This window comes from Algoriphagus halophilus (assembly GCF_900129785.1).
Taxonomy (GTDB): domain Bacteria; phylum Bacteroidota; class Bacteroidia; order Cytophagales; family Cyclobacteriaceae; genus Algoriphagus; species Algoriphagus halophilus.
The window spans coordinates 2768233-2825903 of the sequence record NZ_FSRC01000001.1; the positions used below are offsets into that span (position 1 = coordinate 2768233).

The window sequence follows — 57671 nt, forward strand, 5'->3', positions numbered from 1 at the left end:
AAAGGGAAGCACCACCATCTATGATTATCAGAAAAAAAAATGGTTGAGTAGTGATATCGAAGACAGCCAAGTACAGACACTTCCTGCCTCTACATTCAAACTTGTCAATACACTGATCGCATTAGATACCAAGGCAGTAGAGAATGAAGATGAGATCATTCCTTGGATCGATGATTATGATACCGTGAAATATGGTCACCGCCCCAATATATACCATAGCATGAGCATGAAAGAGGCTTTTAGACTCTCTGCAGGCTGGGCTTATATTGAATTGGCCAAAAAAATTGGGAAGTCCAAGTACAGGGAATACCTGACCGCAATTGATTATGGCAATGTGGATTTATCCATTGAAGAAGATGATTTTTGGAATTTTGGGGATTTTGGGATTTCTCCAGCCAACCAAATCAAAGTACTCCTCGGTATTTATGAAGAGACGCTCCCCTTTTCTGGGCAGTCATTTCAAACGCTGAAAGAAATGATGATTGAAGAAAGAACTGACGAATATATCATTCGAGCTAAAACTGGGTGGACACGTGATGGGGGTAAAGACACCGGTTGGTGGGTAGGGTACCTCGAGACCTCTGACGATGTCTACTTTTTTGCTACTCGGCTAATCAAAGACCGATCAGAAAACAACCCAAACTTTGGTGCTTGCCGGAAAAGCATTACCAAAGAAATTTTCAAGCAATTTGGTGTTCTTTAATTACTGGAATTTACCCAAATGCCAACTTAAACCAGCTTATGGGAAGAAGGATCTTCAGGATTTAAAGTATTTACTCCTTTTTAAATCAAAACAGGATTGCCTTCCAATTTTTTTTCTAAATTTTTAGGATTCAACCTGTTAACAATGACGCTTCGAAAGTTAATCGCTAATATTCATCTTTATATAGGGCTGCTGACCGGATTATTGTTTTTTATCATTGCGCTATCTGGCGCCATCTATACTTGGCAACCTGAGTTCAGTCGAATAGCTTTTCACCAAACAGTCATTCAAGAAAATAAGCCTTTTATTTCCATTACGGATATAAAAAACACCTTGGAACGGAATTTTCCAGAAGGAGATTTCCGCACCGCACTTTACAGGGATCCCGAAAGTGCTATCGAGGTATTAATCTATGTGCCGGGCACTTATTTTCATGCCTATATCAACCCCTATTCAGGAGAATTGATCCACTTACAGGATATGAACAAAGGATGGATCAGTAAACTAAAAAACCTACATAGAAATTTGTTGTTAGGACCTCCCGGGCGGGAAATTGTTCACTGGGTGACCTTATTGGCAATGGGCATGCTGATAACAGGAATGGTGATTTGGTGGCCAGTTCAAGGAAAACCCGGGAAAGACAAATTCAACATCAAATGGTCGGCTTCTCCCAAAAAACTGAATTACGACCTGCATAACATCCTCGGATTCTATGCTACCTGGATCCTTATTTTCACCATTGGAACCGGGATTTTCTGGGGTTTTGCTGTAGTTAGAGAAAGCCTAAAAGAATTCAGTGGAGAGAACACCTTGAACTGGGAATCCCCACAATCCCTCGTTCCACCGGCAAGTCAAGTTAACTCCAAGGATGAAGTTTTAAACAGGTTGATCCTAGAATATCATACGGGCTATCCAGACTCGGAAGTTCGAATCAACATTCCTCATAAAGAGGAGGAAGCGGTTCAGTTATCCGTCATCCAGCCAACAGCAGGAATCAATGCAGTAGATTTTTATTACCATGACCAATATACCGGAGAACTAATTCGCGGAAACTTTCAAAATGGGCTTGCGGAAAATCGAAGCACCTTTGGCAAAATCAATGGATTGGTCTACGACATCCATTTTGGAAGTGTTTGGGGTCTTCCAGGGAGAATCCTGGCATGTTTCGCCTCCTTGATCGGGGCATCCTTGCCCATTACAGGCTTTTTGGTTTGGTGGAATAAGAGGAAATTGAAGAATAAAAAATCAATAAATTCCATCTAAAAACCCTTTCAAAAGTAGAATTTTGAAATAGTATTATTTCAAGCTTTTTAGTAATTTAGAAAGAATCATTTTTCTAACAAGATGGAAAAGCATCCCTATTTTTTTAGTATTTTTCTTCTTTTGGGCTGGTGTTTTGGCTGTAGTGATGCAGCCAATCAGGTGGACTATCATCCCATGACGGTGGAACTGATCAGCTTAATGAAGACGGAACCTGAGGTACAGAAGCTTTTGGAGCAGTCCATTGAACGAGCAAAAATTGCCAATCCTGATCCAAAGACGAATCCTATCCAATCTTTAGAACAATACCTGAAATTTGTTTCCAACACAGAAAAAGGAATGCCCTGGAGTCTGTATGAGCAAAAAGACAGTATTGAAGTCTATTCTGATATCAGCAAGAGTCTCCGATACTTTTACTTTCTGATCAACCAACCTCTTCCCGAACTGGAAGGCAAAGGGCTTTATAACAATACCATCCAGTTTTCAGAACCTTTTGTGTCTTGGCTGACAAAATTCAACAAGGAATGGGGGAGCTACCTTTCGTCAGAGGAATCCTGGAACGACTCCTATTACCAACTTGCCAAAAGGGATAGCCTCTTTGGGCTAAACTCTTCCTGGTATGAATCCCCATCCAATTGGCACTCTTTTAATGAGTTCTTTGCAAGAAAACTGCGATCTCCGGAAGAGCGCCCCATTACTTCTCCGGAAGACAATCAGATTGTTACCTCCTTTGCAGATTCCAGACCTATTGGAGTTTGGGAAATAGATAGTAATTCTGTGCTTGTTGCTAAAGAGGGTGTTCCTGTCAAATCCGCTACTTTTCGTTCTGTTTCCAAACTTGTCGGAGAAGAAAGCGAATATGCAGATGTATTCAAAAATGGTACTTTTTTACATTCCTTTTTGGCAATCAATGATTACCATCGCTATCATTTCCCTTTAAGTGGAGTAATCAAAGAAGTAAAACTGATTCCCGGCTTAGGGGTGGCAGGTGGTCTTTTGGAATGGGATCCAGCAAACCAGCGCTATGCTTACGATCCTACAGGCATAGATTGGCAAATTCTGGAAACCCGAGGACTAGTCATTCTGGATACAGAAAATTATGGTTTGGTGGCATTGATCCCTGTGGGTATGGCTACCATCGGTTCGGTTAATTTTGAAGATGCCGTAAAAGAAGGAGCCCGAGTCCAAAAAGGAGATCCCTTGGGATATTTCCAATTTGGGGGGTCGGATTTTGTGATGCTATTTCAGGAGTCCGTACAATTCACTTTAGATGCCCCCAAAATGGAGAATGGAGCTGGCTACAAACATCTCCTGATGGGCGAGCGATTGGGTTCCCTCACCTTGAAAGATTAATCTATATTTTTACTAAACCAGAGAGGAGGGGCTTTCTCCATATTATCTCCTCAAATATCTCCATATTTAATTCAAGGCATTTACTTTCTACAACATCACCAGTAAGTGGTAAATCAAATTTTTTGAAAAAATATCCAATGGGGTGTAATAAATTATGATTTGTGCCACTAACTAAGAAAAAGCCTGTGAGCAGCGATTTTTATTCAGCATCAATTTTACCCTATGCCCCAATTATCATCAAGATCTGCAGGGCATATACGGATACGCAGGAAGATTTCGAAGATTACTATCAGGAAGTGTGTTTACAAATCTGGAAAAGCAGACACAATTTTCAAGGGCAATCGGAATGGTCTACTTGGGTGTATCGATTGTCGCTGAATGTGTGTATGACTTTGCTCAAGAAAAAAAAGAATACCCCTCAGCAAACCGGTTCAGAATTTATTCCTGAGGAGCTAACAGAAGATTCGAAGGCATTTTCAGACGAGTCATTGGAACAACTATTCCAAGCCATCAGGAAATTATCCGAAGTCGACAGAGGAATAATTTTACTGTATCTGGAAGAAAAAACCTATCAGGAAATCGCTGACATCATGGGTACCAACCCCAATCATATCGGGGTGAAAATCAACCGTATTAAAGAACGCTTAAAAAAATTATTAGATGGAAAAATCAATTGAAACTACCTGGAAACAAGGATTTCTAAAAAACGATGCGCTGATAGCTCCTAAGGTCAATAAAATTTACAATAGGAAGTCCATACACCTGATTGAGAAATTTGAAAAAATGTTCAAAATCAATATTTGGGGAATTATCATTGGTTCCTCCCTCTTGTTTATCGGGGCAGTATTGGCAGGTGCACTATTGGCTGGTAGCCTTATGCTGATTATGATGCTCTATGTAGCCTATACAGCTTACCAAGAATTAAAATCCTTAGAGAAGCTAGATAAGGGACAAAGCAGTTATGTTTTTTTAAAATCCTTTAAAGAATGGATTGATCGCTCTACCGAGCGCTATGGCAACATGTATCGATTCGTATATCCAGCGTTAATCTTGCTCTTTTATTTTGGGATTTGGTACTCCGACATCTTTTCGCCCATGCGTGAAAAAGTAGCTGAAAGTACCTCTGATTTGATTTTCGGTCTTCATACCTATACCACTTTGGTCATCCTTATTGGAGCGGGTGTCATGAGCGCATTTAGTAAAGTGATCCATCAAGAAGATGTGAAAGCCATCTATGGCAAAATCTTGGATAAGCTCGATCATGCACTTGCCGAAATGGAAGAACTGCAGCGCTGATCTCTTGATTGCAAGATGACTAATGAGGTAAAGTGGAACATATAATTCCACTTTACCGCTATTTATACCTAAAATTCACAATTCTTCATTGGATTATTTTTTCTTTACTTCCCTATCAACTCTCCACCATTCCTCAAAAATTAGATGGCAGACTCCCCACATCTGATTAAATTCAAGTTGATAAAGAAAACCACCCTTATGAAAACCAAATCCCTTTTGCTCTTGCTCTGCTTGAGCCTTTCATTTTCTGTCTTTAGCCAGCAGTTGACTAGTCAGCTATTGGATGGACTGCCCTTAAGAAATATTGGTCCTGCCACCATGAGTGGAAGAATTGTGGACTTGGCAGTTCTGGAATCAGATCCTTACACGTTTTATGCGGCCACTGCTACCGGTGGAATCTGGAAAACCAGCGACAATGGAATCTCATTCGAACCGGTATTTGAAAATGAAAACACCCATTCCATAGGTGCAATTGCTTTGAACCAAGCACATCCCAATATCCTTTGGGTAGGAACTGGGGAAAGAGCCAATAGACAAAGTAATTCCTGGGGAGATGGGGTTTACCTATCTCATGATGGAGGAAAAACCTGGAAAAATGTGGGGTTGAAAGATTCTCACCATATCGGAAGAATCGTTCTCCATCCTACTGACACTGCTGTGGCTTACGTGGCTGCCATGGGTCATTTGTGGGGCCCCAATGAAGAAAGAGGACTTTACAAAACCAGTGACAGTGGAAAAACCTGGGAACGATTGATTTATGTGGATGAGGAAACAGGCGTAGTCGATGTGGCTATGGATCCTTCAGATCCTTCTATTCTTTATGCGGCTACTTACCAGAGAATGAGAAAGCCTTATGGTTTTCATGGAGGAGGATCTGGAAGTGGAATTCATAAATCCATCGATGGAGGTAAAACCTGGAAAGAACTAAGCAATGGTCTTCCAGAGGGAGATTATGGAAGAATTGGGATTTCGATTTATCGCAAAAATCCAGAGGTGGTATTTATATCATTGGAACAAGGTTTTCAATACAATGCCTCCACAGCATACAATGAACGGAGAGCAGGAATCTACCGAAGCAAGGACAAAGGAGAAAGTTGGGAGTTGATGAGCGACTGGAACCCTAGACCCATGTATGCTTCCCAGCCTTTGGTGGACCCAAGTGATGAATCACGCATCTATATGATGAACCAATACAGCTATTCCAGCGATAGCGGAAGAACCTTTACCGCACCACGTCAATCCCTACACGGGGATGATCGGATTTTGTGGGTGAATCCCAAGGATTCTAGACATGTCATCAAAGGAGATGACGGAGGTATAGGAATTTCGTACGATCGCGGTCTCAAATGGCTTTTTATCAACAATCTACCTGTCAGCCAATACTATAGAATCTCTGTGGATAATGCGGTTCCATACAATGTTTATGGTGGATTGCAAGACAATGGAAGCTGGGTAGGACCAAGTGAAACCTACCGCAGAGATGGAATACTCAATGAGGATTGGAAGAGATTAGGTGGAGGCGATGGCTTCCTTAACTTGGTAGATCAAAACGATCCGGATGTAGTGTACACCGAGTCTCAATACTTGGGTCTTTCCCGACTCAATATGAAAAATGGACAACGTCAAGACATTCGCCCCGGTGATCCAAAAGGTAGAATTGGTGCCAGAAGAAACTGGGATGCTTGGGGTCCTGGACTTCCCGAACCAGAATTAGGAAATGCCATGGCTCCCGGCAATTGGGATGGACCTTTCTTTCTATCAAACCATGACCCCAACACCATTTATGCAGGTACCAATGTATTATGGAAAAGCACGGACAATGGAGCAAGTTGGGTTCCTTTAGGTGATTTAACGACCAAGGTGAATCGTCGTGAGCTTTTGATCATGGGACAACGACCAGATGAGCACACCGCTTCTTTGGATGATGGAATTCCTTACTACCCTACCCTTACCGCCGTTGCGGAAGACCTTCATACTCCTGGAATGCTTTATGCCGGTACTGATGATGGTTTATTACAAGTGTCTTGGGATGGTGGAAAAACCTGGAATGATGTAAGTAGCACCTTGGAAGGTTTACCAAAGGAAACCTGGATCAATACATTTGAACCTTCGGCACATCAAGCGGGAAGGGCTTATGTAGCGATCAATAATTATAGAAATGATGATTATAGCAATTACATCTACCGCACGGAAGATTATGGGAAAACATGGGAATCTGTAGCAGGTGATTTACCAGCCAATCGCGTGGCGAGAACCTTAAGAGAGGACCCTAAGAATCCAGATTTATTGTACTTAGGAACAGAATTCGGATTGTTTATCAGCATTGATGCTGGAAAACACTGGGTGGAATTGAAAAGCAATATGCCTACACTTCCTTTCAATGATTTGGTCATTCACCCTAGAGACAATGACTTGGTACTGGGATCCCATGGACGTGGGGTCTGGATTTTGGACCAGGTGAATGCCTTACAGGAATTGACTCCAGAAGTACTTGAGCAATCTGCCGAATTATTCTCGATCGGAGACGCAGCAATGATCAATTATACCAATGACGGGGCTCATACCGGTGATATGTATTACCGTGGCGAAAACCCAGCCTTCGGTGCTGCCATGGATTATTACCTCCAGGATTCTGTAGGAAAAGACGCCATCAGCTTGAAGATTTATGATAGCAATGGTGAGTATGTAAGTGAAGTAAAAGCCAAGAATAAATCTGGTCTTCACCGCATTATGTGGGATTTGAGGTACGAATATGATGCTCCTGGATCTGGTAGGTTTAGAATGAATGGTCCTTTTGTACTTCCCGGATTGTACACTGCCAAGCTAGAAGTGAATGGAGAAGTCTTTGAAGAGAATTTCAGGGTGAACGATGACCCAAGGCTTGATATTCCACTTGGAGTAAGAAAAGAATGGACTGCCTCTCTTAAAGAAATCCTTGCATTGAGTTCGGAAGTAGCGGAAGACAGAGCACCGGTTCAAAAACTAGAGGAACAATTAGAAAAACTGGAGGAAGAAAACATTTCATACGATCAGGATGATGCAGCTCCTTTGAAAGAAATAATCAGAAAATATGGAGAATTAAACAGCCGCATCAGAACGCTTTATTCTCAGATTGATAATTATATTGGTCCATGGACTTCGGATCAAAAAGCACAATTCGAGTATTACAGCTCCATGAAACCAAAATTGAAAGAAGAACGGGATCAAGTCATTAAAACTACTGTTCCTAAAATCAATAAAGGTCTTAAAAAAGAGCATCAATTAAGCGTAGATAAATAAGTCTAAAGGGATCATTCAAGATGATGTGCTTTGAATGATCCTTGTCTCATTTTCACAATAAACCCCAATCTCAACATGCGAATATTCTTTACAGGAGGTTCAGGTAAAGCTGGCAAACATGTCATCCCTTACTTATTGGATCAGGGACATCAGGTCATGAATGTAGACCTGAAACCTTTGGATCACCCTAAAGTGGATAATTTGATCGCCGATATCACCGATTCGGGCCAAATGTTCAATGCCATGTCCTCCTATTCCAATCTGGGTGAATTGGAAATAGGTAATGGTACCCCCAAGTTTGACGCAGTGGTTCACTTTGCTGCTGTCCCAAGAATTTTGATCAATCCTGATAATGAAACTTTCCGAGTAAATACCATTGGTACCTACAATGTGATTGAGTCGGCAGTAAAGTTGGGAATAAAAAAAATCATCATCGCTTCTTCGGAAACCACCTACGGGATTTGTTTTTCTGATGGAAAAACTGACCCCATGTCTCTGCCTTTAGAAGAAGACTATGATGTGGATCCCATGGATAGTTATGGCCTATCCAAAGTAGTCAATGAAAAAACGGCCCGAACCTTCCAGCGTAGATCAGGCTATGACATATATGCCCTTCGTATCGGAAATGTAATCGAGCCTCATGAATATGCCGAATTATTCCCTCACTATTTGGAACATCCTGAGGTAAGAAGAAGGAATGCCTTTTGCTATATCGATGCCAGGGATTTAGGGCAAATTGTGGACTTATGCCTGAAGAAAGACGGGTTAGGATACCAAGTCTTTAATGCAGGAAATGACCACAACGGAGCGGTGATTCCAAGTAAAGAACTGGCTGAACAATTCTTTCCAGGAGTACCCATCACCCGTGAATTGGAAGAGCATGAAGCCTTATTCTCCAATCGAAAAATCAAAGAAGTACTGGGCTTCAAAGAGCAGCATCATTGGAGAAATTATTTGAACTGGGAATAGCCTAATCATTTTGGAGCCAATCCTGTGCTTACCCATTCGACCTAAACCTTTCACTTATTTTCTAGCCCATACCCTAATTCAAATGAGAGCCAGCATTCTTTTATTCCTTCTCGTATTTTCCTCCTATTTCATAGCTTCCGCTCAGACTACCTGTATGACAGAAGAAAACATCAAACTTCTTGATGCAAAATGGGAGGAGGCAAATTTGCACCCAGACCCTGATTTTTTTGAATCCACGTTGGGAGAGGAGTTTGTCTGGGTACATAATCATGTTTCCATGGTGGATTCTAAAGGAACAGTAGTTGAAGGGGCCAAAAAAAAGAAAGCAGCAGGAACTTCAAATACCCGATCAAGGGTCCAACGAGATGTGAAAGTGGCCATTACTGGCAATACTGCAGTAGTCACGGGAATTACTGTGGTAGATCGAGGACCTGAACCCACTACCTATCATTTTATGAGAACTTATGTGGAAATAGGTGGCAAATGCTTGTTGATAGGAAACCACACCATGGCCATTCCAAAGGAGGAACTGTAAATTCGCCTAAACCCAGCTAACTCATGAACTCTCTGATCAAAGCCATTACGATTTTAGGTTTGAGCTTTTGGTTTTCCCAAAGCTTTGCCCAAGAGTCTGCTTTTTCAGAATATGAAGTAAAGGAGTTTGTATTTCAAGGCCATGAAGCAAAGATCGTAATCCCCAAAAAGGCAAATGAAGCTAAAAACTGGATTTGGAGAGCTCGATTCTGGGGGCATGAGCCTCAATTGGACCAAGCCTTATTAGAAAAAGGATTTCATGTAGTTTATGTAGATGTAGCCGGCTTATTCGGTAATCCAGAAGCCGTGCAACGATGGAATGAGTTTTATGAATTCTGTAGAAAAGAATACAAGCTAAATCCGAAGGTGGTTTTGGAAGGCATGAGCCGTGGTGGTCTGATCATTTATAATTGGGCCGCAGAAAATACCGAAAAGGTGTATTCTATCTATGCAGATGCTCCGGTCTGCGACATCAAAAGTTGGCCGGGAGGATTATTCGCTGGTCAGGGTAGCGCCAGTGATTGGGTGAAATGTTTGGAAGTCTATGGATTGGATTCTGCTTCGGTTCGTGATTTTAAAGGAATTCCCATCTACAAGAGTGTGGCAATTGCCAAAGCAAAGATTCCTGTCATCCATGTTTATGGGGAATCAGACAAAGTGGTACCCTTTATGGAAAACACCTATTTACTAGCAGAAGAATTTCGGAAAGCTGGTGGAGAAATCACCTTGATCCCAAAACCTGGGGTTGGCCATCACCCCCATAGCTTAAAAGATCCCAGTCCTTTAGTGGACTTTATACTTAAAAGCATTGAAAAGTAAATTCAATCCATTTTTTTTGAAGCTTCGAAAAGATTTTAACCCAATATGTCCTTTAAAAAATCCCTGTTAAGCTTTTGCTTGGTTATCCTAGGTTTGACCTTTTCCCAAGCCCAAGATGTAGTCCCTATTCCAACCCAGGCCCAGCTAAACTGGCAAAATGCAGAGATGGTAGCCGTCTTTCACTATGATCTCCATGTGTTTGATGGGAAAGTTTACAACCAGGCGTATAACCGAATTACTCCAATTCCAGATTACAACATTTTCAATCCTGAAAAACTGGATACAGACCAGTGGGTAAAAGCGGCAAAAGAAGCAGGAGTAAAAATTGCTATTTTGACTGCTACCCATGAAACTGGCTTTGCTTTATTTCAAAGTGATTACAACCCATATAGCATGAAGGCTTTGAAATGGCAGGATGGCAAGGGCGATCTACTCCGGGATTTTAAAGCTTCTTGTGAAAAGTATGGGCTCCAAGCTGGAGTTTATATTGGAATCAGATGGAATTCCTTCTATGGAATCCACGATTTTAGGATCGAAGGGGCTAGTGAATTTGCTAAAAATCGCCAGCAGCATTATAACAGCATGGTCCAAGGTATGGTCAAAGAGATTTTTACCAATTATGGAGACTGGGCCATGGTTTGGTTTGATGGAGGTGCACATGGACCTGAACAAGGAGGCCCAGATGTTTTATCCCTATTCGAAAAATACCAACCTAATGGGTTGTTTTACCATAACCTACAGCGGGCAGATATGCGTTGGGGAGGCAGTGAATCCGGAACTGTTCCTTATCCGAGTTGGGGAACCTTTGCTTACCCGGCAATAGGATCGGGAGAAAGTGCACGGGAAGAAATCAGTAGAAACAATTTTGAATTACTGAAAACCGGAGACCCCAACGGAACTTATTACATGCCCGCCATGAGCGATGCCCCCTTGAGGGGACATGGAGGACATGATTGGTTTTGGGAACCTGGAAGAGAGCATTTGGTATATCCCTTGGAGGAACTTGTCAATATGTATTATAATTCGGTAGGTCATAACACCAGTCTGATTTTAGGGTTGACTCCCAATGCAGAAGGCCTAATTCCCGACACTGATGCCAAACGATTAAAGGAATTCGGAGATGAAATCAAGAGAAGGTTTAGCAATAAAATTGGGTCTACTTCAGGTTCTGGGAATAAACTTAGCATCAAACTACCAAAACGAACTGCACTCAATCAATTGGTCTTAATGGAGGAAATCTCCAAAGGAGAACGTATTCGAAAATTTATAGTGGAAGGCAAAACCAATAGGGGTTGGCAAACCATTTTTGAAGGTTCAGTCATAGGTCATAAGTTCATCCATCAATTTGATGAAATGGAGGTATCGGAGGTACGCTTGAAAATTTTGGAATCAAAGGGGGAAGTCCAAATCAATGACTTTAGTGTATATTTATTGGATTAGGCTTTGATAATATATACCTCCGAAAAGAATTCATGCTAGGCTATTGTAGGATAAAAAGCGGTAACTAGCTCAAGGGATGCCCAATAAATTGCGCATAGTCAACCTGTCCATGCCTCAAAAAAACTGATGATGAAAAACCGAATTGTCTTATCCGTACTTATGCTCATGTTTTCCTTTGCGCTTCATGCTCAAGTAAAAACTGCAATCATATGTGGCAAACTTATTACCGCTGAAGATGAAGCTGTCCTCACCAATACAGTAATCCTAATTGAGGAGGATAGAATTGTAGAAATCGGAAATAGAGGTATTATAAAGCCTGATTATGAAGTGATAGATCTTTCCGCATATACTGTGCTGCCAGGATTGATAGACGCACATGTGCATCCCTTAATTTATGGAGACGATTACCAAGTAAATCACTTAAAAGGATCCTCTGCTTTCAATGCACTCAGAGGATTAAAAGCAGTCCAAAATTGGCTGAATGAGGGTTGGACTACTTTAAGAATAGCTGGTGATGCGGATACACAATACGCCCATTTTGAAATCAGAGATGCAATAAACAATGGTTTATTTGATGGCCCAAGAATCTACGGAGCAGGACATTACTTATCAGTTACAGGAGGTGGAGGTGATATTAATTTTTTCTCCCCGGATCAATCGATTATTGCTGATGGTTTGGTGGTAGATGGTAAAGAGGAAATTCAAAAGGCTATTCGGGAGGAAATAAAATATGGAAGTGACTGGATTAAAATTTTGGTTACCGGGGCTTTTATGTCCGAAGGAGACAACCCACAAAATGTCCAGTTTAGTGATGAGGAAATAGTTGCAGCGATGGAAGAAGCCAAAAGAAGAGGTGTTCCGGTGATGGCTCATGCGCATGCTACAGAGGGCATCAATAAAGCGATCCAATTTGGGGCAAGATCCATAGAACATGGCACCTTTTTGAATGATGAAAGCATTGATCTGTTTTTGGAGTATGATGCATTTTTGATTCCTACTGTCAGTGTGGGAGAGTATGGATTGGAGACATGGAAGGAAAGTGAGGCCCAAGCCAAAATGTATGAATTAACCTTGAAGCATAGAGAGGAGTCATGGAAGATGTATTCAAAAGCAATTGAACGAGGGGTAAAAGTGGGAATTGGTTCAGACAATGTTGGCTTCCCTCCCTATTTTGCTGCCAAGGAATTCGAGTTGCTGGTGAAATTGGGAATGTCTCCTTTGCAGGCAATACTCGCAGGAACTAAAGTAAATGCGGAGTTACTAATGAAAGAGGATGAAATAGGAAGTATCAAGGTTGGAAAATTTGCAGACATCATTGCCACGAAGAACAACCCCCTAGAGGATATTACTGAATTGTCCCGCGTAGAATTCGTCATGAAAGGAGGAAAAGTGATCAAATCAATCAAGTAGTATCGAAGAAGCTGAAAATGGATTTGATCTCATAATTATGATCAATTCTCCGGCCCCAACTTCCCTTTGGCTGCATTTTTCAATTCTTCTGATGAATAGATCTTCCCCCCTTTGATCACGGTATGGACGAACCGGGTTCTCTTGATATCCTCGATTGGGTTTCCTTTGGTAATCATCAAATCTGCCCATTTCCCAGGACTGATGCTTCCCGCACGATCCTCAATTCCCAAGGCCTCGGCATTTTGTTGTGTTGCAAAATACAATACATCAGCTGCGGGAATTCCAACTTCCACCATGGCTGCCATTTCCCGATGAATGAAAAACCCTCCGATTCCTCCTCCTAGATAATTATCCAATAACAAAGGCCTGTCTGTTCCAACTGTTATCAAGCCTCCAGCATCATAATATCGTTTTAAGACTCCTTGTTTTACCGGATATATCTTTGCACATAAGGCATTAAAGTCAGAAGGCTTGATCCCTTCTATCAGTTTTTTTGTAAAAGGGGTAAAATATTGGCCCTCATAGGCCCAATCAAAAAAGATTGGGGAATCCACCATCCCTATTGCCCTATAGGTTCCTAATGTAGCATCGAAATAAACCCCGTTTTGAATATACAATTGAATGATTTCCTCCATTTCTGGATCCATGGGGTCCAGTTCTTTCAAACTATTATATGCGTTGGTAGTATCAACCAATAAATTCCCTCCTAAAAAATGCTCCACCCGATCAATTCCCATGTGAATTGCATCTTGAGGATTGACAGAATTTTTAAATCCAGAATCCAAATGACCAGTTACCGTCAATTTATTCTTATGAGCCTGGTCGATAAGAATGGCCAAATGCTCAGGAGTAATCCCTTTGGCTTTCAAACCATAGGCTCCTCTTTTTGCCCAATAATCCACTCGATCACGAATATCTCTTTCCGTAAAATTCGGGTTCCAATCAGGAGCTGCTGTTCCATAATAGGGGCCAGAATGAAGAATTCTAGGACCAGGCCTTTTATTGGCCTCAATATCTTTCTGTAGATCCCACATTTTCTCTGGCTCTATTTCCCCTGCCGGAAATGTACTGGTAATGCCATTGGCCAGAAAAATTTTAGGCATCGCTACCGTATCGTCATATGCTTGTTGATTGTAGCTGATTCGATAATGGGCATGTAAGTCGATTAGTCCTGGCAAAATGTAATCTTCATCGCTCAGAGACATCACCTCCCAATTCATCACATTTTCTGATCCAGTTCCAAAAATTCCATTCACCAAATAGATCCCCTTATTCTTTTTAAAGGTTTTGGTAGACGTGTCAAAAACCCAGCCTCCATTGATGATCATATGTTGACAAAACACTTGGCTACTGGAAAAAATCAATAGCACGAAGACCAGAACAAGTCTTTTATTCATAAGGTTGAAATAAATTGGGTGGATAATCAATTTCCAATATACTGATTTTCATGAGTCTCAGGTACGATAGACTTTATTCAATCCCTGTTTCATGAAATCAAAAAAAGGAGAACTATGCCTGACAACAGGTTTGTTCTCCTTGGAAAGAATGTTGACTGGTTGGAATCAGGCTGCTTCTTCTAATTCAGCATTTCTCATCCAACTTAACGTAAAGGTCGCCACATGGCCCAGAATAAATACCAATAAACCAAAAGTGGGAGAAAGTAGGGTGATTTTTAATCCTCCTGCTACAATGGCTGGTTCTGCTCCTCCTGAAGCTTCCAAGGCATCGAAGGCGGAAATCAGTCCAAACAAACTATTCGCGAAGGAAATCACCAATGCGAGCAGCACAATTTGATTGATCAATTTCTTGTATTTCAAGAATTGCCCCGTCTCACTTTTTAGATGAGAGAAGGCCTTCCAAGTAAAAAATACAGCTAGAATTAAACAAACCAAGATCAAGGTCATCCCACTTAAGCCACCCTCTACAAACCGTTCAACAAACACATTTGAAAACGATAGATTTAATCCGAATACAGTTGCAATTAATTTCATTTCTTTTTCGATTTAGATGATGAAACAATTCTAAGCAGACAAATGGAAAGCTCTCAGAATTTTCGATCAATAACAAGAGTAGCAGACCAAACAACCATTTCAAAAAGGTTGATGACTAAAATAGGAGCTCTTAGGTTATTTACCGCATTAAATCCGTCAACCATCGTAAAATCTTTGCAATTACATTAATTTAAAGGATCTTGGTCCTTCCCATGAAGTATAAAGATCTGATTCGAATCCTTTCAAAAAAGCTATTGACGCAATTGCTATTGTGTCTGGGAATCTTCCTTTTTTTTACATTTTACTTTGGGATCACCATTTCCAATCTGGGCCCAGTAATGGCTTTCAGTGCTTTTTTGCTTCCGGTTACCTTAGGGATTGTCCATGTGTTCAGCTTTCACCTGATTCCCCATTACCTGTTCAAGCAACAATATCTCTGGTTTTCTATCTACACCCTATATACAGTGATCATTTCCAGTTTTCTGATCACTACCTCCTCATTTTATGGGTTTCTTTTCATCAATTCCTTAGAGACATTCAACAGTGATTTCCTGCTGACAAAAAACCTATACCTCATCCTGATAGGAGTATACATGGTGGTCTTATTGACTTCCCTCTTTTCCGCTTATAGGGAAAGCTATAAAATGCAAATCCGGAATAAAGAACTCCAATTTGCCTTGGTCAATGGAGAACTCCAACTCAAGCAAGAGGAACTCTCCTATTTGAAGATGCAAATCCATCCTCACTTTTTATTCAACACCCTCAATTCAATATATGGATCTGCCATCGCGAAAGATCATCAAACCCCCGAACTGATTCTCAAGCTTTCAAATTTATTGGATTACATCCTCTATCAAACCAAAAAGTCCTTGGTACCGCTACAAGATGAAATCGATCATCTCCAAGATTATTTGGCTTTGGAAAAGCTTCGCCATAAAGCCAAACTTAAAATCACCACCTCTTTACCGGAAAACCAAGACCATATTCAAATTGCTCCCATGCTATTTTTGCCTCTGTTGGAAAATAGCTTTAAACATGGGAAAACCCTGCATATAGATGCCTTTGTGGATTTGAGAATCACAGTGAAAGATGGAAAAGTGGGTTTTTACTTAAAGAACTCTTTTGAGCCTCAAAACCAAACCCAAGGGAAAAAGTCCACCGGAATCGGATTGAAAAACATCCAAAAGAGACTGGCTCTATTGTACCCAGATACCCATCAATTCTCCATAGAAAAAGGAACAGATTACTTCCTAGTAAAATTAGAAATTCAAACCCCACAAGAATGGATTGCCTGATCGTAGATGATGAACCTATCGCCCAAGATATTCTAAAAGAATACATCTCCAAGGTGGATTACCTGAATTTGGTGGGTTGCTGCTCCAGTGCGCACGAGGCATTTGACCAAATGAAGTCAAACCCAGTTCAATTGGTTTTTTTGGATATCAATATGCCAGGAATCGATGGAATATCATTTGCAAAGATCCTCCCTCCTGAAACCCATATAATTTTCACAACTGCCTATAGAGAATATGCGATTGATGGATTTGATTTGGCTGCAACTGATTATTTGTTGAAGCCTATCCCTTTTGACCGCTTTTTAAAAGCACTTTCCAAAGTTCAGGATCAAAAAAAGGAGGTCATTCAAGAAGGGGAAAAGCAGGACTTTTTATTTGTGCGTCAGGACAGAAAGATGGAAAAAGTAGAATTCTCCGACATTTTGTACCTAGAAAGTTATTCAGACTATTTAAAAATCCATTTGAAAGACCGGGTATTGGTAGTCCGAGAAAGCATTTCCAATTTTGAATCAAAACTCCCAAAAAATCAATTTTTGAGATTTCATCGATCCTACATAGGAAACATTTCAGCCATTCATTCCTATACTCATGAATACTTGGAAATTGCCAATAAAGCATTGACGATCAGCCGTAGTTTCAAGGAAGAAGTCCTTAAAAAGCTCCAGCAATTTGAATAGAAACGGTTTCCTTAATTTTTTTTAAAAAATATTTCCCAAATAATCGAAAATCCAATTATTTAATTTTACTTTGTAATTCAAAGTACTTTTAAAATGACAAGACCTGAGCAAGAATTAGCCGACATTAAATCGATGATGGAGCGAAGTACCCGCTTCTTATCCCTTAGTGGAATCTCTGGAATCTTAGCCGGCACCTATGCATTGATTGCATCGGGCGTTGCTTATACCTGGATTTATTATCCGGGCGTTCCTTATGGTTTGGATTTATCCAAAACACAGCAAGAAGGGATCGTCAATCATCTTTTATGGACTGCCATTACGGTGTTGCTCTTGTCTATAGGTACTGCATGGGTCATGAGCCAGAACAAAAGCAAAAAGAAATCACAAAAATTCTGGACACCAGCAAGCAAACGATTCATTCAAGCATTGTTCGTTCCTGTGATCGCAGGGGGATTATTTTGTTTGGCCTTGATTTCGATGGATAATTTGGAAATGGTCGTACCTGCGACATTGACCTTTTATGGATTAGGCTTGCTCAATGCCTCCAATTTCACCTTGAATGACATCAAATACCTAGGGTATTGTCAATTGATACTTGGGTTAGTTTCGGCTTTTTTTCCAGGATCTGGCTTGATCATTTGGGCTTTGGGCTTTGGAGTGTTGCACATTATTTATGGTGCAATGATGTATTACAAATACGACCGATAAGGTGAAGGGGAATTACGATAAAGCATTTGAAAACGTGGTCCGTTTGCGGGTCATGTCCATCTTGATGGTCAATGAGGATTATGACTTTAATTCCTTCAAAGAACTCCTGGAAGTGACGGATGGGAACCTGGCATCCCACCTTAAAAACTTGGAAAAGCAAGAATATATTACTGTCAATAAATCATTCGTAGGAAGGAAGCCTTTCACTACATATTCCGCCACTTCACAAGGCAAAAAAGCTTTTGAAGCGCATTTAGAATTCCTTGAAAATTTGATTAAAGAAAATAAAAACTAAAAAAATTTATCCATCTACTTTGAAACACAAAGTACTTTCATAAAATCTAAAACAATGAAAACTGAAATCGATTTTCTAAAAGGCATACAAGCCAAATCCATGCTGGCAGCTGGAATCATTGGGGCATCGATCCCCCTTTCCTGGTTAGGATTCATCATTCTATTCAAAGAAGATGTATTTGAAAAATGGATGTTAATTCCCTTGACTTTTATTCCATTGGGAGGAGTTTTTGGCGCACTCTTCTTTTACTTAATGGGCTTTGTCTGGTTTCCAAAAGGAACTCCCAAACTCATTGCGATCCTCTTTAGTACCCTACTTTATTTTATTGCGATATGGCTAAGTGCTGTGTTCGCATTTAGCCTTACTGGGGATTGGAACTAAATACCACCACCTTATAAATCAAAAAGATATGATTGAATTCACTCCCAATAACGCTTTGGAAAAGTACTATCTCCAAATCAAGCAAAACCGGTGGCATTGGCTTTTCCAGCTTTTTTGCCGAATTCTATTGGCATATGCCTTTATCGTAGCAGGAATGGTAAAAATTCTAGGCGAACGATTTGCCAGTGGTTTATCTGAGATTCACCCGATGGGGGCCTATTTGGAAGCTCTTCACCATACTGGCTACTATTATACATTTATTGGCTATGCTCAAGTAACTGCTGGAATTCTTTTACTCATCCCTAGCACAGTTTTAATGGGGGCATTATTATACCTGCCTATCATTTTTAATATTTGGATCTTATCCTATGCAGTGAGATTTATAGGTTCTTATATTACTTCACCACTGATGGTTCTAGCGAACCTTTACATCCTTACATGGCATTATGACAAGCTAAGGTTTATCATACCATTTAATCGCTTCTCAAAAAAGGTAAGCTTTTCAAAACCAGAAAAATACAGCCTTAGGTTTCCATTTCTCTTTTTTGGTGGAGTTCTTTTAACAATGGTTTTCTTCGTCCTATTCACGCGATTCGGTCATGAGGTAATGCCTCAAAACTCCCTGGAATCATGCAAAAAGCAATTTATCGGGTCAAAAAATGAAACCGCTGGATTTGCTTTTTGCGAATGCATCCATACCAATGGAAGTCCACTAGATACTTGCTTAGAAACATATGAAAATTCAAAAAATTAATCCTTTTATGACACCTATCTCCTACCCTATAGCCAAAAACATCACACCATGGAACAAGAGATTTTAACCCACCTAAATGACCCGGTTTCCTTAGAGAAACTCTATCGGTCAAACAAGTCACTATTCAGGGAGTCATTCCTCAAACTATCTCCAAAAATGGAAGAAAGTTCCGCAACTGAATTTTGGAATGCCAGACTAAACTACCAAGGCAATGCTATTTCTTGGGGACAAAAAAATGAAATCCTTTACATAGCCATTGCTTGCCTAGTGGCAGGGCTGGTTGCCAAACTACCTGATATCATTTCAGTCTCACCTGATTTCTTCTACCCGAGAAATCTAGGTTTCATCATCTTCCCTGTATTAACTGCCTATTTTGCATGGAAAAATCAACTTTCCAGACAAACCGTAGGTTTCTTAGCTGGAATATTCAGTTTTTGCATTATTTATATTAACCTTCTTCCCAATCACCCGGAAAGCGACACCTTGATTTTGGCATGTATCCATTTACCACTTCTACTTTGGTTTTTACTTGGGTTCTCTTTTGTCGGAAATAAATTCAAAAGTCTCCAATCACGATTGGAATTCTTTAAGTTCAATGGGGAGGGGATAGTATTATGTGCCGTACTAGGAATTGCTGGAGCCCTCTTGATGGGTATGACTTTTGGACTGTTCGAACTGATCGGTATCAACATAGAACCTATTTTTGAAAAGTACTTAGTCGTTTTTGGGCTCCCTGCCCTTCCTGTCGTGGCCACTTTTCTCACCCAGTCCAACCCTCAATTGGTCAACAAAGTCACTCCTATCGTAGCTAAACTGTTCAGTCCTGCTGTTTTGATCATGCTCGTGATTTACCTTTTGGCCATCGTTTACTCAGGAAAGGATCCTTACAATGACCGGGAGTTTTTGTTAATCTTCAACCTATTACTGATTGGAGTCATGGCCTTGATATTCTTTTCCATTGCGGAAACATCCAACAATGAGAAAACCTCCTTCAACATTTGGGTACTATTTCTACTTTCTTGTGTCACGATTTTAGTCAATGGAATCGCCCTGTCAGCAATTACGTTTAGAATCTCGGAATGGGGTTTCACCCCGAATAGATTGGCTGTCTTGGCTGCCAACTTGCTTATCCTAGTGCACCTGGTACTGGTCACTTACCAACTCAGTAAAGTCCTTCGCCAAAAAGTAATTCTTGAAGATATTGGAATGACTGTGGCTAAATACGTCCCTATTTACTTTATATGGGCTAGCATCGTCGTATTTGTTTTCCCATTGGTTTTTGGATTTATGTAAGCTTTAAAAAGATAACCAACCAAAGCCTCACTCGCTCTTTTGAGGCATTTCTCATTACCTTTTCAAAAAATGCTTGTAATTTCCTGATACCTAAATCAGGATTTTATGAGCATTTTTACCATTATCACCATTCTCATTGTTTTATCGGCAGTATTTGCTTTTATCAACACCAAGTTTTTGAAATTACCCTTCACTATTGGTTTGATGATTATTGCCATCGCCTTTACGATAGGTATTACGGCTTTAGGTAAAATCAATCCCTTTTTTATAGATGAAGCAGAGTTGCTGATCCAGTCCATCGATTTTGAAACTGCATTACTGGACATCATGCTAAGCTTTCTATTATTTGCTGGTGCCTTACATACGAAACTCGATGCTTTGAAAACCTTAAAAGCTCCAATTGCTGCCTTTGCCACCATTGGAGTCGTCCTGTCTACCTTTCTGGTAGGCTCCATGATGTATTTTGTTTTTCAGGTATTTGGACATGAAATTTCCTATATCTATTGCCTATTATTCGGCGCATTAATCTCTCCAACGGACCCCATTGCGGTTTTGGGAATCCTAAAAGATGCCAACGCTCCTAAAAAACTTGAGGTTAAAATCGTGGGAGAATCTTTGTTCAATGACGGGGTGGGGGTAGTCGTGTTTTTAGTGATCTTCAAAATTGCACAGCAAGGGATTGATGCTGTCTCAGCCAGCGAAGTCGGGCTACTCTTTCTGGAAGAAGTAGTGGGTGGAATTACCTTAGGGTTAGTCACAGGCTGGCTCACTTTCCAAGTGATGAGAGTAATAGATCACTATGAAACAGAGGTAATCATCACCCTGGCATTGGTGATGGGGCTGTCTGGTTTGGCACATTTGCTTCATGTATCAGGACCCTTGGCAGTGGTCGTGGCGGGGATCTTTATAGGGAATAAATCTCCAAAAATTGCCTGGTCAGTGACTACGCAAAATTATGTAGACAAATTCTGGGAGCTCATCGATGTACTGCTAAACGCCATTTTATTCGTCTTGATAGGCTTAGAACTGCTAATTATTTCTGCCAAAGAGGAATATTTAATCTATGGGTTGCTCGCCATTCCAATTGCCTTAATTGCCCGGTTTTTATCGTTGGCCGGGCCTGTTGCCATCTTTGAAAAGAAGTTAGATTTCATCCCCAAAACCAATTTACTGATGACATGGGGAGGAATCAGGGGTGGAATATCCATCGCTTTGGCACTTTCCCTGGAAACACAAATGGAGCGTGAACTCTTTCTCACAGTCACCTATGTCATTGTGGTATTTTCCATTATAGGACAGGGCCTAACGATAGGTCCATTGGTCAAAAAAGTCCTAGCAAAGAATGGCACTTCCGGTTCCCCCACAAGCCAAGATTAGTCTAGCTGTAATTGTTGGCTTCTAGCTTCGAACCTTTATCTTTTAGTATCCAATTCTTAATTCCATGAAAAACTCTCTATTTGTCCCCTTGGTACTACTCTTTTTGATTTCAGCTTGCAATGCGCCTACCAAAGAAGCGCAAGTTCCCGATTCTCCGATTGAGCATGCCTTTTCATTGGATTACAAAAAGCCAGATTTTATCAATGACCAACGGGCTGAAAAAATCAAAACACTAGCGGAAAAGCTTCAGGTAATCATGGATGAATATGCCAAGGAGAATCATATCCCTGGAATTGCTTATGGAATTGTGGTAGACGATGAATTGGTTCTTTCCTCAGCAGTAGGATTTTTGGATCTGGAAAAACAACAACCTGCCAGTACAAGCGCTGCATTTCGAATAGCTTCCATGACGAAAAGCTTTACTGCGATGGCCATTCTTAAACTTCGGGATGAAGGAAAACTTAATTTAAATGACCCGGTGGTCATGTATATCCCAGAAATGGATCAAACTACCTATTTGACGCAGGATGCCCCTGAAATTGATATTGAGAATTTATTAACGATGACGGCAGGCTTCCCTGAAGACAATCCCTGGGGAGACCGCCAATTGGATGAACCCAACCAAATGTTATTGGACCTGATCCAAAATGGAATTTCTTTCTCTAATGTGCCTTCTTACCAATATGAATACAGCAATACCGGTTATGCCATGCTTGGATATATTGTCTCTCAAGTTTCAGGAAAACCCTATCAACAATACATTCAGGAGGAAATCCTTGCCCCCTTGGGCATGACGCACACGTATTGGGAAATTGACGATGTTCCATCAGATCAGCTGGCTATAGGCTATCGATGGGAAGATGAAGAGTGGAAATTAGAACCCATGCTGCATGATGGAGCTTTTGGATCCATGGGGGGATTAATTACCTCCATAGAGGATTTTAGCAAGTATGTAAGTTTTCATCTTTCTGCCTGGCCTCCTCGAAATGAAAATGAAAGGGAACCGTTGAAAAGGAGTTCGCTTCGAGAAATGCAAACACCCCAATTTCCAAGGTTGAATTCAAATGCCAAAAACTATAATGGAGAACCATGCGCAATCGTCTCAGGATATGGTTTCGGCTTGGGCATTTATCAAAATTGTGACCATCAAAAATGGGTGTCACACGGAGGAGCCCTTCCGGGATTTGGAAGCAATTATGTTTTTTACCCTGAATACGGAATTGGTATCATGGCATTCTGCAATTTGACCTACACCACTCCTTGGCCTTTGCAAAAGATCCAGCAAATGCTATTTGATGAATTGGAATTAAGTCCTCGAGTATTGCCTGTTTCATCCATCTTAGCAACAAGAAAAACTCAAGTTGCCGAAACGTTCCAGCAAGGCGAAGACGCCCTAAAAGCTGATATTTTTGCAGAGAACTTCTTTTTGGATGAAAACAGGGAACATCGAGTAAGCGAAATCTCCAACGCTCTCGATAAAGCGGGAAAAATCCTTGAGGTCACGGAAATTGAACCTCAAAATCAATTAAGAGGCATTTTTAGACTCAAAGGCGAAAATGGAGATGTCGCCATCCTATTTACCCTTACTCCGGAGAATGACCCCAAAGTGCAGCAATTGTTGTTTGCGTTTATAGAAAAAGAGGAGGATTAAAACCTTTATTTTTCAAAGGTAATGGCATCCGGTTTTGCACCTAGCTGTTCCAGCGTTTCACTGATTGCTTTGACCATAGGATCTGGTCCGCAAACATAAAAGTGCTGAGAAAAATCTTGTACATGATTTTTCAGGAAGTCGGCGCCAATTCGACCATGCTCATGACCTGAAACCGTTTCCTTTTCAAGTATTGAAATAAAATTGCTTCCAAGGGTATCCTTGAAATAGCCCTCCAAAATCACATCTTCTTTGGTTTTATTAGCAAAGAAAAGGCGATTCCCTGCAAGATTTCCGTTCTTCTTTAAGTCTTTAATAATGGCTATAAAAGGAGTAATCCCTGCACCTCCGGCTATAAACACACCTGTTCCATTATATTGGATAGCTCCCCAAGAATCATTTAACACAAGTTCATCTCCTTTGACCAGACGGTCCAATTGGTTGGTGACTCCATCATGATCTGCATAAGATTTAATTACAAACTCCAAATGATCCTCCTCGGGAAGTGAAGTAAAAGTAAAGGGTCGTAGCTCATCCTTCCATTCCTCTTTATTGATTGCCAGTTCAGTAGCCTGCCCAGGAATGAACGTATATCCTTCTGGCTTCTCCAAAGTATATTGTTTCACATCATGAGTCAAAGTTTGGATATCCAGTATTTTTACAATGGTTGACATAGTTAAATTAAAGTTGGTTGTACTTATACAAACGATTAAACTCAGTTTTGTTTGGCAAATCCCACCTTTTCTTAAATTCACCATTTTCCCAAAACTGATTCTTTTGCCTAAAAATTATTTGATTTGGCTATCTTGTCGGGATTAAAAACAACCCTTATGAAAAAACATTTCAATTTAACCTTATCCTTGGTTTTTCTTGTAGCCATAGGATTTACCTCTTGTAGTTCAAAAACCAGCACAGAAGATTCTACAGAAACCATGGAAGCTGTTGTCGCTGAACCTTCTAGCTTTGGTGGTTTAGCACTTTACACGGTCCGTGATTCCATGGCAAGCAACCCAAAGGCCACTTTACAGGCTGTAGCTGACGCAGGATATGCCTACGTGGAAGCTGCAAACTATGCAGATGGTAAATTTTACGGAATGACTCCTTCTGAATTCAAATCCTATTTAGAATCTCTAGGAATGACCGCAAAAAGTGCGCACATGGGCATGGTCAACATGGAGAATGCTGATCAGTTGATCGCTGACGTGAAAGCCGCAGGAATCGAATATTTTGTAATCCCCGTCCCTCCAATGGGCATGTTTACATTTAACCCAGAAACCAGATCCATGGGAATGAAAGGTACACCTGATGAGCTAGTTAATATCATGAATACCTTGGGTGAAAAATGCAATCAGGCTGGTATCAATCTACTATACCATAATCATGATTTTGAGTTCAAAGCCATGGACGATGGAACCATCATCGAGGACTTGCTTTTAGAAAAGTGCAATCCTGAATTTGTGAATTTCCAGATGGACCTTTTCTGGGTGACCAAAGCGGGAGTTGACCCTTTGACCTATTTTGAAAAATACCCTGGAAGATTTAAAGCTTGGCATGTAAAAGACATGAACCAAGAGGGAAACTTCGCTCCAGTAAATACGGGAAGTATAGATTTTGCCAGAATTTTGGCGGAAAAAGATCAGTCAGGGATGGAATTCTATCTTGTGGAACAAGATCAAACTTTCGGATTAGACCCAATGGAAGCCATTCAAATCAGCCATGATGGATTGAAGGAAATCGGGTTTAAATAACCTTTTCCACCTCAAATTAAAGCGGAACTTCTTAAAAAAGAAGTTCCGCTTTTTATTTTCCAAAGACCAATCTAGATCCACTCAGACTGGTCTTGGTTTTAATTCATCATTTAACTCAGCAGGAGTGTTAAATTCCTGTGAATCGTATTTTTCCCTATGTAGGAATATCCGTTCGTGGTCCTTGCCGTAGCTACTAAGATAAAGCTGTAAGCACAGGATTGGGGCGGTCTCCAATTCCCGGATGCGGGAACCAATTTGTTCGTAAATCCAGTCCAATTCCCTTTAGACAAGGAATATCCCTCTGAATAAATGGACGTGGACAAGCCTGCACCGTAGGTTGCATAGAAGCTGACTCCTCTCAAATTACCCTCAGGGTCATTGGCCGTAATCCTGAAATTAAGCCCATCAGGAGCTGCACCAATGGATTCAATGGCACAAGCTGAAACTTCACTGCTGCCATGTTTGATACTTTCAATATTCGTTGCAGGGACATGGTTATCGATATAAAGTCTTAACTCTTGTTGCGCAGCAACCGAGGTATAGCTACTTCCTATATAAAATGTAACCCTGATTTTATACAAACCCGGCAATAAGGCGGTCGTCGGAAACTGAATCAATAAATCATCTATGGAGTAATCAATGGCCGGGTTGGGCAGTTGATAGTAACCATAGGCAGAAGGAGCAAAAGATTGCAAAGCGTAGGTACTTCCCGTCCATCGGTAGTTGGACCAATTACTGATCAATTTCGTGTAGGATCCTCCTGGCGGGTCTATTTCAACCTTATATTTCCGATTTCCCGCAGCGTATAATTGCTGCAGTTTGGTTCTATTTCCTATCAAATTCAGTGTTCCTCCAAACGCTGCATTTTCTACATGTACATAATACCCCGGATCAGTAGTAGCCCTTCCCAAAACATCAATTTTAGTAGTAGGAATAAGTCCAACACTTCCCACTAAAGGCCCCAAATCAGCTGAGGGGATCGTTGGTTTTCTGGATAAGATCAGCTGCCTGAGTTTGGTGAAATCCTTGTAAAATCCTCCTGGAAAATCAGTGATAAAACCTGGATTGCTGGATCGTACCCTAAAACCAAAATATGTATAGGGAGTACTCAATGGCCAAGAAAGAGAAACATTGATTTCTTTCAACTCAATTTTGAATTTCCATATTCTATGGCTCACCTCTGAGTTGGGACTTGGAGCAAACTCCTGCACTACTTCAGACTTAGGTGGAACAGAAATCCCGGTCCATGAACCGGGCCCCAAGTACTTTTGGATCGCTAGTTTATTGGGTTGGTTTTTATACAAAGCGTAATTGACGTCTACGTTGCTGGTGATGGCCCGGTCTCGATTGTAATCAAAAGAAAGCCAGAAGTAATCGTTAGTACCAGGATCATTTCCGGTATCTTCCAATACGTCAATCGCTAAATACAGGAAATTGGCGTCATTTTTTGCCATGATGTATCCTCTTGAAAATTTTAAGGATCCAGCATTTTCCCATCCTCCTGAGTTGATGGGAGCTCCTAAATTGATCGGGCTGTTGGCCCAGGTGCTTTTCAACGGAAACGCAAAAAGCAAGGGGGTAGTGATGGAAAAGTTTCTAAGTTTTGCCATGGTTTTTAAGGGTTATAAAAATGTAATAAAAGTGTTTTTTTATGCGCTCTAGCCTAAAAATGAGCGCATTTTGGCTACAATCCCTTTGCGGGAACCGATTTCATAATGAAATCAAACATTCAGCAAGTAGCTGAATTTCAAGTATTTATAAATTAATAATAATTGATCAAAAAAAAATAATAATATCAAACAAAAAGGCTCCTGATATAACTATCAGAAGCCTTAATATAATTATATAAAGTTTAAATTACTTTGCTGGCAATAATTGGGATTTCACCTCTCCAAAACCTACTCGAATACCGTCCTTTTCTGCATACCCTTTCATGATGACAGTATCCCCATCTTCCAGGAATGTTCTTTCTTCTCCCGTATCCAATTTCAAAGTTTTTTTGCCATTCCAAGACAGTTCCAATAAGGACCCAAAAGAATCCTCCGTAGTTCCCGAAATTGTTCCAGAAGCCATCAAATCCCCTACATTGATATTACAACCATTGACGGTATGGTGAGCCAATTGCTGCGCTACATTCCAGTACATGGATTTGAAATTGGACTGACAAACCTTGGTGGCTTTTTTTCCTTCTGGCTGAATCAAAACCTCCAAATTAATATCAAAACTATGTGCAGAATCACACTTTAAATAAGGCAATACTTCGGGGTCTTGAATGGGGTTTTCCACTCTAAAATATTCCAAAGCCTCTAAGGTTACGACCCAAGGTGACATGGATGAGGCAAAGCTCTTTCCAAGAAATGGTCCTAAAGGCACATATTCCCAAGCCTGGATGTCACGGGCAGACCAATCATTGAATAAGGTAAATCCAAAAATGTAATCTTCTGCATCTGCAGTGCTTACCGAATCCCCCAATCTAGTGGACTTCCCTGTGATAAATGCAAGTTCCAGTTCAAAATCCATTTTTTTAGATGGAGCAAATCCTGGCGAATCCATATCCGGAGATTTGAATTGACCTTTGGGACGGTGAATAGGCACCCCAGATGGAATGATACTCGATGCTCTACCATGATAGCCAACCGGCAAGTGTTTCCAATTGGGCAATAAGGCATTTTCAGGATCCCGGAACATTTTACCAACATTGGTTGCATGCTCCATACTGCTATAAAAATCTGTATAATCACCGATTTTGACAGGTAATAGCATTTCTGCTTCCTTGCGGTTGACCATCACCTTCCCTCTTACCGAATGATCTCTTAGCTTTTCATTGTCCACTAAAAGTAAATCCTGAACTCGCTCTCTAATCTTTTTGGTTTGAACCTTACCTAGAGAAATCAAATCATTCAAAGCCTCATTTATGAAAATACCCTCTGGAAGAAATAGGTCCGAAAAAAACCCTTCTTGGTCCAATACGCTTAGGTCAACAATTTTGTCGCCTATAGCAATTCCAGTCCTGGGGCTCAATCTTTTGTTTTTGAACACCCCAAAAGGAAGGTTATAAATAGTAAAATCGGAATTTTTGGGAACTTCCACCCAGGTACTCAAGGTGTTACTCTTAATGTCGCTCATGATTAAAAATCTTTCAAGGGGCAAATTTAGGGTTTATATAGGAAATGAAAAGGAATTAAATTTTTGGCTTGATATTACTAGGCTACCCCGTGCAAACTTCCAACTGACATTCTTTGTTTTACATAAGTTGAAAAGAATTTTAATTCAAGCCAGCTTTTACGAAAACCTAATCCAGAACGTCTCTAGGAGCTCATTAAATTTTATATCCCAGATCATGAAGGAATTCCAAATAACCTATATGCCCTTTGGAATAATTTTATAAGAAATAAATTTATACTATATTTGAATCGTACACGATTTAATCTTTAGCGACTAATGAAAACAAACTTGTTTCAGAAAATAATGCGCGTCATTCTTGGCGGGTTTATGACCCTGGCGGGAATTGGCCACCTTACCTTCCAACGGGATGAATTTCAAGCCCAGGTCCCAAGATGGTTGCCTGACAGTCCTGAATTCATGGATTTTGTAGTGGTCTCTTCAGGAGTGGTAGAAATCGCCTTTGGCTTGGCTATGGTATTTCTTTGGAAACATCAAATCAAAGTTGGAATCGCCCTGGCGATATTTTACGTATTGATATTCCCGGGCAATATTTCTCAGTACACCAATGAAATCAGCGCATTTGGTTTAGACACCGATCAAAAACGATTGATCCGCCTGTTTTTTCAGCCTGTTTTGATTTTATGGGCATTATGGTCAACCGGAGCATTGAAATATTTAATCAACAGAAATAAAAAATAGCATGAAATTGAAAACTGTATATGATTTTGAGGCGAATACACTTGCCGGAAAAAAAATCAGTCTTAAAGAATATCAAGGCAAAACACTCCTCATCGTCAATACTGCCAGTCAATGCGGTCTGACCCCCCAATATGAAGGACTGGAGGAGCTATATCAAAAATACAAAGATCAAGGCTTGGTCGTTTTAGGTTTTCCCTGTAACCAGTTCGGAAATCAAGAAAAGGGAAACTCAGAGCAGATACAGGAATTTTGCCAGGTAAATTATGGCGTGAGTTTTCCGATGTTTGAAAAGGTCGAAGTGAATGGTAACAACGCCCATCCCCTTTACAAATTTCTGAAATCAAAGCTATCCGGAGGACTTTTGGGAAGTAAAATCAAATGGAATTTCACCAAATTTCTAATTGATCAAAATGGGGTTCCTATCAAGCGATATGCCCCTATTACCGTTCCCAAAAAGATGGAAAAAGACATTGAAAAAGTAGTAAACCATGGCTAATCCAGCACCAGAGCTGTATTTGGAAAATCAGCTCTGCTTTCCTTTATATGCAGCGTCTCGCCTGACCACCAAAATATATACCCCATTCTTAGAGGAGTTGGGTATAACTTATCCCCAATACCTGGTTATGCTCACCTTATGGCAATTTCAGGAACAAAGCGTCAAGTCCATTGGAGAACGTTTATTTCTAGAATCCAATACCCTAACCCCGCTTTTGAAGCGATTGGAACAGAAAGACCTTATCCAACGAATACGCTCCAAAACGGACGAACGTACCGTGATGATTTCATTGACCCAAGCAGGAATGGAATTGAAGGAAAAAGCCCTAGAGGTACCCAAAAAGATTGTGGAATCATTTCATGACAATACCATCTCCGAGGAAGAGATTTTTTCCTTTCAAAAAACCTTGTTCAAACTTTTGAATGTCTTAGACAAAAAGGTATCTGAATAGCATCGTACTAGGAAAAGGATTTATTCGGAATATCTGGAAAATGAAACTTTATCCTGGCACAATACCTTCTTTAGGAAAGAAATTGAGAACACAACATGAGCAGAGGTTTTGTAAAAGAAGAAGATCAGGAGGAAACTCCCTTAGTTCCGCCTAGAGTGGAGCTTCCAAATGGGGTTACCAATTACGTGACTCAAAACGGATTGGCTGAATTACTTTCCGAAAAGGAAGCTTTGTTGGAAGAAAAAACCAAACTTCAGGCTACCACTGAACAGGAAAAACGTGTCCTTTCCAATTTCATCAATGCTAAAATTCATTTGCTTGAAGAACGAATTGCTACCGCAAAACCGGTAAACCTACGTGAACAACCACAGGATGAAATTCGGTTTGGCGCCACCGTAACCCTTAAAGTGAACAATAGCCCTAAAAAGATGACTTATCAACTTGTAGGGGTAGATGAAGCAGATATTTCCAAAAACAAAATATCTTTTATCTCCCCTATTGCCAAGATTTTAACCGGTAAAAAAGTTGGGGATCAAGCAGTATTGAAACTTGCAAAGGAAGATCGAGTTTTTGAAATCTTGGCTATCCACTATTCACCTAATTGAAATAAGAACTATTCCATATTGTTTTTTGGAAGTATAATTCACCACTAAATTAAAGGCTATTTTTTTCTCCGCCTTGTAATTGATCCTCCAATCATGCCGCAAAAATTGGCTTTTTCCCTATTTTTGCCCCTCAATTAATTATCCTTCTATGTCTATTGCCAGCAAATACGATCCAGCCTCAGCAGAAGCCAAGTGGTATGCTTACTGGATGGAGCACAAGCTTTTTTCTTCGAAAGTAGATCCGAATAAAGAGCCTTACACCATCGTAATCCCTCCACCCAACGTCACAGGGGTCTTGCACATGGGGCATATGTTGAATAATACCATTCAGGATGTTTTGATTCGAAGAGCCCGAATGCAAGGAAAAAATGCTTGCTGGGTTCCAGGGACTGACCATGCCTCCATCGCTACTGAAACCAAAGTAGTAAACATGCTCAAAGAACAGGGGATAGATAAAAAATCAATTACCCGTGAGGAATTCTTGAAGCATGCTTGGGAATGGAAAGAAAAATACGGAGGTATCATTCTAGAGCAATTGAAAAAGCTAGGAGCTTCCTGCGATTGGGATCGTACTGCCTTTACCATGGATGAAGGTTTGAGCGATGCAGTATTAACAGTTTTCGTAGACCTCCATAAAAAAGGTAAAATCTACCGTGGGATACGTATGGTTAACTGGGATCCTCAAGGTAAAACTGCTTTGTCTGATGACGAAGTAATCACCAAAGAAATCCAATCCAAACTCTATTACATTAAGTACCAAATTGAAGGTACTGAAAATGAGTTTTTGACGATTGCTACCACACGTCCTGAAACTATTATGGCTGATGTAGCCATCTGTGTGAATCCAAATGACACAAGATTTACTCATTTGAAAGGGAAGAAAGCCATTGTTCCTTTGATCAATCGTGCCATTCCAATTATCGAAGATGAATATGTGGACATGGAATTTGGAACTGGATGCCTAAAAGTAACTCCAGCACATGACATCAATGATTATGAGCTAGGACTCAAGCACAAACTGGAAGTTATCGATATTCTGAATGACGATGGCACTCTCAACGAGAAAGCCCAAATTCTAGTAGGGGAAGATCGATTCATCGCCAGAAAGATGATAGGCAAACTTCTGAAGGAAGTCGATCAGCTGGATAAGATCGAAGACTATAAATCCAATGTAGGTCATTCTGAAAGGACAGATGCGGTCATTGAACCAAAGCTTTCTATGCAATGGTTCTTGAAAATGGATGAAATCACTAAACCGGCGCTGAGCTCTGTAATGGATGATGTCATCAAGCTATACCCTCCAAAATTCAAAAACATGTATCGTTCTTGGATGGAGAATGTTCGTGACTGGTGTATTTCCCGTCAGCTTTGGTGGGGACATAGAATCCCTGCATTTTTCCTTCCTAATGGGGAATACGTAGTTGCCAAAACCGCAGAGGAAGCATTGCTGATTGCCAACGAACAATATGGAGAGAAGTACAGCCTAGAAGATCTTAAGCAGGAAGATGATGTGTTGGATACTTGGTTTAGCTCTTGGTTATGGCCGATCTCTGTTTTTGATACAGAGGTATTTAAAACGGGACAACCGAATGAAGACCTGAAATACTACTATCCAACCAATGACTTGGTTACTGCTCCGGAAATCCTATTTTTCTGGGTAGCAAGAATGATCATTGCAGGATATGAGTACATGGGAGAAAAGCCATTTAAAAACGTTTACCTCACAGGAATTGTACGGGATAAATTGGGGCGAAAAATGTCCAAATCTCTGGGGAACTCACCAGATCCATTGGAATTGATTGCACAAAATGGTGCCGATGGGGTAAGAACAGGGATGCTGTTTTCTTCTCCTGCCGGTAATGACCTTCCATATGATGACAAATTGGTGGAACAAGGGAGAAACTTTGCCAATAAAATTTGGAATGCTTTCCGTTTGGTGAAAGGTTGGGAAATCGACCCTAATTTAGATGGATCGGCCAATCGTTCTAGCATTCAATGGTTTGAAAACCGCTTCAACCAAGCCTTGGGCGAGATCAATGAGCATTTTGAGAAATTCAGAATTTCGGATGCCTTGATGACTACCTATAAGTTGGTATGGGGAGATTTCTGCTCTTGGTATCTTGAAATGATCAAACCGGAATACCAGCATCCAATTGATCAGGAAACCTATGACAAGACCATTTCCTTGTTCGAAGATATCCTGAAGATTCTTCATCCATTTATGCCTTTTATTTCTGAAGAACTTTGGCATCAAATCAAGAATAGAACAGTGGAAGAATCATTGATTCTTGCTTCATGGCCTGAAGAAAAATCATTTGATCTGGAGATTATCCAGGAAGCAAATCAAATTTTTGAGGTCGTTTCACAAGTGAGAAATCTCCGAGCTTCCAAAGGAATGTCTCCAAAAGAAGCCTTGGAATTGACCATCAACACCAAAAACCAAGGTGTTTATCAACGATTTGAATCTGTATTGAATAAGCTAGCCAACTTGGCTTCATTAAGCTTTGCTGAGAAAGTGGACAATGCCATTAGCTTTGTTGTAAAATCAGATGAGTGCTTCGTGCCGATGGGAGACTCCATCAATGTAGAAGAGGAGAAAGCGAACATCCAAAAAGAGCTTGACTACACGAAAGGATTCCTGAATTCTGTCATGAAAAAGCTAAGTAATGAGCGATTTGTATCTGGAGCTCCTGCGAAAGTGATCGAAATGGAACGTAAAAAACAAGCTGATGCCGAAGCTAAAATCAAGGCCTTGGAAGACAGCTTAGCCAAATTAGGATAAACCAAAAATGGCTTCATTATAAAAACAATAATTCAAAACCCGAAGTGAAGACTTTGGGTTTTGACATTTTAATGAAAGATCATAAAATCCACAGCTGATCTTTCACCTGCTCCTTTTAGGAAAAATTCAAATAGTTTTTACTCAGCCATTTTTCCTCTAAACTGATTTTACACCAACCATTTTCCTCCTCAGAGATAAACACTTCTTCTGATTCCATTAAGTTATCTACAATGGAAAAATTGGTCCCTGGTCCACTTCTGACCCGTAATACATTGGCATTTACTGTTGCTCTTTTTACTTCAATCGTATATTGACCATACACCCAATGGGATTGACTATTTGAGATTTTCAACCACCCATTGGACTCATCATAAATCCGAAGAATGGATCCTAACTGAGCAGCACCTCTATCAGATGCCTTTGGAGCTGAACCTGAGGGAGCTTCTCTAACATTCAATAAGTTTGCAGTCACCACCACATATTTCTGGATTGCCGCCGGAGGCGCAGGGGCCGGTCTTCCCTGAAGCTTTTGGGATACTAAAGGCAAGAAATTCCTATTGAAATCATCTATCTTATTTCCTCCAAAAAAATTGCTCCCAGGACATGACTTATTATTTCCTGTCCCATTATTCCTCTTTCCAGTATTCAAATCAAACCAATGGTGATAGATAATGCTGAAACTATTCAATGGCAGTCGAAACTTATCACAGAGCGCGGCAGTCATTCCCACTACCGTTTCTCTTTGTTCGGGAGTCATCTCATCTCCTCCCTTATCAAAATTCCCAAAATGCTCCATGCAAATAGAATCCCGATTTGCTCCATAGATGCAAGCAGGAGTCAATTCCAATGATCTTCCTGTCACAATGGATCCATCCGGAAAACTGGTGAAATGTTGCCCTATGTCCTGCCAGCCATTGTTTCGGACATGATAGTTTTTCATTGCTGATTGACGTTCGAAATGATTCGACCCATTGAAATGAATATAGCTAGGACTCCAGGTATGATGTTGCTGTACTGTTAAAATAGTCCTTGCAATCCGCTGTTCTTGAATCCAAGCAACGAACTCCGGCAAACTCATTTTTAAAAATCCATATTTTGATTCCATGAATCTTCTGGTTAAATGTTAAAAATTTGATTTCCATTTAATTTAACCAGAAAAATCCAATCCCTATCCAAGAATATCTTTAAAGCCCTTTAATTCTCAAATCTCTAAAAAGCACACCTTGCCCTTCACTTTGTAAACCAATAAATCCTTCGGTAAGTAGTTGACCATCTACCTTCATTTTTGGATCAAACCTATTGGCAGTCCCTCCCCCTATTTGAGGCTTCGTGTATTGTAAAACTGTGTCTCCATTTACCAAATGAATCACCAAAGAATCCGCAAAGACAATTAAGTCTGCTCTGACCCATTCATCCCATTTGAAAGTTGGTGAAGTGGAATTGATGCAATGTCTAGGATCTTTCTTTCCTTCAAAATATACATCTGTCCCTGGAGAACACATATTACCAGTGGGTCTTGGCACTCCTTCTTCTTCCTCTGCTAGCATCTGCCATTCTACAGAAATGGGCCAATCCTGCTCTTTTAAGATTGTCGAGGGTGCTTGAGAGTGGAACATTACTCCACTGTTTCTATACGTGTAGCTTGCAGCATCCTCTAACCACTGGTCAGTAAACCGGTATTCCCAAGTCATGTGAAAGGAGGAAAAAGGCTTTTCGTAAAAGAGATGACCATAACGATCATCAAAACCTTCCTTATAATCATCATAATTCACTTCAATCACCCCATCTACCACTCTAAAAGTATTGGCGTAGTTCTCCCCAGTTTCATGATGTTGAATCTTTGGAATCCAGCCTTCAAGGTCTTTTCCATTGAACATCTGAATCCATTCAGGCTTGGCTTTATTCTGTATTTCCTCTCTTTCTTCAGCTTTGTTTTGGGCACATGAAAAAAGGACTGAACTCAACAGTGAAAAACATAAAATATTCTTGATCATAAAGATTTTGGTCATTGAAAGTGGAAGATATGGAAATCTTCTAAAATCTATAGCCCAGAATTTATAATAGGTTTAGGAAAGCTTTTTTTGGCAGGCAGCATATTTTTTTGAGGTGACAAATTGAAAAGCTTCCTTTTCTATCACTGCCTCTACAGACTGAGGTTTCCCCATTAATTCTCCATCAATTTGAAACTCCACATCCTCAGGATTTTCAATCACACAGGATTCACAGCGAAAAACTCTTGAGGAGTCCTGTTCCTCTAAGTCTCCTTTAAACATGGCCATGGTCATACGAATATAGTCTTTGGCTGATTCCGGATTTAAAGCAATTATTTCAAACTTCCCATCATCCATTTTCCCTTTGCAATTGATCAAAGCTCCTGTTCCATATTGATCTCCATTGGCTATGACAAGCATTTTTGCGGAAACTTCCTTTGTGTCTCCGTTGATCTTCAATCGAAATACCTTAGGCTCTGTAGAAAAAATCTCGGATACCGAACTGGTAATATAGGCCAGCATTCCTCTACCGTCAGTGGATTCAAACTTTTTGACCAAGTTGGCATTAAAGCCAAAATCAGCTAAGTGCAGGCATAGCTCTCCATTAATATGAACCGCATCGATGTGGTGAACCTGGAAAGTTCTCACTGCCTCCCATGCATCCTCTATGGTGTTAATGCCCATACACTTGGCAAGCCCGTTGGCAGACCCTAATGGGACAATACACAGAGTAGTGTTCATTTCCCGTAATGCCATGGCAACTAGTTTTACTGTACCATCTCCTCCTCCAACTAATACCAAGTCTGGATGAAGACGATCATATTCCAATTTGATTTTTTCTGCATCTCCCTGACCTGTAGTCTCAAAAATATGGGTATCATATTGGGGAAGTTTAACCTGTACCATTTCTACCAATTCCTCTTCCGTCAAACCATTCTCACCAGAAATGGGGTTAAAAACAAATAGACATACTTTTCTCATTACATATTCTGTTAAATAAATTGATTTTCCTTCGCTAATTCCAAGGCCTCTTTTGAAGTTTTGAAAAAGAAATAGTTTTCTAAAGACACTTGGGATTCAAGTTTCTGTTTTCTTTCAGGGTCCAACTCATCAACTAGTCGTATAAACACAGCAGTGACCCTGCCTGGAAATTTCTTGATGATTTCAGTGTAGATTTCCGGATCTTCCTGACCACTGTCGCCTACCAAAAAGAAGTGCATACCAGGAAAAAATCTGAATAGAAACTCAATCTTATCCTTTTTATGATCGTGATTTCCATGACCGGACTTCCAAATATTCCTAAGATTTAGATGTTTGTCTTTCAATAAGGTGGGCCCCATTGGTATATGTCGATATCGCATAAAATCCCGGATCAGATCATAAATCGACCAATCACTGCTGGACACGTAAAAGATGGGATTCTCTTTGTGACGCGTAAGTTCTTTGTAAAACTCTGACACCCCTGGCAAGGGTCTTCTTGTATAGGCATTTTTAGAGATGGAAAGCCAAAACTTCTTTCCAATATCTGTGGAATGGGAAATCAAAACAGTGTCATCAATATCTGAAATCACCCCCTGCCGTTCACTAAACCTCTTCACTTCCCTAGTAATCCATGTGGAGTTAATTTTTTCTTCAGGTTCCAGAACCTTAAAATTCACATGTTCCAATCTGTCGACAGAATAGGGATTTTTTACCTCAATTTGCTTCTCAAAAACCCCCTCCTCATCTGTTCTGACTTGAAATTTTTGATCATGTAAATGAATCTCCACCAGAGCATTGGGTATAGACTTGACAGAATATCTCCTGATAGAGGCAATGATATTTTTCAGCCATGAATTTCTAGAATTGGGTCTTTTTTGCTTATAGGAGGTGATTACCCTTCCCTTTACAAAGACAGTATCCTCATTTCCAAAGGAAAGAAAAGGCTCCACCTTTACTTTATCCTTTGAGCTGACCTCTTTCTGAACGATTTTTACTGAATTCATACCTACTATAAATGCAAAAAAGAGGCCTTAGAATCTAAATCCGTACGTTTGAAGGATTTTGCCAAAAAAAAAGCCATCCCGATTTCTCGAAATGGCTTGCAATCAAGTTTAGTCTATTAATGCTTCCAATCGTACTGATCCACTTGCTCCAAACAGGCGGTTAACAAGGAAATAGAATCCGCTATGTCTTGCTTATGTGCCATTTCAATCACTTGGTGAAGGTGTCTAGTAGGAATGGAGATGGCGCCTGCAATCGCCCCATGTTTACCCATTCGCTGAACTCCAGCGGTATCTGTTCCTCCTGCAGTTAAGATCTCAGGCTGCCAAGTAATGGATTGTTTGTTAGCGGTTTGCTTCATAAACTCCACCATTCTGTAGTCACAAATTGTAGAAGCATCCATGATTTTTATGGCGGTTCCTTTTCCTAGCTCTGTCACTTTCTCATGAGCTTGAGCTCCCGGTACGTCAAACGCAATGGTCGTATCTAATGCGATCCCGAAATCAGGATTGATTCCATGTGCGGCCACATTGGCACCCCGGATACCCACTTCTTCCTGCACCGTAAAAGTAGCGTAAACATCATAGGCGGGATTTTCCAATTTTTTCAAGGTTTCAATCAAGATAAATACGGCTACTCTATTATCAATGGATTTACAATTCACACAATCACCCATTTCAATTAATTCTCGATCTCTGGTTACAGGATCCCCAATTGAAATCACTTTTTCCACCTCTGATTTAGGCATCCCCAGGTCAATGAAAAAATCTGTCGTTTTTGGAAGCTTGGTTCTCTCCTCCTGGGACATCACATGAATTGGCTTACTTCCCATAACACCTACCAAATCTTCCTTTCCATGAACGATCACCCGCTGTGCCGTCAAGGTTTTTGGATCAAAACCACCCAATGTATGGAATCTTAAAAATCCATTGTCATCGATATGCGTCACGATAAATCCAATCTCATCCATGTGGGCAGCCACCATCACTTTTTTTTGATCTGGATTTCTTTTTCCTTTCTTGATGGCGATCACATTTCCCAGGTTATCTACCTTTACTTCATCGGAAAGGGGCGTTACCAACGCTATTACCAAGTCTCTTACTCGCTTTTCGAAACCCGGTGCGCCGGCGATTTCACAAATTTCTTTTAAAAGGGATACGTTTATGTCCATTTCGGTAAATCTATTTTGTTTTAAAACACTAATTTATTGATCGCTTAGATTATAAAAGAAAAAGGCACAAGGAATATTCCCTGTGCCTATCAATATTTTATCAATTCTTTTAATGAATTAATAAGCTCTTACTGTCTTACCTTCCATATAGTTGGCAAATGATCTATTTACCACTCTTGTACCCCCAGTAGTTGGATAATTTCCAGTGAAATACCAATCTCCGGTATGTTTTGGAATACACTTATGAAGGTTCTCTACCGTTTGGAAAATCACTTTTACCTCAGCTTTGATATTATCTCCAGCCACAATCTGGGCTACTTTATCAGAAATCTCCTCATCTGTAAAAGAGCTATAAACATCCTTTACAAAGTTTTCATAAGAGTTTGGATCATTTAAACAAGATTCATGTACCCTATCCAACACAGATCCCATTCCTCTCTCTTTTAGTAATGCCAATGCTGCTCTGAACGCTATAAATTCCTTCATTCTAGACATATCAATACCGTAACAATCAGGGAATCTGATTTGAGGAGCTGAAGATACGATGATGATTCTTTTTGGATTTAATTTATCCAAGGTGGTCAAAATACTTTTCTCCAAGGTAGTACCTCTTACAATACTATCATCAATCACCACTAAGGAGTCAATGCCTGGTTTTACTACCTCAAAAGTAGTATCGTAAACATTAGCCACCATGGTATCACGATCATCGTCATTGGTAATGAAGGTCCTCAACTTCACGTCCTTACTCACCAATTTCTCCACTCTTGGGCGGAAATTAAGCAATTCATCGAGCTCACCCATATGTGGTTTTCCTTCCAGGAACACCTCACGTCTTTTGGCACTCAGATAATCTTCTAAACCTTCAATCATCCCCAAGAAGGCTGTTTCAGCTGTGTTTGGGATGTAGGAAAATACGGTATTTTTAAGGTCGAAGTCAATGGCTTTCAAGATCTGCGGAATCAAAGCTTTCCCCAGGTCTTTCCGCTCTTGGTAGATGGCCGGATCTGTTCCTCTTGAGAAGTAAATACGTTCAAAACTACATGATTTCTTTTCTCTAGCAGGAAGGATTTCAGATTCAGCATAAGACCCGTCTTTATTGATCACTAACGCATGTCCTGGTTTGATCTCTTGGATTGCATTAAAATCAATATTGAAAGCAGATTTGATCGCTGGCTTTTCAGAAGCTACCACTACCACTTCCTCATCCGCATAATAATAAGCAGGACGAATTCCAGAGGGATCTCGAACCACAAAAGAGGAACCATTTCCAATCATTCCTGCCATGGTATATCCTCCGTCAAAGTCTCTACAAGACCTTCTTAAAATCCTAGCTACGTCCAATTCATTTTCAATCACATGGGTGATCTGCTCATTGGAATATTGGTGCTTATATTTATCGAAGATTCGTTGGTTTTCCTCGTCAAGGAAGTGACCAATTTTCTCCATTACGGTTACTGTATCCGTCTTTTCTTTTGGGTGCTGTCCAAGCTGAACTAGTTTGCTAAACAACTCCTCCACATTCGTCATGTTGAAGTTACCGGCCATCACTAGGTTACGGCTTCTCCAGTTATTTTGCTTTAAAAATGGATGGCAGGTTTCAATGCTGTTCTCGCCATGGGTTCCATAACGAAGATGTCCCAACCAAACTTCACCTGTAAAGGCAATGTTTTCTTTCAACCAATCCGCATCGGTTAAGGCATCATGCCCCCCTAACTTCTTGGCTTTCTTGTACTTCTTATTGATTTTGTCAAAAATATAATTGACTGCTGAAGGCTCAATCGAACGATACCTACTAATGTACCTAGTTCCGGGGTCCGTGCCAATCTTGATATTGGCGACACCTGCGCCATCTTGGCCTCGATTTATTTGCTTTTGCATTAAGACATAAAGCCTGTTTGCTGCGTAGGCTGCTGTTCCGTACTTATCGATGTAGTATTGAACAGGTTTGCGTAGCCTTATCATTGCTATGCCGCATTCGTGTTTGATGGCGTCACTCATGGATTCTGGCGAATGTTATTTTTGATGATTCAAAGTTACTAGTTTTTAAAAGAATTTTTCTTCAAAAAAGTTCTATTTCATGATTTTAAATTTTGTGAATAGCCCTTTTTCTTACAAAAGGCCGATTAAGCAGAAATAGCCGCGATTCAAGGAGAATATTTTGGTTCATTAGGAACAAACTGAGGGACTTTTCCCCAAAATTATTTTTGATCTATCTCAAAAAAGTTGCTTTACGAGAATTTTAGGCGGTTGGCACACCCTTCGCAACTAGCAAATACAGTTCGATAATGGTCATTACGAATGAAGGAGTCCGGACTCCAACTAGTTAACTATTATTTAACTAACCCAAATAACATGATGAAAACTCTGATTTTAGTGTCTGTAATGTTATTTACTGGAGTTGCATTGGCTTCTCCACCAATTGCCCTGGAAAAAATAAACCCAAATACAGTTTCTGTCCGACAAGACAAAATGAAAATCGAACCTGAATCATTGCCAAAGGCAGTGAAAAATTCCATCGCTGAAGATGATTTGGTCAAATCTTTGCCTATTGATAAAGCATTCCAACTCACCCAGCTCGATGGAACCTTCCTCTTTGAGGTCAAATTTGATGATGGAACCGATGAACAGGTAACCAAAAAATATGATCAAGAGGGAAATGAAATAAAAGGCTAGTTGTTCAATCTCCCTATATTAAAAAGGCATCGTGCACTTTGCTCGATGCTTTTTTCGTAATTTCGCATTATTCAATGATAATGATTTCATGAAGCAGATCTTATTAGTCGAAGACGACCTGACTTACTCAAGAATAGTTAAAACCTTTTTGGAGAAAAATGGGTACGCTGTTCAAACCTGCATCAAGGTAAAGGATGCACAACAGATCATGAGTTCCAATAGCTTTGATTTGATCATAGCTGATTTCCGATTACCTGATGGTACAGGTATGGAATTACTCCAATGGACCAAATCAAAATTCCCGCAGACTCAGGTCATTCTCATCACCCACTATTCAGACATTCGTATTGCCATCAAAGCCATGAAGCTTGGTGCATTTGAATATATCACCAAGCCAATCAACCCAGATGAGTTGTTGGCAACCGTGAAAGAGTCTCTTTCTGTAAAGGGGAACGAAGCCCCAAAAACTTCCTCCACTCCTCAAAAAAGTTCGGAACCAAAGGTATCCAAGGGAAGCTATGTTATAGGAAGTTCCTCAGAGGCAGAAAAATTGGAAAAGCACATCCAGTTGGTCGCTCCAACCGATTTAAGCGTATTGGTATTGGGTGAAACTGGAACAGGAAAAGAGTTTGTCTCTCGAAGAATTCATGAGCTTTCCACCAGAAAAGACGGACCTTTCATCGCGATCGATTGTGGAGCCTTACCAAGAGAACTTGCAGGAAGTGAATTGTTTGGCCACGTAAAAGGTGCTTTTACAGGGGCTTTAGAACATAAAACGGGACATTTTGAGTCTGCAAATGGAGGAACCATCTTCCTGGATGAAATAGGAAACTTAAGCTATGAAGTTCAGATTCAGTTATTACGTGCCATTCAAGAAAGAACCATCCGTAAAATCGGAGGCAATAAGGAAATCCAAATAGATGTGCGAATTATTGCTGCAACCAATGACAACCTGATTCTACAATCCGGGGATGGACATTTTAGAGAAGACTTATATCATAGACTGAATGAATTTACACTTCAAGCGATCCCTCTAAGAAGAAGAAAAGAAGATTTGGAGGATTTCTCTCAGCAATTCTTAGAAGAAAGTAATGCCCGACTCAACAAATCTGTCAGTGGGTTCACTCCTGAAGTTTGGGAGATTTTCTTAGCTTATGATTGGCCTGGAAACTTAAGAGAATTAAGAAATATCATCAAAAGAGCTGTGTTGCTTACTGCAGGAGGATTAGTGGAAAAAGATGCGCTACCTGCAGACTTGTATGAACCATCACTTCAATCAACTTCCACTTCCATGATGGGTGGAGCCTCCTCCATGGGAAATGATTTACCCTCACCCAAAGATTATAAATCCAAATGGATCGAGCAGGAAAAGGAATTGATTCAAAAAGTCCTCAACGATACGAAATTCAATAAATCCAAAACCGCCAGAATCCTGAACATGGATCGTAAGACCTTGTATAGTAAAATGGAAAAGTATGGGTTGGATTAAGCTGAAACAAACTTATTTAAGAGTAGCTCTCTGGGGCATACACCAGATCTGAGAGAGCTGCCAATAGGTTTTTCACTTCAATATCCAAGAGATTAAGGACATCTTCCATCCCGTTATGGGTACCCAACTTCAGGCTATTCTCTACCTTCCTGGCTAATTCCCCACTTGGGCTTTTAATTTGTCCAAGCCTGCTTCCTAACTGATGGCATATTTCCAAAACCTGATCCCAACGATCATTTAGCCTTGCCTTCTTCAGTTTGGTCATGTCATTTTGAGTATCCTTGATCAAATCCTTCAAAATATCCATCAAGAGGTCCTCATCTCCCATGCAGAACCTTCTCATATCTTTTAAGTCAAAATGATCATGCTTATCAGCATTCGGTTCCGGATTGATGGGCTGTCCTTTGGTAGCCCGGTCTGGGAATACTCTACTTAAACAAGCCACCAATGCTCTTTCTTGGAATGGTTTGAATAAGAGCTCATTGAACCCCTCTCTCATCATTTTTTCCTTTTCCTCCACAAAAACATTGGCTGTCATGGCTAAAATTGGAAGTGTTTGATAAGCAGCAATGGATCTTAAGGATTTCACAACATCAAATCCAGAAAATTCTGGCATCTGAATATCAATGATCGCCAAATCAATATCAATCTCTTCAAATTCATCTCTAAAAGTGGCTCCTCCAGGATAGGCGATCACATTGGCACCAAAGTAGGAAAAGATGGTCTCCAAATACCGAAGCCCCACTTTATCATCATCAACCAATAATACATTTTTCCCTTCCAAGTCAATGTAATTGAGTTCTTCCTGGTCAACTTCAGGTTCTTGAGCTGGGGTAGTTTCCATTGGCAAAGAGATCTTGATATTGGTTCCAACTCCCTCTTCACTCTGGGTATCAATTTCACCATTCATCAACATCACCAATCGATGTACGATTGCCAACCCAAGTCCAGTACCCCCAAATTTTCTGGAAATCGAGTTATCCGCCTGATCAAACTCTAAGAAGACTTTTTCCAGCACCTCTTTACTCATCCCTATCCCAGTGTCCCTTATCTCCACAACTAGCTGATTTTCTGACCATTCTACAGCCACATGAATCGAACCTTCTTGGGTAAATTTAAAGGCATTTGACAAGAGGTTGTTCAGGATTTGCTTCAATCGAAGTTGATCTCCCTCTAACCATTTATCTTCAGGAAGCTTTAAGGACCAATAAAAGCCCAGCTTTTTCTCTGTTGCTTGAAGCTCATAGAATTTTTGAAGGGCACTAAATAATCGTACTGGGTCAAAAGCCGTGTATTCCAGTTTTAGCTTTCCTGCCTCCAGCTTAGAAAAATCGAGGACATCGTCCACAATTTCCATCAATGTCTGGGAAGCAAAACCGATCATTCTCAAATAAGACTGCTGGGCGGAATCTAATTCTGATTTTTCCAATACAGATTGATATCCTTGGATCACATGCAAAGGATTACGGATCTCATGACTCATATTTGCCAAAAATTCCTGCTTGGATTTAGCCAACTGTTCTGCCTTTTGCTGGGAAATCAATAGGTTTTCTTGGTATGTTCTATTGAGTCGAATCTCTTTCAATATCGAATACACCAATAATGCAGAAGCCAACACTGCCAGAACTACCACCAACACTAAAAAATAAGTCACATCATTGGCAAGCCCATAAGCAGCATTGTTCTGGTCATTGGATTCTTCGATCGTCCTTCTTTGTAAGGTGACCAGCAATTCCTGAATGGTTCCAACAATCTCACTTTGCTTTTGAGAAAGATCTGCCTCCAGCGTGGCCAACTTTTGTCTTTGGTAAGATTCTTCTCTATATATCCTGCTAATAACTCCTTTGATATTGTAAAGGATGCTATCAATGGTAAATGGTTGGGTGGAATTGGTGCGGGTATTCTGCTTTTGAAGATTTCGAAGGTAGTTTACCAGTTTGTCTTCCTCTCGGGAAATTTCCTCCGGCGATACCCTACCCACTTGCAACTCCTGATTTTTGGGAAGCTCTTGTCGGGTCGCGTTTTGCTGTTCCAATTCATCTAGGATGATATCTCTTGGACGAAGTGTGATCAAGGGCTCTGTCTCTGCATCAGCTGCTCTCCTCCGAATACCCAATTCTACCTTACGAAGTGCTTCCTGGGTAAAATTCCGATCGGCAAGATTCTTTTTTACCTCATAGAGGTCTTTGTACCCAGCCACCAAGGCAATTAAATTTTCTCGGATACTTCTAATATTGGATTCCTCCAAGGTATCGGAAGCCCATTCATTTAACTGAATGAGTTTGGCATTCAGGGAATTCATAGTAGAATCCTGCACCCTAAAATCTCCTCCTTGGTCTACCTGTTCGATTTGGGTAATCTGAAAAATCTCCGACTGTAGCTCACTCAGTAAATTTAATTTCTGGTTGGGCTGAGCCAATTCTGCCACCGTATCTACCAGACGATTTAGGGTATAATAAGTCAGTCCTGCCACACCAATCAAAAAGATGGCAGCAAAGAAAAATCCGATCACGACTTTTCTGGCGGTCTTGGAAGGAGGATTGACTTTTTTCATTCTATCCTCCAAAATTACCAATAATTATTCCAAGTATTTAAAATTTGAGCATTGTATATCCCTGAGGGACATAGGTAGTAAGAGTGGTCAAGGCTGAATGGGCTATTTCTATCCCTGGCCAAATATCCTTTTTGGTAAGCCCACGGGCTCTCATGGACTGTCCACATACATAGAATTCTACGCCTGCATCCTTTAATGCTTGGTATACTTTGAGGTTAGGATTTTCTACCTGATACCGAGACTGATAGTTTTCATCCGTAGTTGCAGTAAAGATTGCTCCTCCATGAATCACAACTTTCACATGCATCTGTTCTTGCTTCACACCTGCCAAACCATGTAGATTCATTAAACGAGCAATATTATCCACCCATCTACTGATTTCTTTAGGGTTTTCCGCCCCAGTTGATAAGTCTACAATGATTTTGTAATCCAAACCTGGATCCGGACGTTCCGTCGCATCAGGAACTTCATAAATCCCTCCAAAACCTTTGACTAAAGGAAATTGTGCTTCTGATTGGGCAAATGAAACTTGGGTAATTAGCAAAAGCGCAGCTGAGAAAAGAGCTGCTCTCAATAGTAGATTCATAGGAAATTTTATTAGCCCGAAAAAGTAGGAATTTTATAGGGGAAATGGGTGGCCATTGGTGGAAATTTCTACTTAAGATTTCTAGATGAGAGTTTCTCTATTTGAAATTAATAGCCTCCCGCAAGGGCGCGTAGCCGCAAAGGGTTAATTCAAATATGAATATTCGTCCCCTGACAAACTTTTGATTACGAGATAAGCATAATCCAGAAAACTTGTATTAGTATCAACAATGCAAGCCTATCTGCCGATAGGCAGGGAAGCTCCAAAGCCGACGTGGCAATCCAGACTTACGGAAATGAGATTGCCAAGCTCCGCTCGCAATAACGATCCAAACTGCATACCGCCAGCCTATCTTCGGAAGGCAAGCTGACCACTGACCACTGCTACTGATCACTTCCAATTGCCTTTCCCGACCTCTATCTTCCATCCTACGACCACTGTTTTTTAATTAATGGAGATTTCTCCGTCTGACCGAAATGGCTAAAAAAAACTTTGCGACTTTGCTTCTTTGCGGGAGATTTACTTTTAAAAAATGAGACCGCTTCGGCCTTTGGCCTCGCAGTGACGTTACCATCCTTTTTTCAGCTTAATCTGCAGCTTTGAGGTTAGAAAATGGCTTTAAATATTTGAAGGGCATAAACTTTCGAGGTTTTGAAAACCTTAAAGGTTGAGCAAAAAAAAGCTCCCGAACTAATTCGGAAGCTTTCGTGCGCACGAGAGGATTCGAACCTCCACACAACTTAATGCACCACCCCCTCAAGATGGCGTGTCTACCAGTTTCACCACGTGCGCGGTTAGGGTCAGCAAAAGTAGAAATGTTGCCCATTCGAAGCAACCCCTTCCCTCAAGCTTTTCCAATTATTTTTTCGTTTACCCGTAAACTTTCTTCTCGGCTGCCAATAAGGTATTGTAAAGCAAAGAAGCAATGGTCATCGGGCCGACCCCTCCAGGAACTGGAGTAATTGCGGAAGCGATCTCGGATACCTCATCAAACTTCACATCTCCTACCAACCTGAATCCTGATTTCTTGCTGCTATCTTCAATTCTATGGATTCCCACGTCAATGACTACTGCCCCTGGCTTCACCATATCAGCAGTAACAAAATGAGGTTTTCCCAAGGCAACAATCAAAATATCAGCAGACTTCGCAATCTCTTCCAGATTCTTGGTGCGGCTGTGAGTCAACGTGACAGTTGCATTGCCAGGGTATCCGTTTCTAGCCATCAAAATACTCATAGGGCTACCTACAATATGGCTTCTTCCGATCACCACACAATTCTTACCGGAAGTCTCGATCTCATATCTTTTCAATAACTCAATGATCCCATAAGGAGTAGCCGCTACATAAGCAGGCCAATTCAAAGCCATTCTACCTACGTTGGCTGGTGTAAACCCATCTACATCTTTCTCAGGTTTGATTTTATCAGTCACCTTCTCCACAGAGATATGTTTCGGCAAAGGCAATTGTACTATCAATCCATCAATGGAGGGGTTTTCATTGATATCCTCCACTACTTTCAAAAGTTCTTCTTCAGATACCGTATCTTCCAAACGAACCAGAGTAGAATCGAAACCACACTCTTCACAAGCTTTTACTTTCGCTCCTACATAGGTTTGGCTAGCGCCATCAGTTCCTACCAGGATCGCAGCCAAATGAGGGGTCTTTCCTCCCTCGGCCTTGATTTCACTTACGCGAGCAGCAATTTCGGATTTGATTTGTGAGGAGGTTAGTTTTCCGTCAATAATTGTGGCCATTATACATTTAAGTTTTAGCAGGTCTAACGTCGATTCTAATTAGTCGATGCCGGACATTCAATATTTAATTACTTTTCATTTCTGCTGTTTCAATACTTCTCTTAAAGATCGAAATCAGTTGATAACTTTTTTACTTTATGTACTCTATTTTGAAGATCTAGCTTCATTACTCTGGCTTTGTAACTAGTACTTCAAATATTGTAGATCGTATTCCAACTTCCCATCCCTTACTTCCTAACTCAAACTTCCCAATTCTCCCTCCGAACTTCCTAATCGAGTTTCAATACCGCCATAAACGCTTCCTGAGGCACTTCTACGTTTCCGACTTGCCTCATTCTCTTTTTACCTTTCTTCTGCTTTTCCAACAATTTACGCTTACGGGAAATATCACCACCATAACATTTCGCCAACACGTTTTTACGTAATGCCTTGACCGTTTCACGAGCAATGATCTTGGTTCCAATAGCTGCCTGAATCGCAATCTCAAACATTTGTCTTGGCACCAGTTCTTTCAACTTCTCGCAAAGTCTCTTTCCCCATTCATAAGCTTTATCCCTATGAACCACCGCTGAAAGCGCATCTACTGGTTCTCCATTCAACATCACATCCAACCTCACCATATGAGAAACCTTATAGCCGATCAATTCATAATCCAAAGAGGCATATCCTCTAGAAATGGTTTTTAATTTATCAAAGAAGTCGAAGACAATCTCTGCCAAAGGCATATCGAATGTCAATTCCACTCGATCTGCTGTCAAATAAACTTGGTTTTTGATCTGGCCTCGCTTCTCCATACAAAGAGTAATCACGGACCCCACATATTCGGAGGCTGTAATAATCGAAGCTTTCACATAAGGCTCCTCGATATGTTTCATCCGGGTTGGATCAGGCATATCAGAAGGTGCATTGATCAATTTGTAGGAATCATCGGTCATCAAAGCTTTGAACTGCACAGATGGAACCGTGGTAATCACGGTCATATCAAATTCACGCTCCAATCGCTCCTGAATGATCTCCATATGAAGCATTCCAAGGAATCCACAACGGAATCCAAAGCCCAATGCCGCGGAAGTTTCAGGTTCCCAAACCAAAGAAGCATCATTGAGTTGAAGCTTTTCCATGGAAGCTCTGAGTTCTTCATAATCAGTGGTATCTACAGGATAAATACCTGCAAACACCATGGGTTTCACATTTTCAAACCCTTGGATTGCTTTTTCACAAGGTCTCTTAATGTGGGTTATTGTATCCCCTACTTTAATCTCTTTTGCCACTTTTACCCCTGAGATCAAGTAACCTACATTACCTGCACTCATGGTTTGCTGTGGTATTTGATTCAAACCTAAGATTCCGATTTCATCCGCCTCATATTCTCTGCCTGTATTCACAAATTTGATTTTATCTCCTTTGGAGAAAGTACCATTGAAAATTCGGAAGATTACTTCAACGCCTCGGAAAGGGTTGTATACTGAGTCAAAGATCATCGCCTGTAAAGGCGCTTCTGGGTCTCCTTTAGGTGCAGGGATTCTAGTAACCACTGCTTTGAGGATATCATCTATCCCGATCCCGGTTTTTCCAGACGCCAGAATGATATCTTCTCGGTCACAACCTATCAAATCAATCACCTCATCCGCCACTGCCTCGGGATCTGCTCCTGGAAGGTCAATCTTATTAAGGACAGGAATAATTTCTAGGTCATGTCCCAAAGCCAAATACAAATTGGAAATTGTTTGGGCTTCGATACCTTGTGAAGCATCCACAATCAACAGGGCTCCTTCGCAAGCTGCTATGGAACGGGAAACCTCATAGGAAAAATCCACATGGCCCGGAGTATCTATCAGGTTGAGTGTATACACTTCTCCCTCATGAGTATATCTCATTTGAATCGCATGAGACTTAATGGTGATCCCTCGCTCACGCTCCAAATCCATGTTGTCCAACAACTGATTCTGCATATCCCGATCTGCGACCGTCTGGGTTTCCTGCAGTAACCTATCCGCCAGTGTACTCTTCCCATGATCAATATGGGCGATGATACAGAAATTTCTAATTTTTTGCATATCCATTCTGGGGGCAAAAGTAGTAAAAAATAGGCTTATCGCTTTTATTTTTATCGCTTTCTTAAAAGCTTACTTATTATAGCGCTTCTCTTTAAAAAATGTTAAAACAACATACTCAGGATGAGGAAGTAATTGGACTGATCCTATCCAATTTTTGATTTCACCCCTGCTTTTGCCTAAAATCTGAGGAAATATTCCCCAAAAATCAGCAAAAAATACCCACTTTTTTTGTATTTTATCTATGCTACCCCCTGAAAATCAGCTATTAGGCTCTTGAACCTACCTCATTAGGCCGTGGTATGATTATTTCTAAATCCATAGCAAAACCAACTGTTAACAGGACATAGACCACCTATTAGACATGAACTATTTATCTATCAACACATACAGGCTTAAATCTTTCGCCGTCATCCTTGGCTGTCTTACAGCAAGTTTCGGGTTTTACGGTTGCGAGGAAACTGAGGTAAAAGAGGAAGGAATCCCTTTACCTGTACTTACCTTGAAAGAGGAACCAGCAGCTATTTCCTATAAATATCTAGGTTCCATTGAAGGAGTTGAAAATGTTCAAATAAGACCCCAAGTTGAAGGAATATTGGAAGAAATCTATGTGGATGAAGGCCAATACGTCAATAAAGGAGATGCATTGTTCAAAATCAATAGTCAACCATATATGGAGGACTTAAAAAATGCGCTTGCCAATGTAGAGCTTGAAAAAGCAAGACTACGGAAAGCAAAAACCGAAATTGACAGATTACGTCCACTAATCGAAAATGAAGTGATCTCAGAAGTTCGAATGGAGACTACTATTGCTGATTATGAGGTAGCGCAATCTTCCTTGGCGAAAGCAGAAGCAGAGGCCGCTAACATGCGAATCAATATGGAGTTTACCACGATCAAAGCTCCTGTGGATGGTTTGATGGGGAGAATTCCAAAATCGATAGGTAACGTAGTTAAAAAATCAGATGACACGCCATTGACTGTCCTATCCAATGTGAGTGAGATCTATGTGTATTTTTCAATGAGTGAGTCTGATTACCTCTACTTTGAACGAATGAAAAAGGACTCCACTTCCAAAAAAATGAATCCAGACGTGAAGCTGGTCTTAGCTGATGGTAGTGTGTATGATAAAGTGGGAACAATAGATGCCAATTCAGGTCAAATCAACCGATCAACTGGTTCTATTACTTTACGTGCCCATTTTGAAAATCCTGACACCTTATTGAGAACTGGTAATACTGGCAAAATCCTGATGGAACAGATTTATCCTAACGCGATATTGGTTCCTCAATCTGCAACTACTTCCATTCAAAACAAACGGTTTATCTATGTATTGAATGAAGACAATACTGTTTCTAGAAAAGAAATTACGATTGAAGGCAGATCTGGAAATGATTTTATCGTAAGCGGAGATCTTTTGAAAGCAAATGACCGAATCGTTACGGCAGGACTCGATAAACTCAGTGAAGGCGTTCTTATAAAACCTTTGGAACAAGGACAATTACTTACACAAAATTAATTCAGACAAGCTGTAGCCTATCCTTAGTGAAAGCTTAGACCATCTAACATGACACCTAGACATTTACCCTTTCCTCCTGGAATTGGGGTTGCTGACCCTTGTTAGGAGATGCTCATTTTTTATCTAGGTATATCCTGAAAGTCGCATGATAAAAAACATTATACAAAGGCCAGTATTGGCATTGGTAATCTCCATTCTATTGGTATTGGCCGGTGCAGCGAGCATGACCATGCTTCCCGTTGAGCGATTTCCCGAAATCGCGCCTCCTAGTGTCAGTGTGCAGGTATATTACCCTGGAGCCAATGCAGAGACCGTAGCCAATTCAGTGCTATTACCGCTGGAGGAAGCCATCAACGGAGCAGAAAATATGAGTTATGTCAACTCCACGGCAACTAACTCTGGAAGAGGTCGGTCTACCGTGTACTTTGAACCCGGAACCGATCCCAATGTTGCTGCTGTAGAAATTCAAAACAGGATTTCGAAAGTCATGGAACAAATCCCTGCCGAGGTGAGGGAAGCAGGTATTGTCGTGTTGAAACGCTTGAAAGGATCTTTGATGACCATCAACATCTACAGTGAAAGTGATGATTATGACGAGACTTTCCTAAATGCCTACACCCGGATGAAAATCCGCAGAGAGTTAAAACGTGTGGGCGGTATTGCAGAAGCGTCCATCTTGCGTTCCCGGGATTATGCCATGCGAATTTGGCTCAATCCAGAAAAACTGGCGCTCTATGGATTGACTCCTAGAGAGGTGTTAAATGAAGTAAGAGACCAAAGTTTTGAAGCGGCTCCCGGTAGGTTTGGTGAAAATTCAGAAGAAACTTTTGAGATTGTATTAAAACATAGTGGACGGTTCAGTGAACCTGAAGAATATGAAAACATCGTCATTAAATCTGAGGAAGACGGATCCCAACTTCGATTAAAGGATGTGGCCCGACTGGAGTTCGGAGCATCGAACTATGCCAGTGAAAATAAACTGGATGGTAAATCTGCAGTCACCATTGATATTGTACAGCAACAAGGAGCCAACGCAGTGGAAATTGACAAGGCTGTTCGCGAAATCATGGAAGAGCAGGCCAAGGCATTCCCAGAAGGAATTCATTACAAAATCACCTATAGTGTGCGTGACCAAATTGATGAGTCCATGCACCATGTGCGACAAACTTTAATAGAGGCATTTGTATTGGTTTTTTTGGTCGTATTTATCTTCCTACAAGATTTTAGAGCGACCATCATCACGGCAATTTCTATCCCCGTTTCATTGATTGGTACGTTCTTTTTTCTCCAATTAATCGGAGCCACCATGAATGTGCTCAGTATGTTCTCCATCGTGTTGGCAATCGGTATTGTGGTGGATGATGCCATTGTGGTGATTGAGGCGATTTACGAAAAAATCCACGATCAAGGAATGCAGGTATTGGATGCGGTCAACGCAGCCATGTCAGAAATCACCGGAGCGATTATTTCCATTACCATTGTGATTGCCGCCGTATTTTTACCTGCAGGATTCTTGGATGGACCAGTGGGGGTATTCTATAAGGAATTTGCTTTCACCATCATCTTTGCGGTTTTGATTTCAGCGATCAATGCATTGACCTTGGTCCCTGTTTTGAGCGCCTTGATTTTAGGTAAGAAAAAGGAGAAAAAACCTGCTAAAAACAACCTGATCGGAAAGATCAAAGAGTCTGAGAAGATGGACAAAATCAAGTCTATCAAGACCAAAAGCTTAAAGAAATTTGACTCCGTTTTTGATAAGTTTACCTTTCAATACATCCGATTAATCAAATGGGCCATCCTTCGTAAATGGTGGACCGTAGGGGGATTGGTCATCGTAACTGGACTTACCTATTTCTTGGCTTCCAATACGCCCAAAGGTTTTATCCCTACCGAAGATGACAACTTCCTGATTTTCTCATTATCCATGCCGGAAGGTTCTTCCCTCTACCGAACGAACCAGTTGCTCAGACAGGCAGACTCTTTACTACACTTGGAACCGGCTGTTGCTAGCGTCAACACGGTTTCTGGTTACAATATTGTGGATGATTCAGAAAGTGCTTCAACAGGGCTGGGCTATGTGAAACTGAAAGAAGTTTCTGATCGAGGAGACATTTCTGATATCCAGGAAGTGGTCAAGCATTTGACCAAAAAACTCAGCGTATTGAATGAAGCCAAAATCAATATGTATCCAAGACCGACGGTACAGGGTTTTGGTAATTTCGATGGGGTTCAGATTGTTCTTCAGGATTATTCTGATGGGGATTTGGCTGAGTTTGGAGTGTTGATCCATGAGTTTGTAGCGGAACTTTCCAGACAAAAAGAAATCGAAAAAGCCTTTACTTCCTACAATACCAATTTCCCTCAGTTCAAACTGAACATCGACTATGAAAAAGCAAAAGCTTTAGGGGTCAGTGTAAAAGACATGATGTTTACCATCCAGTCTAATTTCGGTAGAACCCGAGTGGGTGACTTCAACCGATTCACCCGTCAATACATGGTATACATGCAGTCGGACATCCAATACCGGGAAACCCCCGATGCCATTAATTCAATCATGGTCAAAAATGACAAAGGAGAAATGGTGCCGCTTAGCTCCTTTGTAAGTCTTGAACAAACGTATGGACCGGAGACGGTATTTAGGTACAATCTATACAATGCAGCCAGAATTAACATTACACCAGCTCAAGGGTACAGCACGGGTGATGTCATGGATATGTTGGAGAAATTCAGCGAAGATAAACTTCCTGCCAACCTTGGTTTTGAATGGACAGGGATGAGTTTGGAGGAAAAGAAATCTGGCTCCAGTACCACCACGATTTTCATCATCAGTATCATCCTGACTTATTTCATTCTGGCAGCACAGTACGAAAGTTTCTGGCTTCCTATGGCCGTGATTCTTTCCTTGCCAGCAGGTATCCTGGGGATTTTCGCTTCCATAAATTTGGTAGGCATAGATAACAATATTTATGTCCAGGTGGGACTGATTATGCTGATTGGTCTTTTGGCAAAGAATGCCATCCTCATTGTAGAGTTCGTGGCACAAAAAAGAAGAGCTGGACTACCTGTCTTTGAGGCGGTCATAGAAGCCTGTGAATTGCGATTGAGACCTATTATGATGACCTCATTTGCCTTTACAGCGGGGTTGGTTCCTTTGATGTTTTCTGTGGGCTCCTCTGCTGAAGGCACCAAGTCAGTCAGTATTGGTACTGCCGGGGGAATGATTTTTGGGATTTCACTAGGACTTATTTTCATCCCTGTATTGGCCTATCTTTTCCAACAGCTACAGGATAGATTCACTTTGACTACCAGTAAAAAAGTAGAAACCGCAGAACAATGATGTACACTAAGAGATTAATACCCCTTTTCTTATTGCTTATCGTGGCGGTAAGCTGCAAAGTCGGAGAGAATTATACCCGACCTGAAACGGATTTACCCGATGAATTCTATGGTAGCGAAAAACTGCAGGACAGTGTATTTGTCGGGGATGAACAAATCGCTCTGATTTCTTGGGAAGATTTCTTCCAGGACTCCACGTTGAATTCTCTGATCGACACGGCGCTTTCAGGAAATTTTGACATGCAAAAAGCCAGAAAGCAAATTGAAATTGCAAGTGAAAGCTTCCTGCAAACTAAAGCCAATTTCTTACCTAGCCTTGGGTCCAATCCCGCAAGATTTACCCGGGAATATTATTCAGAAAACTACAATAATTACGGCTCGAATAGAGCAAGGAGAAACCATCCAGATGGGGTTCCCAGAACGCTATATACCGAAAATTTAGCTTATGCGGTAGCGTTGCAAGCAAGTTGGGAAATTGACATTTGGGGTAAATTAAGATGGCAAAAAGAAGCTGCCCAAGCCAGATATATGCAAACGGCAGAATTTCAAAAAGCACTTCAAACGGCTTTGGTTTCGGAGATCTCTTCGACCTATTTCAATATGTTGATGCTGAAATCCCAGTTGACCGTGGCAGAAAGAAACTACAGCCTCAGCCAAAACACCTTAAAAATCGTCAAGCTTCAGTACGATGCTGGCGAGAACACATCCTTGGCTGTTCAGCAAACCCAGTCCCAGATGTTACGAGCCAAGGCATTGATCCCTCAATTGGAAAAAGCCTATATCATCCAGGAAAATAAATTAAACAATTTGTTGGGAAATGTACCTTCTGAAATCGAACTGGAGGGAGTACTGGACCAGCTGGCATTAGATCACCGATTCAGTACCGGGGTACCGATCGACTTGATTCAAAACCGACCTGATGTGGCTGCTTCAGAGTATAATCTAGTAGCTGCCAATGCAAAAGTTGGGATCACCCAGGCCATGAAATACCCTTCTTTAACCATTAACGCGGGTGCCGGGCTAAACTCCATGAGTTTTGGGAATGTATTGGATCCATTCAGTTCTGGATTTGCCTTGATCAATGGGGCTTTGTTCCAGCCTATTTTCCAAAACAGAAAATTAAAGACCAACCACCGTATTGCGATCAAGGAACGTGAGATAGCTGAATTGGACTTCCGAGACAAAGTGAATACTGCCATTAGTGAAGTATCCAGTGCATTGGTTAATATTGAAAAGCTTCAAGAGGAATATGATATTGCCCAAGAGCGGTTAAGAACGACTACCAAGAGTATGACTGATGCATTTTTGCTCTTTCAAAGTGGCTTTGCGAATTACTTGGAAATCATCAATGCCCAAGAGGACGCACTCCAAAACCAGCTGGAAGTGGTACAGTTAAAAATGCAATTGGCTTTGGCCAAAGTAGAATTATACAGAAGCCTTGGTGGCGGTTGGCAAGTGGATGGGGAATGAAAAATGTCTGGTTAAACCCAAAATAAAACTAGGGGCAGTCCGAGAGCCGGCCTGTCCGTCAGGAAGAGAGAGTCAAGGACGCTTCGATTTCGAGACTCTCGTCTCTCAAGTGCTTAGAATGACATCATACCTTACAAAGCTGGGGTACTTTTCCTATTAGCGAAAGAAAAACAAAAAACAATCTTTTCTTACCTTTGCACCATGAAATCGGTAGCAGAAAACAAAAAAGCTCAAAACATAGCAGAATACATTATTTACATGTATCAAATGGAAGACCTGATAAGATCCTACCAAGGAAATCCAGCCGAAATCAAGCAATATGTAGTAGAAAAGTATCCCGTTTCTGAAGAGGAAAAAGCTGAAATATCCGATTGGTATTTATCCTTATTGGATCAAATGAATGCTCAACAAATTCTAGAAAAAGGGCATTTGAAGGAACTCAATCAATTGGTGGGGGAATTGGCTAGAATCCATTGGAATTTATTGAAAACGGATGGCACCTATTTCGAGGCTTATTCCAAAGTAAAACCATTTATCATAAATGCGGTCATGCAGGCAGAGGGAAAAGACTTGGGTAATGAGATTCAGATTTGCTTAAATGGGATTTATGGATTGTTACTTTGCCGGCTTTTAGGAAAAAAAGTCTCTGATGAACAGTTAAAATCTGCTGAAGCCTATGGGGATGTCTTGTCTTACCTAAGCCGCTATTACCATACAGTGCACTCCTTGCCCGAGAACTAAGCTCTTCTAAATTTGAGTAATACCACCATTTATATAGTCGTAGGGATTTTAGCTCTTCACTTTGTGGTAGGGATTGGGTATTTGATCTATAAGATCAATGGAGGAAGGAATAAAAACTAGTTGAGATTAGGTGATATACTCCCATACACTCTTATAGCCACCCTTCTTTTCAAAATAGGCCAATAGCTTATCGAAAAAGTTATTTTGAGCCAGGGTGCTGCTATCTCCTATGAGTACCAGTTTTCTTTTTGCACGTGTCAAAGCCACATTCATCCTTCGCTCGTCTGCCAAAAAACCAATCTCTCCTCTTTCATTGGACCGGGTCAATGATATCAACATCAGGTCCCGCTCCTGCCCTTGAAATCCATCTACAGTATCAATGGTAATCATATCCGAAAACGCCTTCAGGTTAGGATAATCATATCCCTCAAAAATCAAGGATCTTAGCAAACGGACTTGCGCTCCATAAGGCGCAATCAGGCCAATGGTCCAACCTTCCTGTTTGAAATTAGCAATCCCGATTCGTTTTATTATCTCATTCAAATAGCGGCAAGTAAAAGCAGCCTCTTCAGGATTAAATGTACTGAGGCTTTCCTCTTCTTTTTGATCCGTGAATCCAGCTCCAGCTGTATCGATCCATTCAATAGGATTGGTTTCTTCTCCTGGAAAAACATGGGATTTTGTATTCTCAGCTGCCTGGAGTTCCCCTTTGTAAAACTGATCATTGGAAAAGCCCATGATATCTTCTGGCATCCGATATTGTACCTGCAACATCTGCGTAGCCTGCGGTTTTCTGGTTATTACTTTTTCAAAAAGTGTTTTAGCCAAGCCCTCTTGAGCGGCCTGATAGGATTTGATGGTTGGAGGAAGCTGGCAGTGATCACCGGCAAAAACCACTTTTTTGGCCTTTAAGATCGG

The 57671-nt window shown here is 40.8% G+C and carries 49 protein-coding genes and 1 tRNA gene (2 of these 50 only partly in view); 32 read left to right on the forward strand and 18 right to left on the reverse strand.

Going from position 1 to position 57671, the window contains the following annotated elements; genetic code table 11:
• The 11 genes from BUR11_RS11510 to BUR11_RS11560 form a co-directional block, all read left to right on the forward strand.
• Positions 1-703: the 3' portion of a penicillin-binding transpeptidase domain-containing protein gene (locus BUR11_RS11510; RefSeq protein WP_074224953.1), read on the forward strand. The gene continues 92 nt to the left of window position 1, outside the view; the window shows 703 of its 795 coding nt (coding positions 93-795); its start codon lies beyond the left edge, outside the window; the stop codon is at positions 701-703.
• Between the two features lie 144 nt (positions 704-847).
• Positions 848-1966, forward strand: a complete 1119-nt coding sequence (locus tag BUR11_RS11515; RefSeq protein ID WP_074225224.1) for a PepSY-associated TM helix domain-containing protein — start codon at positions 848-850, stop codon at positions 1964-1966.
• Positions 1967-2047: 81 nt separating this feature from the next.
• Positions 2048-3316 (forward strand): phosphatidylserine decarboxylase, encoded by a 1269-nt coding sequence (locus BUR11_RS11520; protein WP_074224954.1) that lies wholly within the window; start codon positions 2048-2050, stop codon positions 3314-3316.
• A gap of 185 nt (positions 3317-3501) precedes the next feature.
• The gene (locus BUR11_RS11525) at positions 3502-3993 is read left to right on the forward strand and encodes an RNA polymerase sigma factor (RefSeq protein ID WP_074224955.1); all 492 of its coding nucleotides are present in this window, start codon (positions 3502-3504) and stop codon (positions 3991-3993) included.
• Positions 3977-4612, forward strand: coding sequence for a hypothetical protein (locus BUR11_RS11530; RefSeq protein ID WP_074224956.1), 636 nt, complete (start codon positions 3977-3979; stop codon positions 4610-4612). The genes BUR11_RS11525 and BUR11_RS11530 overlap by 17 nt, the downstream gene beginning before the upstream one ends.
• 198 nt (positions 4613-4810) lie before the next feature.
• Positions 4811-7891 (forward strand): WD40/YVTN/BNR-like repeat-containing protein, encoded by a 3081-nt coding sequence (locus BUR11_RS11535; protein WP_159439222.1) that lies wholly within the window; start codon positions 4811-4813, stop codon positions 7889-7891.
• Positions 7892-7966: 75 nt separating this feature from the next.
• On the forward strand, positions 7967-8860 hold the full coding sequence (locus BUR11_RS11540; protein ID WP_074224958.1) for an NAD-dependent epimerase/dehydratase family protein: 894 nt from the start codon (positions 7967-7969) through the stop codon (positions 8858-8860).
• Positions 8861-8942: 82 nt separating this feature from the next.
• Positions 8943-9395, forward strand: coding sequence for a nuclear transport factor 2 family protein (locus BUR11_RS11545; RefSeq protein WP_074224959.1), 453 nt, complete (start codon positions 8943-8945; stop codon positions 9393-9395).
• A 23-nt stretch (positions 9396-9418) separates the two neighbouring features.
• A complete protein-coding gene (locus tag BUR11_RS11550; protein WP_074224960.1) occupies positions 9419-10213 on the forward strand; it encodes an alpha/beta hydrolase family protein in 795 nt (264 codons plus the stop codon).
• Positions 10214-10258: 45 nt separating this feature from the next.
• A complete protein-coding gene (locus tag BUR11_RS11555; protein WP_074224961.1) occupies positions 10259-11653 on the forward strand; it encodes an alpha-L-fucosidase in 1395 nt (464 codons plus the stop codon).
• A gap of 126 nt (positions 11654-11779) precedes the next feature.
• Positions 11780-13063, forward strand: coding sequence for a metal-dependent hydrolase family protein (locus BUR11_RS11560; RefSeq protein WP_074224962.1), 1284 nt, complete (start codon positions 11780-11782; stop codon positions 13061-13063).
• 41 nt (positions 13064-13104) lie between these two features.
• On the opposite strand, the gene BUR11_RS11565 is transcribed toward BUR11_RS11560, so the two are convergent.
• Together BUR11_RS11565 and BUR11_RS11570 are read right to left on the reverse strand one after the other, a co-directional pair.
• Positions 13105-14460, reverse strand: coding sequence for an amidohydrolase family protein (locus tag BUR11_RS11565; RefSeq protein WP_084560940.1), 1356 nt, complete (start codon positions 14458-14460; stop codon positions 13105-13107).
• A gap of 165 nt (positions 14461-14625) precedes the next feature.
• On the reverse strand, positions 14626-15054 hold the full coding sequence (locus tag BUR11_RS11570) for a hypothetical protein (protein WP_074224964.1): 429 nt from the start codon (positions 15052-15054) through the stop codon (positions 14626-14628).
• Between the two features lie 212 nt (positions 15055-15266).
• Here BUR11_RS11570 and BUR11_RS11575 point away from each other — a divergent pair, with 212 nt between their 5' ends.
• From BUR11_RS11575 to BUR11_RS11615, 9 genes are all read left to right on the forward strand, one after another.
• Positions 15267-16349 (forward strand): sensor histidine kinase, encoded by a 1083-nt coding sequence (locus tag BUR11_RS11575; RefSeq protein ID WP_074224965.1) that lies wholly within the window; start codon positions 15267-15269, stop codon positions 16347-16349.
• Positions 16337-17026, forward strand: a complete 690-nt coding sequence (locus BUR11_RS11580) for a LytR/AlgR family response regulator transcription factor (protein WP_074224966.1) — start codon at positions 16337-16339, stop codon at positions 17024-17026. The genes BUR11_RS11575 and BUR11_RS11580 overlap by 13 nt, the downstream gene beginning before the upstream one ends.
• Positions 17027-17119: 93 nt before the next feature.
• A complete protein-coding gene (locus tag BUR11_RS11585; RefSeq protein ID WP_074224967.1) occupies positions 17120-17734 on the forward strand; it encodes a hypothetical protein in 615 nt (204 codons plus the stop codon).
• Position 17735: 1 nt separating this feature from the next.
• Positions 17736-18029 (forward strand): winged helix-turn-helix domain-containing protein, encoded by a 294-nt coding sequence (locus tag BUR11_RS11590; RefSeq protein WP_234982149.1) that lies wholly within the window; start codon positions 17736-17738, stop codon positions 18027-18029.
• Between the two features lie 54 nt (positions 18030-18083).
• The gene (locus tag BUR11_RS11595; protein ID WP_074224969.1) at positions 18084-18410 is read left to right on the forward strand and encodes a hypothetical protein; all 327 of its coding nucleotides are present in this window, start codon (positions 18084-18086) and stop codon (positions 18408-18410) included.
• Positions 18411-18438: 28 nt separating this feature from the next.
• Positions 18439-19164, forward strand: a complete 726-nt coding sequence (locus BUR11_RS11600) for a hypothetical protein (protein ID WP_074224970.1) — start codon at positions 18439-18441, stop codon at positions 19162-19164.
• Between the two features lie 48 nt (positions 19165-19212).
• Positions 19213-20457: a DUF4153 domain-containing protein gene (locus BUR11_RS11605; protein WP_074224971.1), complete on the forward strand. Its 1245-nt coding sequence runs from the start codon at positions 19213-19215 to the stop codon at positions 20455-20457.
• A gap of 105 nt (positions 20458-20562) precedes the next feature.
• Positions 20563-21834, forward strand: coding sequence for a cation:proton antiporter (locus BUR11_RS11610; RefSeq protein ID WP_074224972.1), 1272 nt, complete (start codon positions 20563-20565; stop codon positions 21832-21834).
• Positions 21835-21898: 64 nt separating this feature from the next.
• On the forward strand, positions 21899-23485 hold the full coding sequence (locus BUR11_RS11615; RefSeq protein WP_074224973.1) for a serine hydrolase domain-containing protein: 1587 nt from the start codon (positions 21899-21901) through the stop codon (positions 23483-23485).
• A gap of 5 nt (positions 23486-23490) precedes the next feature.
• Here BUR11_RS11615 and BUR11_RS11620 read toward each other — a convergent pair whose 3' ends face one another.
• Positions 23491-24156, reverse strand: coding sequence for an FAD-binding oxidoreductase (locus BUR11_RS11620; protein WP_074224974.1), 666 nt, complete (start codon positions 24154-24156; stop codon positions 23491-23493).
• Between the two features lie 156 nt (positions 24157-24312).
• Here BUR11_RS11620 and BUR11_RS11625 point away from each other — a divergent pair, with 156 nt between their 5' ends.
• Positions 24313-25230, forward strand: a complete 918-nt coding sequence (locus BUR11_RS11625; RefSeq protein WP_074224975.1) for a sugar phosphate isomerase/epimerase family protein — start codon at positions 24313-24315, stop codon at positions 25228-25230.
• A 110-nt stretch (positions 25231-25340) separates the two neighbouring features.
• Here the strand turns inward: BUR11_RS11625 and BUR11_RS11630 are convergent, their stop codons facing one another.
• Both BUR11_RS11630 and fahA read right to left on the reverse strand, forming a co-directional pair.
• Entirely contained in the window at positions 25341-26840 is a 1500-nt protein-coding gene (locus BUR11_RS11630; RefSeq protein ID WP_074224976.1) for a hypothetical protein, read from the reverse strand.
• A 247-nt stretch (positions 26841-27087) separates the two neighbouring features.
• A complete protein-coding gene (gene fahA / locus BUR11_RS11635; protein ID WP_200800390.1) occupies positions 27088-28356 on the reverse strand; it encodes a fumarylacetoacetase in 1269 nt (422 codons plus the stop codon).
• 315 nt (positions 28357-28671) lie between these two features.
• Here fahA and BUR11_RS11645 point away from each other — a divergent pair, with 315 nt between their 5' ends.
• From BUR11_RS11645 to BUR11_RS11665, 5 genes are all read left to right on the forward strand, one after another.
• On the forward strand, positions 28672-29094 hold the full coding sequence (locus BUR11_RS11645) for a DoxX family protein (RefSeq protein ID WP_074224978.1): 423 nt from the start codon (positions 28672-28674) through the stop codon (positions 29092-29094).
• Position 29095: 1 nt separating this feature from the next.
• Complete coding sequence (locus BUR11_RS11650) at positions 29096-29590, forward strand: glutathione peroxidase (protein WP_200800391.1); 495 nt, start codon at positions 29096-29098, stop codon at positions 29588-29590.
• Positions 29583-30041, forward strand: a complete 459-nt coding sequence (locus BUR11_RS11655; RefSeq protein ID WP_074224979.1) for a MarR family winged helix-turn-helix transcriptional regulator — start codon at positions 29583-29585, stop codon at positions 30039-30041. Before BUR11_RS11650 ends, BUR11_RS11655 begins: the two co-directional genes overlap by 8 nt.
• Before the next feature lie 95 nt (positions 30042-30136).
• The gene (locus BUR11_RS11660) at positions 30137-30646 is read left to right on the forward strand and encodes a GreA/GreB family elongation factor (RefSeq protein WP_074224980.1); all 510 of its coding nucleotides are present in this window, start codon (positions 30137-30139) and stop codon (positions 30644-30646) included.
• A gap of 148 nt (positions 30647-30794) precedes the next feature.
• Positions 30795-33428, forward strand: coding sequence for a valine--tRNA ligase (locus BUR11_RS11665; protein ID WP_074224981.1), 2634 nt, complete (start codon positions 30795-30797; stop codon positions 33426-33428).
• Between the two features lie 115 nt (positions 33429-33543).
• On the opposite strand, the gene BUR11_RS11670 is transcribed toward BUR11_RS11665, so the two are convergent.
• The 6 genes from BUR11_RS11670 to BUR11_RS11695 all read right to left on the reverse strand — a co-directional run bounded on the left by BUR11_RS11670 (position 33544) and on the right by BUR11_RS11695 (position 40574).
• On the reverse strand, positions 33544-34533 hold the full coding sequence (locus BUR11_RS11670; protein WP_074224982.1) for an SH3 domain-containing protein: 990 nt from the start codon (positions 34531-34533) through the stop codon (positions 33544-33546).
• 79 nt (positions 34534-34612) lie between these two features.
• Positions 34613-35422: a 3-keto-disaccharide hydrolase gene (locus BUR11_RS11675; protein ID WP_074225227.1), complete on the reverse strand. Its 810-nt coding sequence runs from the start codon at positions 35420-35422 to the stop codon at positions 34613-34615.
• Positions 35423-35494: 72 nt separating this feature from the next.
• Entirely contained in the window at positions 35495-36400 is a 906-nt protein-coding gene (locus BUR11_RS11680; protein WP_074224983.1) for a diacylglycerol/lipid kinase family protein, read from the reverse strand.
• Between the two features lie 11 nt (positions 36401-36411).
• Positions 36412-37404, reverse strand: coding sequence for an App1 family protein (locus BUR11_RS11685; protein ID WP_074224984.1), 993 nt, complete (start codon positions 37402-37404; stop codon positions 36412-36414).
• Positions 37405-37520: 116 nt separating this feature from the next.
• Entirely contained in the window at positions 37521-38573 is a 1053-nt protein-coding gene (locus BUR11_RS11690) for a M42 family metallopeptidase (RefSeq protein ID WP_074224985.1), read from the reverse strand.
• 117 nt (positions 38574-38690) lie between these two features.
• A complete protein-coding gene (locus BUR11_RS11695; protein WP_074224986.1) occupies positions 38691-40574 on the reverse strand; it encodes an amidophosphoribosyltransferase in 1884 nt (627 codons plus the stop codon).
• A 354-nt stretch (positions 40575-40928) separates the two neighbouring features.
• Here BUR11_RS11695 and BUR11_RS11700 point away from each other — a divergent pair, with 354 nt between their 5' ends.
• Together BUR11_RS11700 and BUR11_RS11705 are read left to right on the forward strand one after the other, a co-directional pair.
• Positions 40929-41249 (forward strand): hypothetical protein, encoded by a 321-nt coding sequence (locus BUR11_RS11700; protein ID WP_143185922.1) that lies wholly within the window; start codon positions 40929-40931, stop codon positions 41247-41249.
• A gap of 88 nt (positions 41250-41337) precedes the next feature.
• Positions 41338-42738 carry a sigma-54-dependent transcriptional regulator gene (locus BUR11_RS11705; RefSeq protein WP_074224987.1) on the forward strand — a complete coding sequence of 467 codons (1401 nt, stop codon included), beginning with the start codon at positions 41338-41340 and terminating at the stop codon, positions 42736-42738.
• 16 nt (positions 42739-42754) lie between these two features.
• Here the strand turns inward: BUR11_RS11705 and BUR11_RS11710 are convergent, their stop codons facing one another.
• The 6 genes from BUR11_RS11710 to lepA all read right to left on the reverse strand — a co-directional run bounded on the left by BUR11_RS11710 (position 42755) and on the right by lepA (position 49696).
• A complete protein-coding gene (locus BUR11_RS11710) occupies positions 42755-45292 on the reverse strand; it encodes an ATP-binding protein (protein WP_143185924.1) in 2538 nt (845 codons plus the stop codon).
• Positions 45293-45329: 37 nt separating this feature from the next.
• Positions 45330-45878 carry a DsrE family protein gene (locus tag BUR11_RS11715; RefSeq protein ID WP_074224988.1) on the reverse strand — a complete coding sequence of 183 codons (549 nt, stop codon included), beginning with the start codon at positions 45876-45878 and terminating at the stop codon, positions 45330-45332.
• A gap of 223 nt (positions 45879-46101) precedes the next feature.
• Positions 46102-46305 (reverse strand): hypothetical protein, encoded by a 204-nt coding sequence (locus BUR11_RS21100; RefSeq protein WP_143185926.1) that lies wholly within the window; start codon positions 46303-46305, stop codon positions 46102-46104.
• Positions 46306-46586: 281 nt separating this feature from the next.
• A tRNA-Leu gene (locus BUR11_RS11720) sits at positions 46587-46670 on the reverse strand.
• Between the two features lie 78 nt (positions 46671-46748).
• Entirely contained in the window at positions 46749-47633 is an 885-nt protein-coding gene (locus tag BUR11_RS11725; RefSeq protein ID WP_074224989.1) for a bifunctional 5,10-methylenetetrahydrofolate dehydrogenase/5,10-methenyltetrahydrofolate cyclohydrolase, read from the reverse strand.
• A gap of 269 nt (positions 47634-47902) precedes the next feature.
• Positions 47903-49696 (reverse strand): translation elongation factor 4, encoded by a 1794-nt coding sequence (gene lepA / locus BUR11_RS11730; RefSeq protein WP_074224990.1) that lies wholly within the window; start codon positions 49694-49696, stop codon positions 47903-47905.
• A 355-nt stretch (positions 49697-50051) separates the two neighbouring features.
• Between lepA and BUR11_RS11735 the strand changes: the two genes are divergently transcribed.
• The 4 genes from BUR11_RS11735 (at position 50052) to BUR11_RS11750 (ending at position 56753) form a co-directional block, all read left to right on the forward strand.
• Positions 50052-51206 (forward strand): efflux RND transporter periplasmic adaptor subunit, encoded by a 1155-nt coding sequence (locus BUR11_RS11735; RefSeq protein ID WP_074224991.1) that lies wholly within the window; start codon positions 50052-50054, stop codon positions 51204-51206.
• A 145-nt stretch (positions 51207-51351) separates the two neighbouring features.
• Positions 51352-54543, forward strand: coding sequence for an efflux RND transporter permease subunit (locus BUR11_RS11740; protein WP_074224992.1), 3192 nt, complete (start codon positions 51352-51354; stop codon positions 54541-54543).
• Positions 54540-56012 (forward strand): efflux transporter outer membrane subunit, encoded by a 1473-nt coding sequence (locus tag BUR11_RS11745; RefSeq protein ID WP_084560943.1) that lies wholly within the window; start codon positions 54540-54542, stop codon positions 56010-56012. Before BUR11_RS11740 ends, BUR11_RS11745 begins: the two co-directional genes overlap by 4 nt.
• A 201-nt stretch (positions 56013-56213) precedes the next feature.
• Positions 56214-56753, forward strand: coding sequence for a DUF4924 family protein (locus tag BUR11_RS11750; protein WP_074224994.1), 540 nt, complete (start codon positions 56214-56216; stop codon positions 56751-56753).
• A 126-nt stretch (positions 56754-56879) separates the two neighbouring features.
• Here the strand turns inward: BUR11_RS11750 and BUR11_RS11755 are convergent, their stop codons facing one another.
• Positions 56880-57671, reverse strand: the end of a protein-coding gene (locus BUR11_RS11755; RefSeq protein WP_074224995.1) for an AAA domain-containing protein. 1140 nt of this gene lie beyond the right edge of the window; the window shows 792 of its 1932 coding nt (coding positions 1141-1932); the start codon falls outside the window, past its right edge; the stop codon is at positions 56880-56882.

Bases quoted from the DNA above. Each gene is read 5' to 3' on its own strand.
- BUR11_RS11515 (WP_074225224.1), top strand. From the start codon at position 848: ATGACGCTTCGAAAGTTAATCGCTAATATTCATCTTTATATAGGGCTG.
- BUR11_RS11520 (WP_074224954.1), top strand. From the start codon at position 2,048: ATGGAAAAGCATCCCTATTTTTTTAGTATTTTTCTTCTTTTGGGCTGG.
- BUR11_RS11530 (WP_074224956.1), top strand. From the start codon at position 3,977: ATGGAAAAATCAATTGAAACTACCTGGAAACAAGGATTTCTAAAAAAC.
- BUR11_RS11535 (WP_159439222.1), top strand. From the start codon at position 4,811: ATGAAAACCAAATCCCTTTTGCTCTTGCTCTGCTTGAGCCTTTCATTT.
- BUR11_RS11540 (WP_074224958.1), top strand. From the start codon at position 7,967: ATGCGAATATTCTTTACAGGAGGTTCAGGTAAAGCTGGCAAACATGTC.
- BUR11_RS11545 (WP_074224959.1), top strand. From the start codon at position 8,943: ATGAGAGCCAGCATTCTTTTATTCCTTCTCGTATTTTCCTCCTATTTC.
- BUR11_RS11550 (WP_074224960.1), top strand. From the start codon at position 9,419: ATGAACTCTCTGATCAAAGCCATTACGATTTTAGGTTTGAGCTTTTGG.
- BUR11_RS11555 (WP_074224961.1), top strand. From the start codon at position 10,259: ATGTCCTTTAAAAAATCCCTGTTAAGCTTTTGCTTGGTTATCCTAGGT.
- BUR11_RS11560 (WP_074224962.1), top strand. From the start codon at position 11,780: ATGATGAAAAACCGAATTGTCTTATCCGTACTTATGCTCATGTTTTCC.
- BUR11_RS11565 (WP_084560940.1), bottom strand. From the start codon at position 14,460: ATGAATAAAAGACTTGTTCTGGTCTTCGTGCTATTGATTTTTTCCAGT.
- BUR11_RS11570 (WP_074224964.1), bottom strand. From the start codon at position 15,054: ATGAAATTAATTGCAACTGTATTCGGATTAAATCTATCGTTTTCAAAT.
- BUR11_RS11575 (WP_074224965.1), top strand. From the start codon at position 15,267: ATGAAGTATAAAGATCTGATTCGAATCCTTTCAAAAAAGCTATTGACG.
- BUR11_RS11580 (WP_074224966.1), top strand. From the start codon at position 16,337: ATGGATTGCCTGATCGTAGATGATGAACCTATCGCCCAAGATATTCTA.
- BUR11_RS11585 (WP_074224967.1), top strand. From the start codon at position 17,120: ATGACAAGACCTGAGCAAGAATTAGCCGACATTAAATCGATGATGGAG.
- BUR11_RS11595 (WP_074224969.1), top strand. From the start codon at position 18,084: ATGAAAACTGAAATCGATTTTCTAAAAGGCATACAAGCCAAATCCATG.
- BUR11_RS11600 (WP_074224970.1), top strand. From the start codon at position 18,439: ATGATTGAATTCACTCCCAATAACGCTTTGGAAAAGTACTATCTCCAA.
- BUR11_RS11605 (WP_074224971.1), top strand. From the start codon at position 19,213: ATGGAACAAGAGATTTTAACCCACCTAAATGACCCGGTTTCCTTAGAG.
- BUR11_RS11610 (WP_074224972.1), top strand. From the start codon at position 20,563: ATGAGCATTTTTACCATTATCACCATTCTCATTGTTTTATCGGCAGTA.
- BUR11_RS11615 (WP_074224973.1), top strand. From the start codon at position 21,899: ATGAAAAACTCTCTATTTGTCCCCTTGGTACTACTCTTTTTGATTTCA.
- BUR11_RS11620 (WP_074224974.1), bottom strand. From the start codon at position 24,156: ATGTCAACCATTGTAAAAATACTGGATATCCAAACTTTGACTCATGAT.
- BUR11_RS11625 (WP_074224975.1), top strand. From the start codon at position 24,313: ATGAAAAAACATTTCAATTTAACCTTATCCTTGGTTTTTCTTGTAGCC.
- BUR11_RS11630 (WP_074224976.1), bottom strand. From the start codon at position 26,840: ATGGCAAAACTTAGAAACTTTTCCATCACTACCCCCTTGCTTTTTGCG.
- fahA (WP_200800390.1), bottom strand. From the start codon at position 28,356: ATGAGCGACATTAAGAGTAACACCTTGAGTACCTGGGTGGAAGTTCCC.
- BUR11_RS11645 (WP_074224978.1), top strand. From the start codon at position 28,672: ATGAAAACAAACTTGTTTCAGAAAATAATGCGCGTCATTCTTGGCGGG.
- BUR11_RS11650 (WP_200800391.1), top strand. From the start codon at position 29,096: ATGAAATTGAAAACTGTATATGATTTTGAGGCGAATACACTTGCCGGA.
- BUR11_RS11655 (WP_074224979.1), top strand. From the start codon at position 29,583: ATGGCTAATCCAGCACCAGAGCTGTATTTGGAAAATCAGCTCTGCTTT.
- BUR11_RS11660 (WP_074224980.1), top strand. From the start codon at position 30,137: ATGAGCAGAGGTTTTGTAAAAGAAGAAGATCAGGAGGAAACTCCCTTA.
- BUR11_RS11665 (WP_074224981.1), top strand. From the start codon at position 30,795: ATGTCTATTGCCAGCAAATACGATCCAGCCTCAGCAGAAGCCAAGTGG.
- BUR11_RS11670 (WP_074224982.1), bottom strand. From the start codon at position 34,533: ATGGAATCAAAATATGGATTTTTAAAAATGAGTTTGCCGGAGTTCGTT.
- BUR11_RS11675 (WP_074225227.1), bottom strand. From the start codon at position 35,422: ATGATCAAGAATATTTTATGTTTTTCACTGTTGAGTTCAGTCCTTTTT.
- BUR11_RS11680 (WP_074224983.1), bottom strand. From the start codon at position 36,400: ATGAGAAAAGTATGTCTATTTGTTTTTAACCCCATTTCTGGTGAGAAT.
- BUR11_RS11685 (WP_074224984.1), bottom strand. From the start codon at position 37,404: ATGAATTCAGTAAAAATCGTTCAGAAAGAGGTCAGCTCAAAGGATAAA.
- BUR11_RS11690 (WP_074224985.1), bottom strand. From the start codon at position 38,573: ATGGACATAAACGTATCCCTTTTAAAAGAAATTTGTGAAATCGCCGGC.
- BUR11_RS11695 (WP_074224986.1), bottom strand. From the start codon at position 40,574: ATGAGTGACGCCATCAAACACGAATGCGGCATAGCAATGATAAGGCTA.
- BUR11_RS11700 (WP_143185922.1), top strand. From the start codon at position 40,929: ATGATGAAAACTCTGATTTTAGTGTCTGTAATGTTATTTACTGGAGTT.
- BUR11_RS11705 (WP_074224987.1), top strand. From the start codon at position 41,338: ATGAAGCAGATCTTATTAGTCGAAGACGACCTGACTTACTCAAGAATA.
- BUR11_RS11710 (WP_143185924.1), bottom strand. From the start codon at position 45,292: ATGAAAAAAGTCAATCCTCCTTCCAAGACCGCCAGAAAAGTCGTGATC.
- BUR11_RS11715 (WP_074224988.1), bottom strand. From the start codon at position 45,878: ATGAATCTACTATTGAGAGCAGCTCTTTTCTCAGCTGCGCTTTTGCTA.
- BUR11_RS21100 (WP_143185926.1), bottom strand. From the start codon at position 46,305: ATGGAAGATAGAGGTCGGGAAAGGCAATTGGAAGTGATCAGTAGCAGT.
- BUR11_RS11725 (WP_074224989.1), bottom strand. From the start codon at position 47,633: ATGGCCACAATTATTGACGGAAAACTAACCTCCTCACAAATCAAATCC.
- lepA (WP_074224990.1), bottom strand. From the start codon at position 49,696: ATGGATATGCAAAAAATTAGAAATTTCTGTATCATCGCCCATATTGAT.
- BUR11_RS11735 (WP_074224991.1), top strand. From the start codon at position 50,052: ATGAACTATTTATCTATCAACACATACAGGCTTAAATCTTTCGCCGTC.
- BUR11_RS11740 (WP_074224992.1), top strand. From the start codon at position 51,352: ATGATAAAAAACATTATACAAAGGCCAGTATTGGCATTGGTAATCTCC.
- BUR11_RS11745 (WP_084560943.1), top strand. From the start codon at position 54,540: ATGATGTACACTAAGAGATTAATACCCCTTTTCTTATTGCTTATCGTG.
- BUR11_RS11750 (WP_074224994.1), top strand. From the start codon at position 56,214: ATGAAATCGGTAGCAGAAAACAAAAAAGCTCAAAACATAGCAGAATAC.